General features: G+C 59.5%; 60 protein-coding genes, 2 tRNA genes and 1 pseudogene (1 of these 63 cut by a window edge). 33 read left to right on the forward strand and 30 right to left on the reverse strand.

What is annotated here, in order from left to right; genetic code table 11:
- From P0O24_RS06090 to P0O24_RS06100, 3 genes are all read left to right on the forward strand, one after another.
- Positions 1-122, forward strand: a 122-nt coding sequence (locus P0O24_RS06090; protein ID WP_316967155.1) for a zinc ribbon domain-containing protein, incomplete at its 5' end; no start/stop codon positions are given.
- A 55-nt stretch (positions 123-177) separates the two neighbouring features.
- Positions 178-630, forward strand: coding sequence for an RDD family protein (locus P0O24_RS06095; protein WP_316968855.1), 453 nt, complete (start codon positions 178-180; stop codon positions 628-630).
- Between the two features lie 279 nt (positions 631-909).
- On the forward strand, positions 910-1,338 hold the full coding sequence (locus tag P0O24_RS06100) for an RDD family protein (protein ID WP_316968856.1): 429 nt from the start codon (positions 910-912) through the stop codon (positions 1,336-1,338).
- A gap of 70 nt (positions 1,339-1,408) precedes the next feature.
- On the opposite strand, the gene P0O24_RS06105 is transcribed toward P0O24_RS06100, so the two are convergent.
- The 3 genes from P0O24_RS06105 to P0O24_RS06115 are packed head-to-tail and all read right to left on the reverse strand — an operon-like array spanning position 1,409 to position 4,068.
- On the reverse strand, positions 1,409-2,200 hold the full coding sequence (locus P0O24_RS06105) for an RNA methyltransferase (RefSeq protein ID WP_316968857.1): 792 nt from the start codon (positions 2,198-2,200) through the stop codon (positions 1,409-1,411).
- A complete protein-coding gene (locus P0O24_RS06110; RefSeq protein ID WP_316968858.1) occupies positions 2,197-3,618 on the reverse strand; it encodes an RtcB family protein in 1,422 nt (473 codons plus the stop codon). The genes P0O24_RS06105 and P0O24_RS06110 overlap by 4 nt, the downstream gene beginning before the upstream one ends.
- A gap of 9 nt (positions 3,619-3,627) precedes the next feature.
- Entirely contained in the window at positions 3,628-4,068 is a 441-nt protein-coding gene (locus P0O24_RS06115) for an archease (protein ID WP_316968859.1), read from the reverse strand.
- Positions 4,069-4,250: 182 nt separating this feature from the next.
- On the opposite strand from P0O24_RS06115, the gene P0O24_RS06120 reads away from it, so the two are divergent.
- The 6 genes from P0O24_RS06120 (at position 4,251) to P0O24_RS06145 (ending at position 10,332) form a co-directional block, all read left to right on the forward strand.
- Positions 4,251-4,799, forward strand: a complete 549-nt coding sequence (locus P0O24_RS06120) for a helix-turn-helix domain-containing protein (RefSeq protein WP_316968860.1) — start codon at positions 4,251-4,253, stop codon at positions 4,797-4,799.
- A gap of 21 nt (positions 4,800-4,820) precedes the next feature.
- Positions 4,821-6,713, forward strand: a complete 1,893-nt coding sequence (locus tag P0O24_RS06125) for an AMP-binding protein (protein ID WP_316968861.1) — start codon at positions 4,821-4,823, stop codon at positions 6,711-6,713.
- 4 nt (positions 6,714-6,717) lie between these two features.
- On the forward strand, positions 6,718-7,761 hold the full coding sequence (locus tag P0O24_RS06130) for a 3-methyl-2-oxobutanoate dehydrogenase subunit VorB (RefSeq protein ID WP_316968862.1): 1,044 nt from the start codon (positions 6,718-6,720) through the stop codon (positions 7,759-7,761).
- Entirely contained in the window at positions 7,762-9,180 is a 1,419-nt protein-coding gene (locus tag P0O24_RS06135; RefSeq protein ID WP_316968863.1) for a 2-oxoacid:acceptor oxidoreductase family protein, read from the forward strand.
- A 339-nt stretch (positions 9,181-9,519) separates the two neighbouring features.
- Entirely contained in the window at positions 9,520-9,816 is a 297-nt protein-coding gene (locus P0O24_RS06140) for a hypothetical protein (RefSeq protein WP_316968864.1), read from the forward strand.
- Between the two features lie 54 nt (positions 9,817-9,870).
- On the forward strand, positions 9,871-10,332 hold the full coding sequence (locus P0O24_RS06145) for a hypothetical protein (protein ID WP_316968865.1): 462 nt from the start codon (positions 9,871-9,873) through the stop codon (positions 10,330-10,332).
- A 51-nt stretch (positions 10,333-10,383) separates the two neighbouring features.
- Here the strand turns inward: P0O24_RS06145 and P0O24_RS06150 are convergent, their stop codons facing one another.
- On the reverse strand, positions 10,384-10,959 hold the full coding sequence (locus P0O24_RS06150; protein ID WP_316968866.1) for an imidazoleglycerol-phosphate dehydratase: 576 nt from the start codon (positions 10,957-10,959) through the stop codon (positions 10,384-10,386).
- 173 nt (positions 10,960-11,132) lie between these two features.
- On the opposite strand from P0O24_RS06150, the gene P0O24_RS06155 reads away from it, so the two are divergent.
- From P0O24_RS06155 to P0O24_RS06165, 3 genes are read left to right on the forward strand one after another with little or no spacing between them, the layout of a single operon-like run.
- Positions 11,133-12,203, forward strand: coding sequence for a formate--phosphoribosylaminoimidazolecarboxamide ligase (locus P0O24_RS06155; protein ID WP_316968867.1), 1,071 nt, complete (start codon positions 11,133-11,135; stop codon positions 12,201-12,203).
- Positions 12,204-12,249: 46 nt separating this feature from the next.
- Positions 12,250-13,440: a phosphoheptose isomerase family protein gene (locus P0O24_RS06160; protein ID WP_316968868.1), complete on the forward strand. Its 1,191-nt coding sequence runs from the start codon at positions 12,250-12,252 to the stop codon at positions 13,438-13,440.
- On the forward strand, positions 13,437-13,994 hold the full coding sequence (locus P0O24_RS06165) for a metallophosphoesterase (protein ID WP_316968869.1): 558 nt from the start codon (positions 13,437-13,439) through the stop codon (positions 13,992-13,994). Before P0O24_RS06160 ends, P0O24_RS06165 begins: the two co-directional genes overlap by 4 nt.
- On the opposite strand, the gene P0O24_RS06170 is transcribed toward P0O24_RS06165, so the two are convergent.
- Both P0O24_RS06170 and P0O24_RS06175 read right to left on the reverse strand, forming a co-directional pair.
- Positions 13,991-15,244, reverse strand: a complete 1,254-nt coding sequence (locus tag P0O24_RS06170) for a hypothetical protein (RefSeq protein ID WP_316968870.1) — start codon at positions 15,242-15,244, stop codon at positions 13,991-13,993. The genes P0O24_RS06165 and P0O24_RS06170 overlap by 4 nt on opposite strands.
- Positions 15,245-15,415: 171 nt before the next feature.
- Entirely contained in the window at positions 15,416-15,904 is a 489-nt protein-coding gene (locus P0O24_RS06175; RefSeq protein WP_316968871.1) for a hypothetical protein, read from the reverse strand.
- Between the two features lie 180 nt (positions 15,905-16,084).
- Here P0O24_RS06175 and P0O24_RS06180 point away from each other — a divergent pair, with 180 nt between their 5' ends.
- Complete coding sequence (locus P0O24_RS06180; protein WP_316968872.1) at positions 16,085-16,303, forward strand: hypothetical protein; 219 nt, start codon at positions 16,085-16,087, stop codon at positions 16,301-16,303.
- Positions 16,304-16,379: 76 nt separating this feature from the next.
- Here P0O24_RS06180 and P0O24_RS06185 read toward each other — a convergent pair whose 3' ends face one another.
- The 7 genes from P0O24_RS06185 to cfbC all read right to left on the reverse strand — a co-directional run bounded on the left by P0O24_RS06185 (position 16,380) and on the right by cfbC (position 22,721).
- A complete protein-coding gene (locus tag P0O24_RS06185) occupies positions 16,380-16,673 on the reverse strand; it encodes a hypothetical protein (protein ID WP_316968873.1) in 294 nt (97 codons plus the stop codon).
- Between the two features lie 41 nt (positions 16,674-16,714).
- Positions 16,715-18,112: a tetratricopeptide repeat protein gene (locus P0O24_RS06190; protein WP_316968874.1), complete on the reverse strand. Its 1,398-nt coding sequence runs from the start codon at positions 18,110-18,112 to the stop codon at positions 16,715-16,717.
- Positions 18,094-19,425 (reverse strand): hypothetical protein, encoded by a 1,332-nt coding sequence (locus P0O24_RS06195; protein WP_316968875.1) that lies wholly within the window; start codon positions 19,423-19,425, stop codon positions 18,094-18,096. Before P0O24_RS06195 ends, P0O24_RS06190 begins: the two co-directional genes overlap by 19 nt.
- Positions 19,426-19,533: 108 nt before the next feature.
- Complete coding sequence (locus P0O24_RS06200) at positions 19,534-19,938, reverse strand: pyridoxamine 5'-phosphate oxidase family protein (protein ID WP_316968876.1); 405 nt, start codon at positions 19,936-19,938, stop codon at positions 19,534-19,536.
- A gap of 164 nt (positions 19,939-20,102) precedes the next feature.
- Positions 20,103-20,507 carry a pyridoxamine 5'-phosphate oxidase family protein gene (locus tag P0O24_RS06205; protein WP_316968877.1) on the reverse strand — a complete coding sequence of 135 codons (405 nt, stop codon included), beginning with the start codon at positions 20,505-20,507 and terminating at the stop codon, positions 20,103-20,105.
- A 31-nt stretch (positions 20,508-20,538) separates the two neighbouring features.
- The gene (gene cfbB, locus P0O24_RS06210; RefSeq protein ID WP_316968878.1) at positions 20,539-21,930 is read right to left on the reverse strand and encodes a Ni-sirohydrochlorin a,c-diamide synthase; all 1,392 of its coding nucleotides are present in this window, start codon (positions 21,928-21,930) and stop codon (positions 20,539-20,541) included.
- The gene (gene cfbC, locus P0O24_RS06215; RefSeq protein WP_316968879.1) at positions 21,927-22,721 is read right to left on the reverse strand and encodes a Ni-sirohydrochlorin a,c-diamide reductive cyclase ATP-dependent reductase subunit; all 795 of its coding nucleotides are present in this window, start codon (positions 22,719-22,721) and stop codon (positions 21,927-21,929) included. The genes cfbB and cfbC overlap by 4 nt, the downstream gene beginning before the upstream one ends.
- Positions 22,722-22,879: 158 nt before the next feature.
- On the opposite strand from cfbC, the gene P0O24_RS06220 reads away from it, so the two are divergent.
- Together P0O24_RS06220 and P0O24_RS06225 are read left to right on the forward strand one after the other, a co-directional pair.
- The gene (locus P0O24_RS06220) at positions 22,880-25,555 is read left to right on the forward strand and encodes an S-layer protein domain-containing protein (RefSeq protein ID WP_316968880.1); all 2,676 of its coding nucleotides are present in this window, start codon (positions 22,880-22,882) and stop codon (positions 25,553-25,555) included.
- Between the two features lie 208 nt (positions 25,556-25,763).
- Positions 25,764-26,870, forward strand: a complete 1,107-nt coding sequence (locus tag P0O24_RS06225; protein ID WP_316968881.1) for an NAD(P)/FAD-dependent oxidoreductase — start codon at positions 25,764-25,766, stop codon at positions 26,868-26,870.
- A gap of 53 nt (positions 26,871-26,923) precedes the next feature.
- On the opposite strand, the gene P0O24_RS06230 is transcribed toward P0O24_RS06225, so the two are convergent.
- From P0O24_RS06230 to P0O24_RS06285, 12 genes are all read right to left on the reverse strand, one after another.
- Positions 26,924-27,481: a 30S ribosomal protein S7 gene (locus P0O24_RS06230; protein ID WP_316968915.1), complete on the reverse strand. Its 558-nt coding sequence runs from the start codon at positions 27,479-27,481 to the stop codon at positions 26,924-26,926.
- A gap of 10 nt (positions 27,482-27,491) precedes the next feature.
- Positions 27,492-27,920: a 30S ribosomal protein S12 gene (locus P0O24_RS06235; protein WP_316968882.1), complete on the reverse strand. Its 429-nt coding sequence runs from the start codon at positions 27,918-27,920 to the stop codon at positions 27,492-27,494.
- A 76-nt stretch (positions 27,921-27,996) separates the two neighbouring features.
- Positions 27,997-28,428, reverse strand: a complete 432-nt coding sequence (locus P0O24_RS06240; protein WP_316968883.1) for a NusA-like transcription termination signal-binding factor — start codon at positions 28,426-28,428, stop codon at positions 27,997-27,999.
- Positions 28,421-28,732, reverse strand: a complete 312-nt coding sequence (locus tag P0O24_RS06245) for a 50S ribosomal protein L30e (RefSeq protein ID WP_316968884.1) — start codon at positions 28,730-28,732, stop codon at positions 28,421-28,423. Before P0O24_RS06245 ends, P0O24_RS06240 begins: the two co-directional genes overlap by 8 nt.
- A 9-nt stretch (positions 28,733-28,741) precedes the next feature.
- A complete protein-coding gene (rpoA2, locus tag P0O24_RS06250) occupies positions 28,742-29,878 on the reverse strand; it encodes a DNA-directed RNA polymerase subunit A'' (protein WP_316968885.1) in 1,137 nt (378 codons plus the stop codon).
- A complete protein-coding gene (locus P0O24_RS06255) occupies positions 29,875-32,505 on the reverse strand; it encodes a DNA-directed RNA polymerase subunit A' (protein WP_316968886.1) in 2,631 nt (876 codons plus the stop codon). Before P0O24_RS06255 ends, rpoA2 begins: the two co-directional genes overlap by 4 nt.
- Positions 32,506-32,513: 8 nt before the next feature.
- Positions 32,514-34,328 (reverse strand): DNA-directed RNA polymerase subunit B, encoded by a 1,815-nt coding sequence (gene rpoB, locus P0O24_RS06260; protein WP_316968887.1) that lies wholly within the window; start codon positions 34,326-34,328, stop codon positions 32,514-32,516.
- Positions 34,321-35,811 carry a DNA-directed RNA polymerase subunit B'' gene (locus tag P0O24_RS06265; protein WP_316968888.1) on the reverse strand — a complete coding sequence of 497 codons (1,491 nt, stop codon included), beginning with the start codon at positions 35,809-35,811 and terminating at the stop codon, positions 34,321-34,323. Before P0O24_RS06265 ends, rpoB begins: the two co-directional genes overlap by 8 nt.
- A 16-nt stretch (positions 35,812-35,827) precedes the next feature.
- Positions 35,828-36,064 (reverse strand): DNA-directed RNA polymerase subunit H, encoded by a 237-nt coding sequence (locus tag P0O24_RS06270; protein WP_316968889.1) that lies wholly within the window; start codon positions 36,062-36,064, stop codon positions 35,828-35,830.
- Between the two features lie 28 nt (positions 36,065-36,092).
- A tRNA-Lys gene (locus P0O24_RS06275) sits at positions 36,093-36,184 on the reverse strand.
- A 70-nt stretch (positions 36,185-36,254) separates the two neighbouring features.
- Positions 36,255-37,382: an isocitrate/isopropylmalate dehydrogenase family protein gene (locus P0O24_RS06280; RefSeq protein ID WP_316968890.1), complete on the reverse strand. Its 1,128-nt coding sequence runs from the start codon at positions 37,380-37,382 to the stop codon at positions 36,255-36,257.
- Positions 37,379-37,867, reverse strand: coding sequence for a 3-isopropylmalate dehydratase small subunit (locus tag P0O24_RS06285; RefSeq protein ID WP_394356718.1), 489 nt, complete (start codon positions 37,865-37,867; stop codon positions 37,379-37,381). Before P0O24_RS06285 ends, P0O24_RS06280 begins: the two co-directional genes overlap by 4 nt.
- Before the next feature lie 140 nt (positions 37,868-38,007).
- On the opposite strand from P0O24_RS06285, the gene P0O24_RS06290 reads away from it, so the two are divergent.
- From P0O24_RS06290 to P0O24_RS06320, 7 genes are all read left to right on the forward strand, one after another.
- Positions 38,008-38,400 (forward strand): molybdopterin dinucleotide binding domain-containing protein, encoded by a 393-nt coding sequence (locus tag P0O24_RS06290; protein WP_316968892.1) that lies wholly within the window; start codon positions 38,008-38,010, stop codon positions 38,398-38,400.
- Positions 38,397-39,689: a formylmethanofuran dehydrogenase subunit B gene (locus P0O24_RS06295; protein ID WP_316968893.1), complete on the forward strand. Its 1,293-nt coding sequence runs from the start codon at positions 38,397-38,399 to the stop codon at positions 39,687-39,689. Before P0O24_RS06290 ends, P0O24_RS06295 begins: the two co-directional genes overlap by 4 nt.
- Entirely contained in the window at positions 39,679-41,364 is a 1,686-nt protein-coding gene (locus tag P0O24_RS06300) for a formylmethanofuran dehydrogenase subunit A (protein WP_316968894.1), read from the forward strand. The genes P0O24_RS06295 and P0O24_RS06300 overlap by 11 nt, the downstream gene beginning before the upstream one ends.
- A complete protein-coding gene (locus P0O24_RS06305; RefSeq protein WP_316968895.1) occupies positions 41,365-42,144 on the forward strand; it encodes a formylmethanofuran dehydrogenase subunit C in 780 nt (259 codons plus the stop codon).
- 69 nt (positions 42,145-42,213) lie between these two features.
- On the forward strand, positions 42,214-43,356 hold the full coding sequence (locus P0O24_RS06310) for a formate--phosphoribosylaminoimidazolecarboxamide ligase family protein (protein ID WP_316968896.1): 1,143 nt from the start codon (positions 42,214-42,216) through the stop codon (positions 43,354-43,356).
- 23 nt (positions 43,357-43,379) lie between these two features.
- Positions 43,380-43,796: a hypothetical protein gene (locus P0O24_RS06315; RefSeq protein WP_316968897.1), complete on the forward strand. Its 417-nt coding sequence runs from the start codon at positions 43,380-43,382 to the stop codon at positions 43,794-43,796.
- Between the two features lie 10 nt (positions 43,797-43,806).
- Positions 43,807-43,986 (forward strand): hypothetical protein, encoded by a 180-nt coding sequence (locus P0O24_RS06320; protein WP_316968898.1) that lies wholly within the window; start codon positions 43,807-43,809, stop codon positions 43,984-43,986.
- 209 nt (positions 43,987-44,195) lie between these two features.
- On the opposite strand, the gene P0O24_RS06325 is transcribed toward P0O24_RS06320, so the two are convergent.
- From P0O24_RS06325 to P0O24_RS06340, 4 genes are all read right to left on the reverse strand, one after another.
- Entirely contained in the window at positions 44,196-44,684 is a 489-nt protein-coding gene (locus P0O24_RS06325; RefSeq protein ID WP_316968899.1) for an HIT family protein, read from the reverse strand.
- A gap of 48 nt (positions 44,685-44,732) precedes the next feature.
- The gene (gene purN / locus P0O24_RS06330; RefSeq protein WP_394356719.1) at positions 44,733-45,356 is read right to left on the reverse strand and encodes a phosphoribosylglycinamide formyltransferase; all 624 of its coding nucleotides are present in this window, start codon (positions 45,354-45,356) and stop codon (positions 44,733-44,735) included.
- A 31-nt stretch (positions 45,357-45,387) separates the two neighbouring features.
- Complete coding sequence (gene albA / locus P0O24_RS06335; protein WP_316968901.1) at positions 45,388-45,657, reverse strand: DNA-binding protein Alba; 270 nt, start codon at positions 45,655-45,657, stop codon at positions 45,388-45,390.
- A 77-nt stretch (positions 45,658-45,734) separates the two neighbouring features.
- Positions 45,735-46,313 (reverse strand): Kae1-associated kinase Bud32, encoded by a 579-nt coding sequence (locus P0O24_RS06340; protein WP_394356721.1) that lies wholly within the window; start codon positions 46,311-46,313, stop codon positions 45,735-45,737.
- 173 nt (positions 46,314-46,486) lie between these two features.
- Here P0O24_RS06340 and P0O24_RS06345 point away from each other — a divergent pair, with 173 nt between their 5' ends.
- From P0O24_RS06345 to P0O24_RS06395, 11 genes and pseudogenes are all read left to right on the forward strand, one after another.
- Complete coding sequence (locus tag P0O24_RS06345; protein WP_316968903.1) at positions 46,487-46,963, forward strand: MogA/MoaB family molybdenum cofactor biosynthesis protein; 477 nt, start codon at positions 46,487-46,489, stop codon at positions 46,961-46,963.
- 104 nt (positions 46,964-47,067) lie between these two features.
- Complete coding sequence (locus P0O24_RS06350) at positions 47,068-47,628, forward strand: CBS domain-containing protein (RefSeq protein ID WP_316968904.1); 561 nt, start codon at positions 47,068-47,070, stop codon at positions 47,626-47,628.
- A gap of 39 nt (positions 47,629-47,667) precedes the next feature.
- Entirely contained in the window at positions 47,668-48,441 is a 774-nt protein-coding gene (locus P0O24_RS06355; protein ID WP_316968905.1) for a CBS domain-containing protein, read from the forward strand.
- Entirely contained in the window at positions 48,441-49,388 is a 948-nt protein-coding gene (locus P0O24_RS06360; protein ID WP_316968906.1) for a CBS domain-containing protein, read from the forward strand. Before P0O24_RS06355 ends, P0O24_RS06360 begins: the two co-directional genes overlap by 1 nt.
- A complete protein-coding gene (locus P0O24_RS06365) occupies positions 49,385-50,242 on the forward strand; it encodes a CBS domain-containing protein (RefSeq protein WP_316968907.1) in 858 nt (285 codons plus the stop codon). The genes P0O24_RS06360 and P0O24_RS06365 overlap by 4 nt, the downstream gene beginning before the upstream one ends.
- 2 nt (positions 50,243-50,244) lie before the next feature.
- A complete protein-coding gene (locus tag P0O24_RS06370) occupies positions 50,245-51,021 on the forward strand; it encodes a CBS domain-containing protein (RefSeq protein WP_316968908.1) in 777 nt (258 codons plus the stop codon).
- Positions 51,018-52,139 carry an RNA ligase gene (locus P0O24_RS06375; protein ID WP_316968909.1) on the forward strand — a complete coding sequence of 374 codons (1,122 nt, stop codon included), beginning with the start codon at positions 51,018-51,020 and terminating at the stop codon, positions 52,137-52,139. The genes P0O24_RS06370 and P0O24_RS06375 overlap by 4 nt, the downstream gene beginning before the upstream one ends.
- Before the next feature lie 81 nt (positions 52,140-52,220).
- On the forward strand, positions 52,221-53,444 hold the full coding sequence (locus P0O24_RS06380) for an ornithine cyclodeaminase (protein WP_394356722.1): 1,224 nt from the start codon (positions 52,221-52,223) through the stop codon (positions 53,442-53,444).
- 118 nt (positions 53,445-53,562) lie between these two features.
- Positions 53,563-53,654, forward strand: a tRNA-Thr gene (locus P0O24_RS06385).
- Between the two features lie 156 nt (positions 53,655-53,810).
- Positions 53,811-54,365 carry a TATA-box-binding protein gene (locus P0O24_RS06390; protein ID WP_394356723.1) on the forward strand — a complete coding sequence of 185 codons (555 nt, stop codon included), beginning with the start codon at positions 53,811-53,813 and terminating at the stop codon, positions 54,363-54,365.
- Positions 54,366-54,608: 243 nt separating this feature from the next.
- Positions 54,609-55,740 (forward strand): annotated as a pseudogene (locus tag P0O24_RS06395) (RNA-guided endonuclease InsQ/TnpB family protein).
- Here P0O24_RS06395 and hisS read toward each other — a convergent pair.
- Positions 55,741-56,104, reverse strand: partial view of a histidine--tRNA ligase gene (gene hisS, locus P0O24_RS06400; protein ID WP_316968912.1) — the 3' portion only. 980 nt of this gene lie beyond the right edge of the window; only the last 364 of its 1,344 coding nucleotides appear in the window; its start codon lies off the right edge, out of view — the gene reads right to left on this strand; it ends in the stop codon at positions 55,741-55,743. It abuts the pseudogene before it with no gap.

A 56,104-nucleotide genomic window follows, 5' to 3' on the forward strand; every position in this document is an offset into this window, starting at 1 on the left:
ATGAATGTCCTCAATGCGGGCTGGTCATGGACCGTGACGAGAATGCGGCGATAAACATTCTGAGACTGGGGCTACAGTCTCTGCCAAAAGCTAGAAGCCCCGCCCTTCAGGGCGGGGAGTAGTCACACTCGGCTGACGCACCTTGTCGGCGAAGATCCCCAGCTGGTGGTTTGAATAATGGGTGAGGCAGATGCGAAGAAGAGCGAAGGGGGCCCGGACCTGGCCACCGTCGGCCAGAGGCTCTCGTCTTTCATCGTCGACTTGATAGTCTTGAGCGTGATCTACATCGCCCTGATCTTCCTCTCCGGAGGCGAGATGGGCGAGGCGATGGCCGGAAGCGGCGTAGTTGAGGAGCTCTCGCCGGTTTACTTCATCATGGCGGCGATCGGGATGGGATACTACACCTACTTCTTCGGGAAAGGAGAGACCCCAGGGATGAGGCTTGTGGAGATCAGGCTGGTCCGGGCCGACGGCGTCGAGCCGGTGGGCCTGCGCAGGGGCTTTCTCCGATGGGTCGGGATGGAGATATCCGGGATCGTCCTCCTCCTGGGGTACGCCTGGGTCCTCATCGACAAGAAGAGGCAGGGGTGGCACGACAAGATCGCCGGGACCTACGTCGTAAGAGCGTGATGGATGACCACCCGGAAATTTTCGGGTGATCTTTCGGACCTGACACCTTTAGCCCAAAGAAGCCCGAAGGAGATCCCCCTTGCCCAGCATCCATAGCCAATTTAGGGGCTTTGATCCTCGGATCCATTCCAAGCATTTTTACCGTGTTGAGATAAATTACGAAATCCGACCATTTACGAAATCCGAAAATTAATCGATAAGCTTAACGAAAACAAGGAGAATATTTATATGAGGGTTATGTAACTGATTATCGGAGAAATTTTATGGAGGTGCTGGAAGATGGAGATGGAAATCGCTGAAGAGAAGATGGGGCTGACCCTAGATCTGGCGAGCGTGGGGTCGAGGTTCATATGTTACCTGATCGACACCATCATAGTCGGAGTCATAGGATCGTTCCTCAGCTACGCCTCGATGAACGTCGGAGGCGCTCTGAGCGGCATAATCGCCTTCCTGGGCGTCCTGGTATCGGTCGGTTACTACACCTACTTCTTCGGAAACGGCCAGACTCCGGGAATGATGGCGATGAAGATCAAGCTGGTCGGGACCGACGGGACCTATCCGATCGGATACGGAAAGGGCTTCCTCCGGTGGATCGGGATGATCATATCTGCGATGGTGATACTCCTAGGATTTGTCTGGATCTTGATAGACAAGAAGAGGCAGGGGTGGCACGACAAGATCGCCGGGACGTATGTCGTCAACGTCTGATCTCGGATTAGAGATGCCCAATCTAAGATTTGGGGGGCGGCCTAGGCCCTCCCTAAATCTCACCTTTTTCTTACGGGAGCGTCCCCTCCACAATCCCCCTACAGACCCCGGCGTCCTCCCCGACTTCTCCACCCCCCTCGACTTCTCCGTCTTTCTCGAACTCGCCACCCCGGTGGACTGCACCCCACCGGAGGTTTTCGACGATCCCGTAGAGGGTCTGAACCTCCCGGTCGGTGAGGGTCGCCCTCCCGAAGATCCGCTTCAACATCAGCATCGTCTTATCGAGCTTATGCTGGTGGTACTCCGACGCCACGAGAGCGGTCCGGAACCGGGCGAGGAGGCGTGCGAGGTTCTCGGAGCGGGCCAGCTCCACCTCACCGGCCCCGACGGCGGACAGCTCATAAAATAGAACGGCTGCGGCGTGGGATATGTTCATTATCGGATACTCGGGGCTTGTGGGTATCGAGACGATGAGATCGCAGGCGGAAAGCTCCTGGCGGGAGAGGCCGTCGTCCTCCCGTCCTAGAAGAAGGGCCACATCCCCCGCCGTCCCCCCGAGCCTCTCTGCCAATTCCTTTGGAGAGAGGGCAGGAACCCTCAGGTGTCGATTGGTGGAGCGGCCCAAAACTCCCGTCGTCCCGACGACGAGGTTTGCGGCCGCCACCGCCTCGTCGAGCCCCTCCGCGACCCTCGCCCCCTCCATCAGGTCTCGGGCGTGGGAGGCCATGGCCAGGCCGAAATCCCCGATCTCGCAGGGGCGGACGAGGACGAGGTCTGCGAAGCCGAAGTTCTTCATCGCCCTCGCCACAGAGCCGACGTTCCCCTCGTACATCGGCTCCACCAGAACGACCGATAGCCTCATCCCTTGGAGACTCCCAGGGGCACGACCCTCGCCACCTTCCTCGCTATATCCAGGCGGTGGACGACGTCGACGACCTCGTCGCTGGGCTTGTAGACCTCGGGTGCCTCCTCGGCGAGCATCTTCGGGTGGGTCGCCATAACCTTGATCCCCCGCCGCGAGAGGGCGTCCTTCACCTCGGTCCCTCCGTATGTCTTCTTCGCCTGGGTCCTGGACATGATCCTCCCCGCCCCGTGGCAGGCGGAGCCGAAGGTGAGTTTCATCGCCCCCTCTCCTCCGCAGAGGACGTAAGATGGAGTCCCCATCGACCCGGGTATGATCACCGGCTGGCCCAGATCCCGATAAGCGTCCGGGATCTCTCGCCTCCCCGGACCAAAGGCCCTCGTCGCCCCTTTCCTGTGTACGACGAGCCTCTCCATCGCCCCGTCGACGGAGTGCTCCTCGACCTTGGCGACGTTGTGGGCGACGTCGTAGACGAGGTCGAGGCGAGCCTCGGGGAAGAACCTCTCGAAGACCTCCCTCGTCCAGGCGGAGATGATCTGCCGGTTCGCCCAGGCGTAGTTCGCGGCAGCCGCCATCGCCCCGAAGTAGTTATCGGCCTCCGGAGTCCCCAGGGGCGCGCAGGCGAGCTGCTTATCGGGGAGGTCTATGCCGTACTTTCGGACCGCCCGGCTGAGGACCTGGAGGTGGTCGGTACAGATCTGGTGGCCTGCCCCCCTCGATCCGCAGTGGATCATGACGGTGATCTGCCCCTCAAAGAGGCCGAACCTTTTGGCGAGGCCAAAATCGAAGATCTCGTCGACCCTCTGGATCTCCAGGAAGTGGTTTCCGCTCCCCAGGGTCCCAAGCTGGGGCCTGCCCCTCTTCCTCGCCTTGAGGCTCACCTGTTCCGGCATCGCTCCCTCCATCCGGCCGTCCTCCTCGCAGTGCTCGAGGTCTGCGGGAACGCCATACCCCGCCTCCACCGCCCAGGCTGCCCCCCGGGTGAAGGCCTCATCGAGCTCGTGCTCCGAGACCCGGAGCCTCCCCTTGGCTCCTACGCCGGAAGGGACGTCGTGGAAGAGGTCCTCGACGAGGTTTGATATCATCGGCACCACATCCTTCGCGAAGAGGTCTGTCCTGAGCATCCGGACGCCGCAGTTTATGTCAAAGCCGACTCCACCGGGGCTAATGACCCCACCATCCTCCCGGAAGGCGGCGACGCCCCCGATGGGAAATCCGTAGCCTAGATGGGCGTCGGGCATCGCCATGGAACATCTTACTATGCCGGGGAGGGTGGCGACGTTCGCCACCTGGTCGATGGTTCCCGGTTCGACCTGCTCTAAGAGCTTCTCGGAGATGAAGATCCTTCCCGGTACCCGCATCCCTTTCTGGTGGCCCATCGGCACCTCAAAGATGTAATCGTCAACCTTCTTCAGCATGAGATCACCTCAAACGTCCAAAACCACCTGAGCGGTCCAGATCTCGTCTCCACCCTCTCCCGCTTCTTTCTTTATCTCGAACTGGTGGAGGGTGACCGCCTTCACCTCCGTCTCGAAGAGGTGCCTTCCGGCGTCGACCCTCTCCCCGCCGACCCGACCTGAAAGCCTCCAGCCCCCCTCCACCTCCTCGATCTCCGCCTGGAACTTCGAAAACGCCGCCAGCTCCACCTCGAAGAGGTAGAGGATCTCCGAGAGCCAGTCGTAGAGGAGCCCCTCCAGGGACTCCGCTTCGATATCGACGGGCCAGGTTTCCTCCACCCTGACGGTGGCGGGGTCTATCATGGCCCCGATCATCGCCAGCCCCGCGTTCTCGAAGGCCTCCTCCAGGCTCCGGCCCCGGGCCCGGAACTTGACGTCGGCGGTATGTTCGAGATATTCGATAGTTTCCATCTTCGGTACGATCAAGGGGTCGGGGTTTATTAATAGGTTGAGGTCGGCCTCTCGCCTCCATCCGGAGGGGCAGAGACCTCCCCATCGATTTTTATCGGCCCTTTACTATCAAATCCGCCCCTCCCGCCGAGAGGTAGAGGCTAAATACCATAGGTATATCGAGGTTCAGTTGGTGAATCGGCATGGCGGAGACCATTGAAGAGATCGCATCCCGGGTTCGCGAGCTGCGAGAGCTGTCGAAGGTGACGGCAGAGGAGATGGCAGAATACCTGAAGGTTCCCCTGGAGACCTACTGCTGCTACGAGGAGGGGAAGACGGATATTCCGGCGAGCAAGCTCTTCGAGATCGGGCAGAGGCTCGACGTGGATATGAACCTCCTTCTCACCGGCGAAGAGGCGAGGATGCGGATATTCACTGTAACGAGGAAGGGGGAGGGGGTCGAGGTGGAACGGAGGAGGCAGTACAGGTACCAGAACCTGGCTGGCAAATTCCTCTCCAAGAAGGCTGAGTTCTTCACCGTCACCATCGATCCGATGAAGGAGAAGCCCACCGCCTACAGCCATCCGGGGCAGGAGTTCGATTACGTCCTGGAGGGGTCGCTCAAGTTCTACATCCACGATCACGAGATCATCCTGGACGAAGGCGACTCGATCCTCTTCGACTCTTCCTACAGACACGCCATGGAGGCAAAGAACGGCCGGCCCGCAAAGATGCTCGTCGTGGTGATATAACAGCACAGAGAGGATCTTAAAATGTCGTCTTTACTGGAGAGGTTCGTCTCGAGGACGGAATTCGATAGCTACGAGGATTTCATAGAGAACTTCAAGATCAAGGTCCCAGAGAACTTCAACTTCGCCTTCGACGTGGTCGACGTCTATGCGAAAGATGACCCCGATAAGGTCGCCCTCGTCTGGTGCAACGACCTCGGCGAGGAGAGGATCATAACCTTCGGGGAGATGAAGCGCGAGAGCGACAGGGCTGCCAACTTCTTTTTGGGCCGCGGGATCAAAAAGGGGAAGACGGTGATGCTATCACTAAAGAGCCGGTACGAGTTCTGGATCTGCATGATCGGACTTCACAAGATCGGCGCCGTCGCCATCCCCGCCACCCACATGCTGAAGAGGAAGGATATCGTCTACCGGATCAGGAGGGCGGACCTCTCCATGATCATCTCCATCGCCGGCGAGGGTGTCCCCGAGGAGGTAGACGGAGCCTGCGACGAGCTGGGAGGCGCCCCGGTCTTGAAGGCCTTCGTCGGGGACGGCTCCAGGGACGGCTGGCTGAACTTGAAGGGCGAGCTGGAAGCGGCATCCCCAGAGTTCGAGAGGCAGACGGGCGACGCCGCGACGAAGAACTCCGACGTCCTCCTCGCCTACTTCACCTCCGGGACGACCGGCAACCCCAAGATGGTCAACCACGATCAGACCTACCCCCTCGGCCACATCCTGACAGCCAAGTTCTGGCAGAACGTCGAGGACGACGGCCTCCACTACACCGTCGCAGACACCGGCTGGGGAAAGGCGGTCTGGGGTAAGCTCTACGGCCAGTGGATCGCGGGCTCTGCTGTCTTCGTCTACGACTACGACCGCTTCGACGCCGGACGGATGATGGAGATGGCGGCGAAGTACAAAGTCACCACCTTCTGTGCTCCACCCACCATCTATCGGTTCATGATTAAGGAGGACGTCTCTGGGTACGACTTCTCGACCCTCAGGTACGCCGTCACCGCCGGCGAGCCCCTAAACCCGACGATATACGACAGGTTCCTCGCGGCTACGGGGCTTCGGCTGATGGAGGGGTTCGGCCAGACGGAGACGGTCGTCGCCATAGCCAACTACCCGTGGATGGACCCGAAGCCCGGGTCCATGGGAAAGCCCTCGCCAGGATACAATATGGTCCTGGTGGACAAGAACGACCGGATCTGCGAGGTCGGCGAGGAGGGGGAGATCGTCATCAAGACCGACGGAGGCAGGCCTCCAGGCCTCTTCGTCGACTATCACCTCGACCCCGAGAAGATGAGGAACACCTGGCACGACGACTACTATCACACCGGAGATACCGCCTGGGTCGACGAGGACGGGTACTTCTGGTTCGTCGGGAGGGCCGACGACATCATCAAGAGCTCCGGTTATCGGGTAGGCCCCTTCGAGGTGGAGAGCGCCCTCCTCACCCATCCGGCGGTCCTGGATTGCGCCATCACAGGGGTCCCGGACGCCCTCCGGGGGCAGGTGGTGAAGGCTACGGTCGTCCTGACCAAGGGCTACGTCCCGTCGGAGGAGCTGAAGGCGGAGCTACAAAACCACGTCAAGAGGATCACAGCCCCCTACAAGTACCCGAGGATCGTCGAGTTCGCCGATGAGCTGCCAAAGACGATCAGCGGCAAGATCAGAAGGGTCGAGATCAGGGAGAAGGATAAGCCCTACCCGGTGATAAACGCCATCGAATGCAAAGCCTGCGAGAGGTGCATCATCGCCTGCCCCGCAAACGTCCTCACCCTCGGGGAGGAGCTCAACGCCCGAGGCTACCGTTTCGCCGTCTATTCGGGGGAGGGATGTATCGGCTGCGGGAACTGCTATTACACCTGTCCCGAGCCCTTCGCCGTCGAGGTCCACATACCTTCAAAGGAGAGGTTCCAGGAGGATTGAAGAGATGCCAGCCCAGCTAGTTGATGGAAACAGCGCAGTGATCGTCGGGGCGATGTACGCGGGATGCGACTGCTACTTCGGCTACCCCATAACCCCCGCCAGCGAGATCCTCCATGAGGCCTCAAAATACTTCCCCAAGGTGGGGAGGAAGTTCGTCCAGGCGGAGTCGGAAGAGGCGGCGATAAACATGGTCTACGGGGCGGCGGCCGCCGGCCACCGGGTCCTCGCCGCCTCCTCCGGCCCCGGCATGAGCCTCAAGCAGGAGGGGATATCCTACATTGCGGGGGCAGAGCTGCCCTGCGTCATCGTCGACATCGCGAGAGCCGGACCGGGCCTTGGAAACATCGGGCCGGAGCAGTCCGACTACAACCAGACGGTCAAGGGCGGAGGTCACGGATGCTACAGGAACATAGTTCTCGCCCCAAACTCCGTCCAGGAGATGTGCGACTTCACCATCAAGGCCTTCGACCTCGCCTTCAAGTACAGAAACCCGGCGGTGATCCTCGCCGACGGTGTCCTGGGCCATATGGTAGAGCCTTTGAGCTTTCCGGAAGAAGCGATCGAGCCTGATATCGACGATTCCTGGGCCGTCCGCGGGAATAGGAAGACGAGAGGAAACCTGGTCACCTCCATAGACCTCGACTTCAAAGAGCTGGAGGCCCACAACCTCAAGCTACAGGCGAAGTACCATCGGATCCGGGAGGACGAAGTTGAGTATGAGCTTTACAGGTGCGAGGACGCCTACGTCATCCTCGTCTCCTACGGGATCAGCAGCAGGATCGCAAAGTCCGCCGTCGACGGCGCGAGGGAAGAGGGGATACGCGCCGGCCTCTTCAGGCCCATATCCCTCTTCCCCTTCCCCAACGGGGAGCTGAAGGCCTTCGCCGAAAGGGACTGCCAGTTCATCTCCGTCGAGATGAGCGACGGCCAATTGAGAGAGGACATAAGGCTTGCGACGGGATGTCGGGACGTCGCCCTGGTCTCGAGGTACGGAGGAAACCTCATCCAGCGCGACCAGATCCTAGAAAAGATCAGGGAGGTGGCATAAATGGCCGCCAGAGAGAAGGTCATCGGACCTGCTGGATTCTACGGCACGTTTGAGAGGAAGGGGGGGTCCGCCCCCACGGCCACCCATTACTGCCCGGGGTGCGGCCACGGAATACTCCACAAGATCATAGCCGACACCATGGCGGACCTCGATATCCAGGACCGGTGCGCGGTCATGAGCCCGGTGGGGTGCGCAGTCTTCGCCTACTACTACCTCGACTGCGGCCACGTCCAGGCTGCCCACGGGAGGGCTCCGGCGATCGCCACCGGCTTATCTCGGGCCGAGGACGACGCCATCCTCATCTCCTACCAGGGGGACGGCGACCTCGCTTCCATCGGCCTGAATGAGACGGTCCAGGCAGCGAACCGGGGTGAGAAGATGGCGGTCTTCTTCGTCAACAATACCGTCTACGGGATGACAGGAGGCCAGATGGCCCCGACGACCCTCATCGGCGAGGTGACCGCGACGACCCCAGCCGGAAGGGACCCTCGAGACTCCGGATACCCTATCCACATCTGCGAGCTCCTGGACACCCTCCGAGCACCGGTATACATCGAGCGGGTCTCCCTATCGGACATAAATCATATCCGAAAGGCACGTCGAGCCGTCAGGAGGGCTCTTGAGATCCAGAGGGACAAGAAGGGCTACGCCTTCGTCGAGTTCCTCTCTCCCTGCCCTACCATCATGAGGATGGACGCGAAGGGGGTCGAACAGTTCATCAACAAGGAGATGGAGCGGGAGTTTCCCCTGAAGAGGTTCAGGGACCGGTCCAGCGAGACGGAGCCGATCGAGAGGGAGGCGTCCGACTTCTCCAAGGCCTCCCTCGATTCTATCTTCGGCCTCGCTGGGGAGGAAGAAGTCGAGGTTCTGCCCGACCCATCCTTTGCCGTCAAGGGCGTCAAGATCGCGGGGTTCGGCGGCCAGGGTGTCCTCAGCATGGGGCTCGCCCTCGCCCAGGCTTCGTACCGATCCGGTCGCTTCGTCTCCTGGTACCCCGACTACGGCCCGGAGCAGAGGGGGGGGACCTCCAACTGCTCCGTCGTCATCTCCGGGGTGCCGATAGGCTCCCCGGTGGTCGACGAGCCCGACGTCCTCGTAGCCTTCAACCGGCCTTCTCTGGAGAAGTTCGCCGCCGACGTCAGAGAGGGAGGGCTTATCCTATACGAATCCCTGGCAGGACCCTTCGAGCCGCCGGAGGGGGTGAGGGCCGTCGCAGTTCCCGCAACCGATATCGCCCTATCACGTGGGGTCGAACAGGCCGTCAACACCGCCATGTTCGGCGCCCTGATGGAGCTGGGAAACCTCGGCCTCCCTCGCGAGGCCTTCGGCGGGGCTTTCGAGCGGACCTTCGCCAAGAAGCCGAAGCTTATACCCCTGAACCTGGAGATCCTGGAGGAGGGGGCAAAAAGCGTCAGGTGAAGCCCGGAGATGGGAGCCGATAAGAACCGAATATCACCGTCAGATGCCCGCCCCGAAGCGCCCGGATCGAAGATGCTAGATCCGGGCGGGCAAATTGCTCCATTTTTGCCCATCCAGTTTTAATCTTTGAATTTGTAATCAGGGCCTATGGGGTCAGATCGATTGTACCAAAAAATACAAATATGACCGACGCCTAACTATGATTACTTCAAGCAATGAAGGGGTGATAGTATAAAGAAATTTGCAGCGCTATTAGTGCTGGTTGTAGCATTCTTTGCCGCTCCAGCGATGGCAGATTGTACCGGACCAAACTGCCCGGTGGACTTCAATGCCGGAGACATGTCTTTTGGCACCTGGCCGGCCAACATGAACCTCGACTTTGTCAGCTCTGGTGAGCAGAAAGCCTTCGCCTTCTGGCATGGCGACGCTGGCAACGCTCTGGACGTTAAAAAAGACCAGACCGCCGGAATGGTATACGAGGACTTTGCTACACCATTGCGATGGGACACCAGAGTAATCAACATCGAGAAGATATCCTCTGGCAACCAGTTTGCTACCGCCACCGGTTACGCTACTGCGAAGAACAGCATATCTGTATGTTCGACCCAGGGCACCGCCGCTGGCTGTGACTGCTGAGCCCAGTGTCTGAAATAGGGAAAGATGGAGAACAATTGTCGGCTCATCGGCCTCGTGCTGATGAGCACGCTCCTCATTTTTGGTCCGGCGTGCGACGTCGCGACGGCAGGGCCGCTCCCAACAGCAACGGAGCGGGGCTACCCAGAGTCCCTCAACCTGGTAAAAAGTTCCATTGAGGACTTCGCCAAAGGAGGCTCGCCAGTAAAGCCCGGCATATTCAGCCCCAATGATCTTAAGAGGAGCACCAAGTTCGATTCTTCACTATCCGACCTCACCGGAGTATCCCTCTTCGACGATCCCGATGACGACGAGACCTTCCAGGGCGTAGTGGCGATCAACACCGAGAGGGGTAATACCGTCACAGGCCAAGGTCAGTTCCATTCGGTCCCGACGGACGTCAACTACATGGATATCGATGTGAGGAACATAATCGTCATATCCATCAACACCGCTCGAGGCGGCAACGCCATCGCGACCTCCGAGATCTTCATCGAGCCGACCCAGAGAGCGTCCTGATCCCTGGATCCTCTTGAATAATGGTCCGCGCTGTCTAAATCATCCTAATTCTCATTCTTCGATCCGTTCAACTCCATCCGAATTCCAGCTCGTTTCGCGACCTCTTCTGCCGTCTGCCACCGCCCTCTTAAGGGCCCGGGCAACAGATAGGGTCAACGCCTCGACCTTCTCCCAGTCGTCGCCTCCAGTGGCCCTCAGATGAAGGGCGAACTCGCCGTTGTAGGCGAGGGTCCTCATGAAGTGGCCGTAGTTTCCAAGCTCCATCCCCTCCAGGGAACCGGCCAGAAACTCGACCTCGTCCCGGTATCCCAACGGACCGAAACGCACGGCCGCGAAGGCGAGAGCCTCTCCGGATGGGACGAAAGAGCTTCCGATCCCCGCATCCGCCACCTCGGCAAACGCCCGGCCCAAGGCGATGGCCACGTCTTCGATGGTGTGATGATCTCCAGTGGGAAGGTCTCCTCGAGCCCTCACCTCGAGGTCGAACCCCGATCCCTGAGCCAGGATCTCCAGCATCTCGTCGAGGAGAGGTACCCCCGTCTCCACCTCCGAACGTCCCGAACCCTCCAGGTCGAGGGATACCTCAACCTCCGTCTCCGCAGTCGTTCTCCTGAAAGAAGCTCGCATGATGGTCAGGTCCCTTCGAAGATATTTTAAGCTATTCTGAGAAAGGATCTGGATCCCAGGATATCGGGGTTTACAATCCACCTGAGACCATCGACCCTCGAATAGATATATCGGTCCTGTCGAAGGGCTTATGTACCGGTAGAACCTGTTGCTCCGTTCCAAAGGTTGTAGATATGATAGATAAGAGAAAAATACAAGAAATTTTGGAAGAGTATGACCCAAAAGAGTTAACTATTGCCACTGTTTGTTCTCATAGCAGCCTCCAGATATTTCATGGGGCTCGTCAGGAGGGTTTCAAGACCCTGGGGATATGCCTTGGCCGACCTCCGAAGTTCTACGACGCGTTCCCCCTGGCAAAGCCCGATTCCTTCCTGAGCCTCGACAGCTACGGGGCGATTCTCGATGAGAGCGATCGGCTCATTGAGGAGAACGCCATCGTCGTTCCCCACGGCTCTCTGGTGGAGTACCTGGGAACAGAGAAGTTCGAGAGGTTGCCGGTTCCAACCTTCGGTAACCGAAGGTGTCTCGCCTGGGAGAGCGACCGGGAGATGGAGAGGGACTGGCTCCTCAAGGCCGGGATCGACCTTCCCATGAGGTTTGCGACCCCCGAGGAGATAGACCGACCTGTCATCGTCAAGTATCACGGTGCCAAAGGGGGGAAGGGATTCTTCATATCCAAGAGCAAGGGAGAATACCTCAGCAAAGTCGATAGCTCCCAGCGGCATACCATCCAGGAGTTCATCCTGGGAACCCGGTACTACATCCACTACTTCTACTCTCCCATCCGGTCCACCGGGTACGCCCTCAGCAAAGGGACCCTGGAGATGCTGGGGATAGACCGGAGGGTCGAGAGCAACGCCGACGAGATATTCAGGATTGGGTCCATGGACGAGCTGGAGGCGGCGGGGATATTCCCCAGCTTCGTCGTCACAGGGAACATACCCCTCGTCCTGAGAGAGTCGCTCCTTCCGAAGGCCTTCGAGCTGGGGGAGAGGGTCGTCGAGGCGTCTCTTGATCTATTCGGAGGGATGATAGGACCCTTCTGCCTGGAGACGATCGTCACCGACGACCTGAAGTTCAAGGTCTTCGAGATCTCTGCCCGGATCGTCGCCGGTACGAATGTCTTCATCGGCGGCTCCCCCTACTCGGACCTGATAGAGAAGGACCTCTCCAACGGGAGAAGGATCGCCCAGGAGATAAGCCTCGCAAGAGATCAGAGGAGACTATTGGAGATCATAAGCTGAAGGGCAAAGGCTTATTATCACCCCTCTTCCTGAATTCACCTCTTATATGGCAGGTCTGATCGACACTTATAAGGATGCTACCGCCCTCCAGTGCTCGTTCATCGAGAAGCTGGGGCAGCTGGACCTAGAGAGCGTGAACGGCTTCGCCGACTCCCTCGCCTCGTTTTTGAGAGAGAAGGACGAGAAGAACTTCGTCTACGGCCTCGCCGCCGGGAGGAGCGCCCTCTCTCTTTACAGCTTTCTGCAGCTCCTCTACAACCACTTCAACGCCTTCCCCTGCACCATGGAGGACCCCGTCCAGAAGCACTTCCGAGATACGAGGAAGAACCTGGGGATCGCCGTATCGGGGTCCGGGGAGACCCCTGCGGTGAACAAGTACATCGAGGACATAATAAACCAGGGCGGCGATATTAGGCTCATCACCGCCAACAGGGACGGGACCGCCCACAGCCTCGTGGAGGAATATGAGAACGGCTCGGTCCTGGTGATCAAAGGGAAGACGAAGTACGACCTGGACATGACGAGAACCAGCAAGCTCTCCCCCATGGGGACGGAGTTCGAACTGGAGGTTTTAGCCTTCTTGAACGCCGTCTTCAAGGAGGTCCAGGGTAGGATCGAGGGGGAGAGGACCAAAGGCTGCGAGAGCTATCTATCGACTATAAGGGATTTTGCAGCCCAGTGCAGGCTCATCTCCCGGGTCGATGAGGAGGGGCTCGCTACGTGGTTTGAGAGGCTATTTCCCCGGAGCGGAAGGTACATCATCGGCGGCGTGGGCAGGTCGGGGCTGGTGGCTAGAGCCTTCGAGATGAGGTTGTCCCACCTGAACAAGACGAGCTACTGGGAGAGGGACTTCAACACCCCCAGCTTTCAGATCGGCGACGTTTACGTCCCCATTACCGGGAGCGGAAACACCTACGAATGTATCGAGGGGGTCAAAAGCGCCTTCAAAAGGGGTGCGGACGTCCTGCCTATCACCACAAACCCGTCGTCGGAGCTGGTGGAGCTGATGAGAGAGAAGGGGCGGGGGGTGGATACCGCGTTCATACCCGTCTCAGAGGAGTACCTCGACCAGATCTGCGGCTCCCGGAGGACCACCAGCTGGCTCGTCTCGGAGTACAGCATGCACAGGTACCCGATATTTGAGATCAACGCCTCGATATTCACCAACAGCGTCGTCGCCGTGGGGGCGGAGTTTTTGGGAATCGAAGAGGCGGGGATGAAAAGGCTCCATGCATGAAGCGGATCGTCGCCATCTCCGACACCCATCTCCAAGCGGGATCCCTGGTTCCGAGAGGGATCGTCGATCTCGCGGAGGGCGCCGACCTCCTCCTCCACGCCGGGGACTTCATCAGCCTAGACGTCTACGAAGCCTTCTGTGATCTCGGTCCCCTGGAGGCGGTATCCGGAAACTCCGACTCTCCTGAGGTGAAGTCGATCCTCCCCGAGAGGAGGGTCCTGGAGGTAGAGGGGGTCAGAATAGGCCTCGTCCACCGGGCCTCTTACTCCGCCGATACGACTGGGGCCACATTACTCGCAAGGGAGATGGAGGTGGACGCCCTCGTCTTCGGCCACCTTCACAGGCCCGTGGTGGAAGCGGGGCCCCAACTTCTGATATCTCCAGGAAGCCCCACCGAGCCCCGCCTCTCCGCCCCATCGGCGGCGGAGATCGAGGTGGATGGTGGCGAGGTTCGGGGGAGGATCGTCCCCCTGGGTCGGCCGATCTGCGGCTACTTCAAGTATGCAGAGTCCCTCGCCGAAAGATCGGCGAAGGAGAGAGACGATAGGGATTAATGCAGATCGCTCTTTTCGGCCACAAAGCCCTCCCGGCGGAAGGCGACAAAATCGTCGATGGCGATCCAGCCGGAGCTTCCCGAACCGCCTTCCTCGCGGGCGGCCGCGACGAAGCTGATTGTAGAGACGTTGCCGCCCGTGAGGCTCTCATTGGTGCAAGAGCTCCTCCCGGCCTCGACGCATTCGAACTCCTCGAATAAGGCCTCCATAAGCGTCCAGTCCATGGGGACGGCCCCCTCCTCCCAGGAGCGGCGGTGGACCGTTCCATCGGCGTCCCTCAGCCTGATCTCAAGGGAGTAGCCGGAGCCGGCCCCCCTTGAGGAGAAGGATACGCCGTCGGTTCCGGCGAGGTCCAGGCCGCCGCCTCTCCGGGATGGGGTCTTGGTGATCCCAGCCCATCCGCCGGGAATGAGGTCAAAGGATATCCTGGTGGCGTCGTCTTCGACCCCCGGGACCACCCCGATCCCCAGGACGCGAGACCCCAAGCCGTCGACGGTGGTGCTCCAGCCCCCGGCCATGGAGTCGATGATGAAGGAGGGGAGGACCCCCACCTCGACGGTGGCCGTCGATTCTCCGGCGAAGTTTCTCGCGACGAGGGTGTAGGTGACCCCCTCCCGGGGCGAGAGGGTCGTCTCGCCTCGGAGGGAGACGGGACCTATCACCGGCTCTATATAGACCTCGGAGGCGTCGGCCACAGCCCAGCTGAGGGTGAGATCGTCCCCGAGGTCGACGACGGACCTATCGGCCTCGAAGAGCTGGATCTCGGGAAGGTCCCTGGTGCTGAAGGTCCAAACCTCGCCAGAGGACCTCTTCTTAAGAAGGTTCTCCGCCTCGACCCACCACAGGTAGGCTGTCCCCGGCGAGAGGGGCTCCGTCAGGTTTATGACAAGGTTCTCCCTCCCCCGGCCGCCTTCGGCCGTCCCCACCACCACCATATCCTCCTCGGCGGTCCCCAGGATGACGCGGTAGCGAATCCGGGAGTTGGGGTCGAGCCCCACCGATGAGAGAATGGGAGTCTGCGGTCCTCCGCCGACCCACCAGAGGGGGGGCACAAGGCCGATCCCGATGGTCCCGTCCATGGGGCAGGGGATCTGGGGCTCGTAGGGGCCGGGGAAGAGGGCGTACATCGATATCGCTGCCGCCAGGAGGGCAAAGAGGGCGACCTTCGCCCCGCTCCTCTGCCGAAGTTCGTCCAACCTCTCGGTGGCGGTCATCAACGCTTCAAATAAGGCATCAGATATGCTGGTCATCTATCATCGTTCCCCGTCCTGACTTTCTTTTGGTCTTTCCCCAATCTCGGATCGTCCTCGAAGAGGTATATACTTAACTTTCCTGAGTTCTAAATTTTCAGGCGACGTTACCGGGGAGATGGTCAAAATTGGTCGAGATCGTACGGCTTCTCATCCGGCGTCGGCAGGTCCTCAAGCTGTCCCCTCCGCAGAATAGCCCCAGCAGTCCCGGGCGTAGCTCGCGAGCATCTTGTAAAGCTCGTCGTAAGATAGGGGGAGCCACGACCATTCCTCGACGGCGGACCCACCCCCCTCCTCGCCCTCCTCGGCGAGGTCCGGCTCGATCTCCAGGGGGCGCAGGTAGCTGTGGAGCCGATAGACCCTCTCCCCCACAGGAACCCGGTAGCAGTAGAGGATCCGGACCGAGCCGTCGACCCCCCGGTACCAGGGCGGCGGAGGCTCGTCTCGAACCTTCCGACCGCTGGTGGCGTACCTGAGGATGAACTCGTCTTTGAGGGCGTAGAACCGTTGCCGAGCCTCCGGCGGCTCCGTCTTCGCCATCTTATTCGCGGCCCAGATCGCCTCGGCGAGGGCCGCCAGGTCGCCGTCGAACTGATCGCGCCAGAGCCGCCATAGCTCCCGGCCGCTGAGGCCGGTCCGAAGTCGAGGTCTCTTTCCCAAAGTGAGGGGGACCCTGGATCCCTGGGGCCAAAAACCCTTTCCTCACCTCGCCCCTTCCGCTCAGTTCGAAACGAGAGGGCGTTAGAGCCGATCTTCAACTCCGAGCAGGCTCGAAGCACTAATCTATAATAATCATCGACCACCTATATAGATCCTATACAAAGAAGGAGGTGTTATTAGATGACGGAGAAGATTACCGCCGAGGAGAAGAAGGAGAAGGCCGATGCTGAGAAAGATGCAGCTTACGCCAAAGCCGATGCCAAGGCCGAGGTGGAAAAGATGAAGGCTGATATCGGACATAAGGCCGCCTCCTTGAAGGCCGATGTAGAGGAGAAGAAGGAGGACGTAGAGAAGGCAGTGGCAGAGGTCGGAAAGAAGGCCCTGGAGAAGCTCAAATAGGGGGCTTTCGCCACCGGGCGAAGAAAAGAATAAGTTAAGAGAGGGACCAAGGTCGTGGTGGGGGCGGAATAAGCCGTCAGGTGTTCTGCCCCTTCGGCCCCTTCGCCCTGGACTCGGCGAAGTAGGCGTCGATATCCATGTCCATGTCCGCCTTCATGACCACCCAGCCAGTGATGTGCCCGGCGAGAAACGCCATCTTCTCCCCCTCGGTCTTTGCGAACCGATCGAGGGCCCGCTGGAGGAGGTCGTGGGTGTCTTTCGAGCTTGCGAGGATCTCCTCGATGACGACCCGGTTCACCAGGTCGCACTCCTCTTGGGAGAGGCCGAAGATCTCTGCAACTTTTCGTTTCATCATTGCTTCATCTTTCATCAACGTCAGGCACCCTGGTAGCAGTTTCTTACCTCTTAAATTTATCTTTTTACGACCTTTTTCTCCAGTCGCTGGCGATCTCTCCGTGCCTGTTCGGCTGTGGGGCTGCCAAGCTCCTGGAAGAGCGTCTCAGCCTGGCGGATCAGGTCGAGGGCCCGCTCCAAGTTGCCTTCCATCTCTTCCAAAAGAGCGGACTGGGCCAGAGATATGGCGACGCCGCTCTTGTTGCCCAGCTTCTGTGCAATCTTCAGGCTCTCGTCGTAGAAGCGACGTGCCTCCGCCAAGTCGCCAGTATACTGTGCCAGGACACCTAAATTGTGCAGCGAGATTGCCACACCCCTCTTGTTGCCAAGCTCCTGTGCAATCTTCAGGCTCTCGTCGTAGAGGCGACGTGCCTCCGCCAAGTCGCCAGTATACTGTGCCAGGACACCTAAATTGTGCAGCGAGATTGCCACACCCCTCTTGTTGCCAAGCTCCTGTGCAATCTTCAGGCTCTCGTCGTAGAGGCGGCGGGCATCGGCGAGGTCGCCAGTGTCCTGAGCCAGCACTCCCAGCTCGTGCAGAGACATTGCCACGCTGCTCTTGTCGCCAAGTTCCTGAAATATCTTCATGCTCTCGTCATATAGGTGGCGCGCACTTTCGAGATCTCCAGTTTCACACGCAATAATTCCAAGATTGTGCAATGACCTCGCAACACCTCGTTTGTCACCTAGCCACTCTCCAAGTCTCAATTCTTGCTTGAAATATTCCGAGGCGATATCGTACTCCCCCAGATGATAAGATATCTCGGCCAGTTCATCCAAGATCTTGGCGGCCTCCTTCTCGTCCTTCACCTTTTCGAGGAGGTACTCGTTTATTCGCCTTCGTCTAAGAAGATCCTCTTTGCTCTGGTAGCGCAGAGACGTTGCCAATGCATTGATCGCATCAAAGGCGAAGCCCTGATCTTGCCCCTTCAGCTCGTAGTAATTCCCCCTGTACCTCCAGAAGTCAGGGGCTATTCTTATCACGTCGTCGAGAAAGCTCTGGCTCGAAAAGACGAGGCTTGGAACCCCTGCATCGTAAAATAGCTCTCGAAAGTTGTTCAGCGCATCCGCCAGCTCATCGGTCAGCTTCTCGGGCATAGTCCAGATCAGAACTTCGGCGCCGCCGAAATCCCCACTCTTCAGAATCTTTATTACGTCTTCGCCTTCTTCGACGGGAATTACTTTTGCCTTGAATCTGCCGCTCAACGCGCGGATGATACCGTCTCGATAGGCAGGAGCGTTGACGACGCAGAGGATGAGGTTGCCCCTCCCACCCGAGACCTCCAGCTCCGCGATGATGGTATCGATCTCCTCCAGGTCTTCAGCCCTCGCTTCCTCTAATCCTGGAACTTCAACTCTCGCGTCTTCGATCCTCGCGGCTTCAGCCTTCGATTCGTCTAATCTCGCATCTTCCATTTTTCCACCAGGGGCAGAAGGAGGGGGTCCACGTCGCACCATCTCCCGTTCTCGTCCTCGTACTCGACGGCCGTCAGGCTGAAGAGGAGCTCCCGGCTTATGCCATCGTCCTTGTCCAGATCGCGGGCCTCCTTCGATTCGTGGATCGCCAGAGCCCTGCGCTTGTGGGCCTCGGTGAGGGTCCTGTCGTAAGTCCGCCGTAGCTTCTCAAGGGCGCTCTCCACATCCTCTTTTGCAATCTTCTCCCTCTTGTTTCTGTAGGCCTTGATCGTGGCGTCTCTCATGATCGAGACGAACTCCGAGAGCTTTCCGGTGGATATTATCGCCTCGTCCAGAACGGCGTCGTCGATCAGGTGATCCTCCATCCGCTTTCTTACAACGGATCTGTAGAAGCCCAGGTTCGTCTCGTTTCTGCTGCCGTCTCTGTTGATCACGGGAAGCTGCGGCAGGATTATGGCGTCGTCGAAGGCGGGCCTGACGTTCTCGAAGTAGGGGTTGAAGGTGAGGGGGATCGGGAAGGTGTAAATCACAAAACAGCTCGGCTGGGAGAGAAGCTCGTAGTTTTTATAGAAGAACTCCTCCGCCTGCTCAACGCGGGTCAGCTTGTCCAGGTCGTCGACGATGACGACGAGCTTCTTTTTTGTCTTATCCTCGACGTCGACGATCAGCCAGTTGAGCCTCTGGATGAGGTCGCTGATCTGCATCTCCAGCTCTTTTCGGACGTATTCCCGGGTCTTCGCCTCTCGCCCCAGCTTCAGTAGCAGAACTTTGGCTAGGGTCAAAGAGATCCCCGCGGCTCTGGACCTGGTGACCTCATCCTCTTCGACCTTTGTGATGCGCTTTACGAAGTCCTTAAAATCCTCTTCAATATCCCGGTTGAGCTTGACGCCGTCGACTTCTGCCCTGTCGTAGATCATCAGGGCCATCGAGACGAAGAAGTCTCGAAAGTCGAAGTCGCTGACGTTCAGTTGGTCGCGGATCGAGTAGCTGACCACCAGAAACCGGTCGGGATCGATCATGTCAAAGAGCCGGTTCAGCTCCGTGCTCTTACCCGAGCCTCTGAACCCCAGAAAGAGGTACTTCTCCTTTCTCTCAGAGATATCTATCCGGTCCCTCAGCTCCTCGATGGGGGATGGAGCCCTCGCGGGCCTTTCGACGTAAAAATCCCTGAACTCCTCCTCGGTCTCTAGCGGCTCCACCACCAGGTTGTTGTAGGCCTTCTTCAAGTTCTTCGCCTTCGGCATATCGATAATACCCTCCGCTGCTTCCGCGATCTTATCCCGCTTGCCGTTAAGAGACGACTCGATGCTCAATAAATCTATCCACTTCCTCAAGGCCGAAAACCCGGCTCGAAGCATCGGGGCCGGAGGCTGGGTCACAAAAAAAGGACGATTCGGGCAAATCCCTCTGCCATATCCCGTTCAGACGACCCTCTTCCCCGCCGTTGGGCCCCACATGGCGTTGAAGACGTCCTCGACCTTCACCACCACGGCGGCCTTGGCTGGGAGCTTGTTGTTGACGGCTAAAACCCACTTGGTCATCTCGTCGAAGCGCTCTCCTTCCTTGTAGATGGTGGCGGTGCCCTTGATCTGGAAGGACTTCTTCGTCTCGGTGTCGTAGCAGAGGATTGAAACCTTGGGGTTTTCGGCGAGGTTTGCTGCGGTCTTGTAGAAGAAGTTGTCCGCGATCATTATAGTCTCGTCGTCCAGGACCTTCAGGAAACCGACGTAGACGACGTTCGGCGTTCCTTTTGCGTCCGCGGTGGCGATGGGGGCGGGCTTCTGCTTCTCCAGGGTAGCTCTAACATCAGCTGGCATCTTGACCATTTAGATCACCTCCGTTCAAATAGAATATCAATATATTTATTCTTTGCGTCGTGGAGGAGCGAGGCAGATATTCGAGAAAAAGGGATTGAAAAGGATTGAAGACAAACGCCGTGGATGGAGAAGAGCAGATCGGGGCCGTTGGAGGCCCCCTCGGGTCATCCCCATCAGGCGATCTTGTCCCCGGCCGACGGGCCGGAGTTCGCCTCGTAGATCTCCTCGATCTTGAAGATCACGGCCCGCCTCATGTTGAGGTCGGGCTTTCGGGCCCGGACCGACTCCTCCATCTCCTCAAAGATCGACCCCTCGTCGGCGAAGGTCACCGTCCCTTTGATCTGGAAAGACCGCCTCGGGTCCTTCGTCCAGCAGACGACGGAGGCTCGGGGGTTCTCGGCCAGGTTCGTCGCGGTCTTGTTGAAGAAGTTGTCCGCAAAGAGGAGGGTCTCGTCGTCCTTTATCTTCAGGATCCCCATGAAGACGACGTTCGGCTTTCCCTCGGAGGAGGCGGTGGCAAAGGGGATGGGCCACTGCTTCTCCAGGGTCTCTATCACCTCGGGGGGCATCTTCACCATATCATCACCAAGGCTCGAACAGGTGGCGATTTTATTTATCCCTTCCCTCTCGTGCAGACCTTATGAAATGGCTCGGAAAGAGCCGATAGGAGGCTCCATGGAAGTGGTTGTAGGAGGCGACGAGGTTCCCGTCGACGATTCCGTCCATGCCGTTCTTTATCCCCGTCCCCCGCCGGAGGCGGATGGCGTACTCGACCTTCGCCCCCTCGTCGATGACCACCTCCGAGTGGTGGAACTCATGGCCGAGGAAGGTGGCGCCCCAAGGGCCCAGGGAGCAGTCCCGGAGAAACTCCCCCTCGGTGTAGCTGACGATCCTGCGCCCCCCCATCCTCGTCTTCGCCGGGATGAGCCCCGCGGCGGGAAAAGCCTCGCCTCCGTACTCGATCTCCTCTGTGAGGTACATGAGCCCTCCGCACTCGGCGAAGATGGGCGTCCCGCCATCATGGGCCCGCCGGATCGACTCCATCATCGACCGGTTCTCCGAGAGCTCCTTTCCATATAGCTCAGGATAACCGCCGCCGATGTAGAGGCCGTCGACCTCCGGGAGGGCGGGATCGTGGATGGGGCTGAAGGGGACGACCTCTGCCCCGGACAGCTCGAAGAGCTCGATGTTGTCCCGGTAGTAGAAGTTGAAGGCCTCGTCGAGGGCGACGCCGATCCTGACCCCTTCGCCGGTGCGATTGGGCAGATAGAGGTCGGGCTCAGGCGCCTCCAGGGGCTTTGCCTCGGCGGCGATCTCCAGGATCCGGTCGATATCGAGCCCCTCCTCCACCACCTTCCGGATCTTGTCGAGCCTCTCGGCAAAGCCGGCGTGCCTCCTCTCCCCCTCCAGCATCGGGACGAGCCCCAGGTGGCGCATGGCGAGGTGCATCGACTCGTCCCGGGGGATCACCCCCACGACCTCGACCCCGGCGTGATCCCGGATCGCAGATATAGCCTTCTCGGCGTGGCGCTGGCCTCCGACCTTGTTGAGGATGACCCCCCTGATATCGACGGCGGGATCGAAGTCGGCATAGCCCTTGACGAGGGCCGCAGCGCTCCTCGTTATCGATCTTGCGTCCACAACCAGGATCACCGGTGCCCGGAGGATCTTGGCGATCTGGGCTGTGGACCCCCGGTCGCCGTCGTACCCCTCGTATAGCCCCCGGACCCCCTCGACGACGGCGAGGTCCGCCCCCTCGGCGGCGTGGGCGTAGACCTCCCGGACGGTCTCCTCCGGCATCAGGTGGCCGTCGAGGTTCCGGCACCACCGGCCGGTAATCCCGGTATGGTAGCTCGGGTCGATGTAGTCGAGGGCGACCTTGTAGGACTGGACCGAACGGCCCCGATTTCTGAGGGCTGAGAGGAGCCCCGCCACGATCGTCGTCTTGCCGCTGGAGCTTCGATCCCCAGCGATGAGGACTCTGGGGATATAGGAGGTCATATGAGGGATAGCTCCCGGAGGCGGTCGTCGTCGATGGGCTCAGGGTGCCTGGGCTTTGAGCCCCCTTTGACGTGATCTGCCAGCTTCCGGTAGACGTCGGCGATCTCGGAGTCGGGCGCCCCTTCGATCACTGTGACCCCCCTCCTCTCACACCTCTGGACTATCGGATCTTTCGGGATGTAGGCGACCAACTCGCTGCCGACCTCAGAAGCGAACCTCTCGACGATCTTCCTCTCGGCTGCCGCCTCTCGAGAGTTGCATATGACCCCGGCGAGGGGGGTCTTCAGCCGCTTCAACCCCCGGCATATGTTGTTGGCGGCGTAGATCGGCATGTACTCTCCCGATGTTATGATGTAGGCCTCGGTGACGAGCCCCTTTCGTATGGGAGCAGAGAAGCCGCCGCAGACTATGTCCCCAGGGACGTCGTAGAGGGTAAGATCGATCTCATCTAAGACCTTCGATACCTTCCTGAGAAACTCGATGGCGACGATGATACCCCTTCCGGCGCAGCCGACGCCGGGCTCAGGCCCCCCCACCTCGATGCACTTGACTCCACCGTACCCCTCGAAGACTACGTCCTCCTCGGATATCTCACCCCCCGCCCGGATCAGGTCCATCATCGTCGGGATCCTCCTTCCGACGAGTGTGATAGTCGAGTCGCTCTTGGGATCGCACCCCACCATCAGAACACGGCAGCCCTTCTCGGCGCAGGCCGCCGCGACGTTAGAGGCGGTACAGGACTTTCCGATCCCCCCCTTGCCGTATATCGCAACATGCTTAACCTGGGACATGTTCTATCTCCAGAACGTCCAAAGCTTCGCCATCGGATATACAGGTTATCCAGAGTTGGTGTCGCTGAACCGGCGAGGATCCGGGAGAAGAGGATGAGTTTGGGGGTATAGAATTAGCCTTTGAAGCAGATGAAAGCGAGGGGGGAACTCTCGGGGCTTTGGCCCTCCTCTGCCTTGGGATATCGATCTATCTTCTGGCCGGGGCCATGGGGGCCACAGGCCAGGTGCCCATGGCCGAGGTCCGGGGACATTTCAGCGGCGGCGACGGGAACTGGAACGCCGAGAGCTTCGGCGGGTTCTACTACGACCTGGACGCTGGGGTCGGCGGCGAAGAGCTTGTCGTCGAGGTCGAAGGGCGCAGGGTGGAAGAAGGCCACCTCGTTTATTCGAGCGAGGTCTGGACCGAGGAGTTCGACTTCGATGGATGGGGGCGCCACCAGGCGGTCGCCTTCCTGGGGAAGAGGTACCTTGCGGGATACTTCAATGGCGACTTCACCGACGCCGTCTCCGCCCTGGAGGAGGGGGAGCTCCGGGAGGTCCTCATCGACTATGAGGGGATCCAGACCGCCACCTCCCAGACCCCCCTATTCCTGGGCGGAGGGTACTGGATCGAAGTGGCAGCAGCCTCCTACGACGGAGATACGGTCTACCTGATCTTGAAGAAGAACGGAGTCGAAGTAGATCGGTCGGTTGTGGCAGTGGGGGATACTTACGTCTACAAGGTGGGAGATCGCCGCCTCCCCATAATCCTCGCCCACGTCAGATCGGCGATGCAAGGAGGCGAGATGGCCATAGTCGACATCGATGGGATCTTCCAGATCCAGGACGTCCCCACCATCAAGATCGAGGCGGGAGGCCTCATAGGCGAGATGGAGGTGACTACCTTCTCCGATGATAGGATCGAGCTACTGAACGCCCGGGACCTCATACTCTCCCGGGGGAGCACCGTCCCCCTCGCGGGAGGTCTCGCCCTGAGGGTTAGGGACACCCCCGAGCTTATCTATTACCCCATTGGAGCGATCACCGATTACGGGGTCCATGAGATCAGGGGGCCGGTCTATACCGAAGACTCCCTGGTCCGGCTCTTTTACTCCGATGGGTCGATAGGCTTCGCCGAGGCTCGATGGAACCACGAAAATTTTGCGGGGTTCTACTTCGATGACCAGGAGGATATCGGCACCGAATCTCTGATCCTTTACATGTCTGAAGACGGGATCATAAGTCCGGGTCGCGAGTTCACCATGAACGAAACCAGGCTGGGATACGGATTCAAGTACACATCCTTTGTGGAGCCTGTAGATTTCGAATTTGAGGGATGGGGAAGCTATGAGGTGACGACCCTCTTCGGCCAGCCCTGGTTTGCGGGCTACGGGGAAGAGACGAGCCCAGAGATTGGAAAAAAGAGCATGGTGGGGATGGAACAGATCGGCCAGATCCTCCTCGACTCTGATGCCCGGAACAGGGTCGTCGGCGGCAACGTTCTGAAGCTGATGGATGGGTACGAAGTTCACATCATAGACGTTTCGAACGACTCCATCTTCATAATGCTCGCCAAAGATGGAAAGGTTCTGGACAGGGGGATAGTCCGGTCCAACTCCACCTACGTCTACGAGAGAGATGTAGGTGATGTGGACGATATGCCCCTGATCGCCCTCCACATCGAGGGCGTCTTCAACAGCCATGAGGATCACTTTGCCATAATAGACGGGATATTTCAGATCTCGGACAGAATGATCCTCCCCATCGAACCGGGGAACGAGTTCGGGGAGCTGAAGGTGATGGTCATAAACCCCTCCTTCATCATCATGGCCAATCCCGACTGGATCCTGCTGAGACGCGACTCAAAGACGACCATCCTCCCGGGGATCAACATAGCCGTCGCCGATAACGAGACGTTCAGATACCACTTATTTACAAACGAGTACGTTCTGCCCCCTCCTCAGATATCGGATCTGTCCATGCCCGAAGAGCCGGTCCCCTCTGGGGGCGTTGCGAACTTCTCGATATTCGTCGTGGCAGGGGAGATAAAAAGCGTCACCGCCGAGACCGTCGACGCCCATGGCCGCAGGCTGATCCTGGGGGATCTGACGGCCTCAGGCGTCGGGGCCGTTGATCAGTGGATCTACTCCTGGCAGTGGAACTCCACCGTTCCTGCCTTGAGCGACGACGGGACGATCCTTCCGGAATCGGAGGTTCAGGGAGGGATTTTGCAGGTCAACGACAGCACCCAGCCGGTACAGGTCTTCGTCAGCTTCGACGTATCCGGAAGGATCGGATTGATCCGGGATACCGCAGGCGAAATCTACTACATATCCCCCACCGAGTACGAAAAGCTTGGGGAAGCTGCGAGCTACGCTGAAATGGCCTCCGATGATCACCTCAGAAGGGAGTATGTAAAGATCGAGCCGGGCGAAAGCGAGATCAGGTTCTTCCAGATCGTCGACGGGACGGCGATCCTCGGCGAGAACGGGCACAAACTCTCGTTCTCGCCCTCGGGGATCGAGCCCCACCTGATCAGGGTCGGCGCTCCACCGGGGATGTACGAGATCAGGCTTCGGGTCGAGAACGGCATGGGCGCCCTCCGGACCTCAGGGCACTACTTCGAGATCTCGGGGTCGGATCTGGTGCGGGCGTCGGGGGGGTCGCCGGAGGTCGAGGGGTCGGGGGTTGGGGGGGTGGATGCTATGAACGGATCGATCAACTTCCCCCTCCCGCAGCCATCGGACGATCTCCAGGAGAAGAGGAGATCGATCCCCGCGCCGGGGGCGCTCTTCGCCCTGATGGCCCTGGGGCTCGCAGCCGCCATCGGATGGAGGCGGCAGTCCCTCCGATAGGCGAACGGCGGCAATCTGATGCGCCAAACCCGACGATGAAGGAGGGTTTTTATGGTACGGATCCGTCCGATCTGAGGGTCCGGTCCACTTCTGTAGGCGGGGCAAAAGGACGGGGAGGAGAACGGTGGAGATGGAGATCTCCTGATCAAAGTGGCTGATGGCCGATTGATCTATCGATGGATTCGGGTCAGAGACGGAGATGCAGCAGATGAAATTGAGGCGAAGCGACTCCTGGCGTGTGGTGGTGGTGGGCGGCGGCATAGGCGGGGCGGAGCTGGTGCGAAATGCCGCCACAAAGGAGGGGCTGGACCTCGTCCTCGTCGAGCCGAAGGATAGGATCGAGTGCCAGGCCCTCTACCCCGACTACCTCGGCGGAGGAATAGAAATTGAGGACATGACCGCCCCCCTGGACCCCTTCTGCAGGAAGATGGACGCCGTCCATGTGAAGGACCGGGCCCTCGCCGTCGACTTCGCAGATAAGAGGATATCTTGCGAAAGAGGCGACCTCGATTACGACCTTCTCGTCCTGGCCCCGGGGGCGGTCCAGAACTACTTCGGGGTCGAGGGCGCAGAGAAGGCCTTCTCCATCAACACCCTGGAGGAGACTGTCAAAGCTAGGCGGTTCGTCGAGAAGAAACGCCCCAAAAAGATCGCGATAATTGGGTCCGGGCCCACCGGGATAGAGACCGCCTGCTTTCTTGCGGAGAAGACCACCTCCGCCGTGTACATCATCGAGATGATGGACCGGCTTTTGCCCACCCTCTCGAAGAACGCCTCCATCCTGATGGAGAAGATCCTGGTGGGGAAGGGTGTGGAGGTCCTGACCAGAAAGCAGGTCTCGTCGATCCGGGACGGAGGCGTCACCTTCGCTGACAATAGCTCCCTTGAATGCGATATGACGATCTGGACCGCTGGCGTCAGGGCTGCGCCCCTCATCGAGAGGCTGGACCTGCCCAAAAAGAAGGGCTGGCTCCTATGCGATCAGTATCTCAGAGCCTGGGAGAGGGAGGACGTCTTCGTCATCGGAGACTGCGGATGGATCGAGATCGGCGGAAAATTGGCCACCAAGACCGGGATGGAGGCGGAGATCCAGGCGAAGCACACCGCGAGGAACCTGGCTCGGGTCGCGAAGGGCGAACCCCTCAAGCCTTACTCGATAAGGGCCTCCACCGACAGCCCCGTCGCCCTCATCTCGACGGGATGCGGCTGCGCCGTCGGGATATACGGTGACCTCTGCGTCCCCATCCCCAAGAGGATCATCTACACCTTCAAGAGCTGGATCGACAAGTCCTTCGTGAAGCGGTTCAAAGTATAAATATTGAAAAAAATATTTTGAGGGGTGCCTGCAGCCGACGTGAACCTGGAAGTTCAACGTGCAGCCTTGGCGACCCTCTCGACGCTGTCCTTCCTGTTCATCGCGAAGGACCGAACGTCGCCCTTCGAGGCGGCGATGATCTCGTCGGCGAGGCAGCTTCCTGCAGAACGCTTGGACTTGAACGCCGACTTCTGGGCTCCGGTGGTGATGAACATAAGAGCCTTGTCGACCCTCCTCTGGGGAGCGGTGTCGACTGCCTTGGGGACGGTTATGCCGCCGTACTTGAGACGGACGACCTCCTCCCGGGGACCGGCGTTGGATATCGCTCTCGCCAAGACGGTGAGGGGGTTCTCCTTCGTCCTCTGGTGGATTATATCGAAGGCCTCTTCCACTATCTTGTACGATTTCATTTTTTTGCCGGTGTTGACCTCGCCCTGCATCATCTTGTTGATGAGCCGCTCGACGACATGCTGCTCTGACTTCTTGAACTGCTGCCTTGCGTGCCTGCCGCCCGAATGCATCACTACCAGTGGACGGAGGTTAAAATAGCGCTTTATGCTGAGATCCGCCACCTCGATCTCTTCAGGATCCCATTTGCCGAAGATCTTCACGTTCAAAGTATCACCTTACGGGCTTCTCCTTCCGCCCGGAGACCATCTCGTTGAGAGATACGTTGTTTACGGCGATCACCTGGAACCGGACGCCGGGTATATCGCCCTTGGCTCCGCCCATCCTGCCGCCGATCCTCTCCACCACGACCTCGTCGTGCTCGTCGATGAACCCTATGGCACCGTCCCCCGGACAGAAGGCTGTAACCTGTCTTCCGTTCTTGATGAGCTGAATCCGGACGCATTTTCTGATGGCCGAGTTCGGCTGTTTAGCCTCGACGCCGACCTTCTCCAGGACTATTCCTCGAGCCTGCGGCGCGCCACCCAGGGGATCCGCCTTGACGTTCAGGTTCAGTGCCCTCCGGCTGTAGTTCATATCTCTCCACCGGAAGCTCTTGCGGTCGCTCTCCAGTTTCCTGGCCGCGTACATTCCCTTTCCCATTATTTCACCTAGTTGAATGCTATATCCATCGCCGACGGTCGACCCGCCGACCTCGAAATCGGGCGCCGGTCAAATTTTACTGGATTATGATGTCGTCCACGCCGTGATGCCTCGAAGAGAGCATCTTGGCCTTTAATATGTTACGGCCATCCCGGCCTATGGCGATGCCCTTGTCCCTATTTGCTACTTCTACATAAGCCAATCGCTTATTGTTTTTGGAGACGATCGTCACGTTCTTTATCGAGGCGGGCTGGAAGACGTTCTCCAGGAACTCCTTGACGTCGTCGCTGTGCTCCACGATCTCGATCTGCTTTCCTATCGACTTCTTCACCCTGTTGATGTTGCTGCCCTTCCTCCCTATGGCAGCCCCCATATCTCCCTTCTTGATGACGAATATTATCCGATCGTTATCATCGTCGATGATGCAGTCTCTGGCGACGCCTCCGGTCAAGCTCTCGAAGAGGGCGATGTACCTGATCCCTTCGGTGGTAAGCTTGAACTCACTCATCCTCGTTACCCCTGATCTCCCTAAGAAGCGCCATGATCTCAGAGTCGCCGGGGTCTATCACCGCCAGGGCCGCCACCGGGAAGGGTTTTCCGCAGGCAGAGCCCAGGTCCTTTCCCCTGCCCGAATAATTGTATACTGGAACGTCCGCCTCCTTCAGCATCTTCTCCACCTCCTCTGGACAGTCGATGGCGTTGATGACCAGCTTGGCCTTTCCGCTGGTCCCAGCTTCCACGGTCAGATTTGAGCCAAGAACAACTTTACCGGTTCGAATCGAACTTCTGAGCGCTCTATCAATGTTTATCATCCTTTTACCTCATCGTTTTGCGACTAATTTGACATCGCCCGTTCCCAGCTGTATCGGCTGGCCCACAATGACGTTCTCCGTTACGCCCCGAAGATCGTCCACGTCTCCGCGAACGGCGGCGTCGAGGATGTGGTTGACGGTCACCTCGAAGGCGGCTCTCGCGAGGACGCTCGCCTTCTCTCCCGAGACCCCATGACGGCCGATCTGCTTCACCTCGCCGTCGCAGGTCATGATATCTGCCACCAGCATGATGTGCCTCACGTCAACGGAGAGGCCCTGTTCTCTCAAGGTGTCGGTGGCCTCGTTTATTATGGCGTTTCGGGCCGCCTCTATTCCCAGGACTTCGCCGATCTCGGTTATATTGTTTGTTTTCGTCCTGGTGGGATCGACCCCCTCGAACTGGATGACCTCTTTGAGGGCCGAGCCCTCGGTATAGAGGACGTACTCGTCCCCCTCCTTCCTGATCACCACCCTCTTTATCCCCTCGATGCCCTTCAGAGAGATCGTCTTGATCTTCTCGACGAGCTGGAGGAGGTCTCGGTAGGAGGGCTCCGGCGGCGTCATTATGATCTGGTTTCCGTGCTGATCCGCCAAGATCTTCGTCCCCTCGGCCAGCCGCTCCGCCACATCCGAGGCGGTGATCTTCCTCTGGAGGAGGGCGTCCTCGTTGAGGTCGATGACCACGTTCATCTCCGCGAGGTCTGTAGCCATAGACCCCAGGTGGAGGATGTTCGTCGACTCGATCGACCAGGCAACTTCCCTCGCGATGTCCCGATCGAGGGCGTAATCCTTCTCCAGACGGATCGTCATGGTGGGGGTGCTGGGGATCTTCCTCGCATCGACGATCTCGATGAGCCTGGGAAGGCCCAGGGTTACGTTGATCTCGGCGACCCCAGCATAGTGGAAGGTCCTCATGGTCATCTGGGTGCCGGGCTCGCCGATGGACTGGGCGGCCACGACCCCCACAGCCTCACAGGGCTCGACCTTGGACCGCTGGTAGTCGGCGACCACCGTCTCGGCGATTTCGCTGAACTCCTCCTCAGATACCTTCAAATCTTTAAGCTCGTCCCCTAGGGCCTTTTTTATGCTCGGGGGGAGGGGTAGATCGACGACCCTCTTCTGGATCTCCTTCTCAGACAGGCTCATGCACCCTCCTTTCTCAGCACCCTCTGGACTATCCGGTGGACGTTCTCGGGGCTTGCGTAATCTCTCTTCGAGGCATCGACGCCGTCCTCGCCGTAGTTGAACTGTACAATGATCCCCCTCGTCTCCTTGACGGTCCCATCGTACTGTACCTCCAGGTCCTGGAGGGCGTTGATAAGCCTCCTCTGGAGGTAGCCGCTCTGGGAGGTCCTTATCGCCGTATCGACGAGCCCCTCCCTTCCGCCTATGGCGTGGAAGAAGAACTCCGTCGGGTTGAGCCCCTCCTTGTAGCTCGACTGGACGAAACCGTGAGCTTCAGCCCCCAGGTCCCCCCTCCGAAAGTGGGGTAGGGTCCTGCCTTCGTAGCCTCGCCGGATCCGCTCGCCTCGAACCGACTGCTGGCCTACGCAGGCGGCCATCTGGGTGAGGTTGAGCATCGAGCCTCGGGCACCGCTCACCGCCATCACAACGCCGCTGTTGTCGAGCCCAAGGTACCGGCCCGCGATGGAGCCGGTGCTGTCCCTGGCCTTGCCCAGGGTCTGCATGATCCTCATCTCGAGGGTCTCGTCGAGGGTCCTCCCGGGAAGGGGCTCCAGCTCACCGGCCTTGTAGGCCTCGATCAACTTCGTCACGTTCTCCCTGGCGGCGTTCAGGACGTCGGAGATCTGGTCTTCTGCCTCTTTTGGAATGTCCTCGTCGTCTATGCCGAAGCTGAACCCTGCGAGCATTATGCCCCGGATCGCCATCTGGGTCATGCCGTCGACGAAGCCGGCGCCGACGGTGGGACCGTACTCCTTGATCACCCTGTCGGTGATCTTCCCCTTGAACGCCCCCACCCCGGCGGCGTCGATGGTCCCTGCCACGATCTCGCCGTCGCGGATGACGACGTAGGCGTCGTCATCGCACTCCTCCCTCTTGCAGGAGTCGCAGTTCTTGCAAAAGGAGGCCTTGAAGTCGAGGTTCAGCCCCTTCGGGAGGATGAGGCTGAAGATCTGCTTTCCGGTCCAGTAGGGCTCACCCGCCTCATCCCACCCCTTCGGCTCGGGGATCTCCAGATGGTGGAGCTTCTTGACTACCTCCATCATCTCCAGCCTGTTGACCCTCCTCTCGCCGTGGGTCAGAAGGAAGTTTCCGGTGACGTAATCGTGGATCCCGCCGATGATGGGCCCGCCGAACCTCGGCGACAATATGTTCTCCTGGACCCTCATCAGGATCTCGGCCTCCGCCCTGGCCTCCTCGGTCTGGGGGACGTGGAGGTTCATCTCGTCCCCGTCGAAGTCGGCGTTGTAGGGGGGGCAGACCGCCGGGTTCAGCCTGAAGGTCTTGTAGGGCATCACGATAACCCGATGGGACATGATCGACATCCTATGAAGAGACGGCTGCCTGTTGAAGAGGACTATGTCCCCGTCCATCAGCTGACGGTCGACCTTCCAGCCCGGCTCGAGCTGCTCTGCCACCTCTTCGGCGTTCCTGTCGGTGATCTTGACCCGGCGCCCGTCGGCCCGAGTGACGTAGTTGACCCCCGGATGCTTCTCCGAGCCCCTCCGGACGAAGTCCCGCATCACCTCCAGGTTCCTCCCGTTCGCCACCAGGGGGACCGATAGCTCCATGGCGATCTCCAGGGGAACCCCCACCTCGTTTATGCTGAGGTTGGGGTCCGGGGATATCACCGTCCTGGCGCTGAAGTTCACCCTCTTCCCCGACAGGCTCCCCCGAAACCGCCCCTCCTTGCCCTTCAACCTCTGAGATAGGGTCTTTAAAGGCCTCCCGCTCCGATGGCGGGCGGGGGGCACCCCCGATACGGTGTTGTCGAGGAAGGTGGTGATGTGGTACTGGAGGAGCTCCCAGAGGTCCTCGATGATGAGCTGCGGGGCGCCCGCCTCCCGGTTCTCCTGGAACCTCTGGTTGATCCTTATGATGTCCACCAGCTTGTGGGTGAGGTCGTCCTCGCTCCTCTGGCCGCTCTCCAGGGTGATCGACGGCCTCATCGTCACCGGCGGCACCGGCAGGACGGTGAAGAGCATCCACTCTGGGCGGGCGGTGTCGGGGTTCATCCCCATCACCTTGATGTCATCGTCGGGGATCTTCTCGAACCGGTCCCTGATGTCCGAGGCGGTGAGCTTGTGGCCGTCCTCGATGTAGGCTAGGGGTCGCTCGAACTTGATCTCCTGCTGGGGCGAGCTGCAGTAGGGGCAGACCTTGTGCTTCCGGGCCTCGGCGAAGACCTTGTTGACTATGTCGTCTGTCGTCTGGCCGAGGCGGACGAGGGTTTCGATCTGCTCTAGATACATCCTCTTCTCTGCCTCCAGGAGCATCAGCCTCGAGCAGTCCCTGCAGATCCCCCGGAGGATCTTCCTTATCAATTTAGCAAATCCGACATGGATGACGGGGGCTATCAGGTCGATGTGGCCGAAGTGGCCGGGGCACTCCCCGGGCCTTCCGCCACAGGACCTGCATCGGAGGCCAGGATCGATCACCCCGAGCCTCGGGTCCATCAGCCCCATCTCGATGGGGAACCCGTCGTCGTCGTAAGTGTCTGCGGTTATGATCTTCACAACGCTCATCCTCCGGAACTCCTGGGGAGAGATGAGCCCAAAACTGATCTTACCAATTCTCTTCGGGACGGTCATATTTACACCTAAACTGCGTCCTCCAAAACGAGCCTGGGGGCGACGCCGAGAGACTTTATCTCGTCGAGCAAGAGCTTGAAGGCGTAGCTCATCTCCACGGGGTATATCTCAGTGTCCGAGCCGCAGACGGAGCAGTAGTCGACGTTCCTCCTCTTGTCGTGGATGGCGATCATGCCGCATCGGCTGCAGACGAGCTCCGTCACCTTGTCGGACTCGTCGACGAGCCGCTCCTTCAGAGCGAGGGCTGCGCCGTGGGCTATCAAAACGTCCCGCTCCATCTCCCCGAACCGCAGCCCCCCTTCTCTCGCGCGCCCCTCCGTCGGCTGCCTGGTGAGGACCTGGACTGGGCCTCTGGACCTCGCGTGCATCTTACCCGTCACCATGTGGTAGAGCTTCTGGTATAGGATCACCCCGACGAAGACGTCGGCCATGATCTGCTGGCCGTTGATGCCGTTGTACATCACCTCTCGGCCAGTGTGGGAGAAGCCGAACTTGGTGAGGGCGGACCTCATGTCCGCCTCTTCTTCGCCCAGAAAGGCGGTGGCGTCCACGAGCCTCCCTTCTAGAGATCCCATCTTACCCCCGATCATCTCCAGGACGTGGCCTACGGTCATCCTCGAGGGGATGGCGTGGGGGTTGACGATGAGGTCCGGAACCTGGCCTGACTCGGTGAAGGGCATATCCTCAGGAGGGACGATGAGCCCCACGACGCCTTTCTGGCCGTGGCGCGAGGCGAACTTGTCCCCCAGCTCTGGAACCCTCTGGTCCCTCGTCTTCACCTTGGAGAGCCGGTTTCCGTTGGAGGACTCGGTGAGGATCACCGTGTCCACCACCCCCTTCTCGTTGGACCTCATGGTGACGGAGGTCTCCCGCCTCTGCTGAGGGGTGATACCGAACTCTGTCGGCTCTTCGAGGAACCGGGGCGGGGAGGTCTTGCCGATGAGGACGTCGTTGGGGGCCACCACGGCGTTGGGGTTGACGAGGCCGTCGTCGTCGAGCTGGGAGTACGCCTCCGTCCCCCTCGCACCCCGGACTTCCATATCCGGTATCTCGAACTTATCCTCCTGGCCGCCGGGGTACTTCCGCTCCTCCGCCTCCGAGACCCTGAAGAAGTGGCTCCGGCCCAGCCCCCTCTCGATGGAGCCCCTGTTGAGGATGAGGGCGTCCTCGATGTTGTACCCCTCGTATACGAGGACCGCCACGACGAAGTTCTGACCTGCGGGCCTCTCGTCGAAGCCTATGGCGTCGGCGGTCCGGCTCCTGCATAGAGCCCTCTGGGGGTAGTGGAGGTAATGGCCCCTGGTGTCCGGTCGGAGCTTGGTGTTGGCCATGGGGGTCCCAAGGCACTGCTTGACCATCCCGGCCCCCATGGTGTTCCTGGGGCTGGCATTGTGCTCAGGGTAGGGGACGAGGCCTGTGCATATACCCAGGATCAGAGAGGGGTCCACCTCCAGGTGGGTATGATCGGGGGTGGTGTCCTCCTCCCAGATCGCCACCAGGGCGTTCTCCTCCTCCGCAGCGTCGAGGTACTCGACGAGCCCCTGGGATACGAGATCAGAGAAGGCGATCTCGCCCTGCCGGAGCTTCTCTATATGCTCTTCTGTCACCAGGGGGGCGCCGCCCTCCACCACGATGAGGGGGCGACGGGCTCTGCCGGAGTCGGTGCTTATCAGGATCTCGTTGGTCCTAGCGAAGTAGGAGACGTTGATCTGGTTGCTTATCTGGCCGGACCTTCGAAGCCGCCTCATATCTCCGGCCAGCTTCGTGGGGTCGGAATGAGTCCCCATGAACTCACCGTTTACAAATACTCTCGCGCTACTCATGTCGACCCACCACCGGGACTACCTCCAGATCCAGAAGCATCTTCTTCACGTCCTCATAATCCTCGACCCCTGTAGATAGCTCGACCCCCTGGGCGAAGTTCTTGACGAGACCGCAGTTGGGGCCTTCCGGAGTCTCGCTGGGACAGATCCTCCCCCACTGGGTGGGATGAAGATCCCTCGCCTCGAAGTGGGGCTGGGACCGGGATAGGGGTGATATCACCCTTCGGAGATGGCTGAGGGTGGCCATATAATCGGTCCGGTCCAGGAGCTGAGAGACGCCGGTCCTACCTCCAACCCAGTTTCCGGTGGCCAGAGGATGGATCATCCTCTCGGTGAGGACGTCGGCCCGGACGGTGGTGATGACGTTCAGCTCCCGATTTCTCATGCTCGCCCGCTCGAGCTGGTACTTGATGTCCCTCGTCAGCCTGCTGAAGGCGACCCGGAATAGGTCCTCCATAAGGTCTCCGGATAGCTTGAGCCTCTTATTGGCGTAGTGGTCCTTGTCGTCCTCCCCCCTCTTTGCCAGGGCAAGCTCGAAGCACGCCTCCGCCATCCTGGCGAGGAAGAGCCCTTTGGCGTAGCGGTCCCCCTCTTCGACCCCGATATGGGGGAGAAGGTACCGATCCAGGACGTAGGCTGCCCTCTTCTTCTGGTACTCCTTCGCCTGGCCAGCGGCGACCCTGCCGCCTATCTTCTCGAGAGCCTCCTCCTTGGTCGCCACCTCCGCCTCCTCAAGGTTCTCCAGCATGAACTTTATTATCTCCGGGTTGTCGGAGACGGCCTGGACGATATCCATATCTGTCTCGAGGCCGAGGGATCGGGCCAGGGTTACGAAGTTGAGCCTCCCGCTGACGGAGGGGAAGGATACCTCCAGTATAGACCTCCTCCCCCGCTCAACGATCACCAGCGACCGGTACCCCTGCCTTTGAGAGAAGACCTTGGCCACCTCGATGTCGTCGTCGTACCTCTGGTTGTACTCCACCAGGATCTTGTTGGGGGAGAGGTCCTCCAGGGTCATGATCACCCTCTCAGACCCGTTCACCACGAAGTATCCGCCCGGGTCCAGGGGGTCCTCCCCATACTCGATCATCTCCTCCCGCGATAGGCCTGAGAGGTTGCAGACCTGAGACATCACCATGATAGGGAGCATCCCGATCATCGCCTCCACCGGCTCCTTCTCAGTCTCCCCCTGGACTATCGTCATCTGCAAGCGGAGGGGGGATGCGTAGGTGAGGTTTCGGAGCCTAGCGTCGTTGGGATAGAGCCGCTCCACAGAGCCATCTGCCTCGGTGACCGTCGGCTTCTCAGCTCTGATGGCGCCGAGCCTGACGTAGGTATCCTCGATGTTCGTCTCGATGATCCCCACCTCGTCGATCACCTTCTGCAGTCCATGATCTATGAAATCATTGAAAGAGTTTATGTGATGGTGGACCAGCTTATCTTTCGTAAAATAGGCCTTGTATAGAAGATTTCTGTCAAGCAAACCGTAAAACACCTCTTCAATCGATTACCAGTCTGTAAAAGACCGACTCTCCTGATGTGGAACTCTTCCTGATTATCTTTACCACGTCCCCGACCTTACCACCGATCTCCTTAACCACCGGGTCTGCGACATGGATCTTCGGAAGCTGAGCAGAATCCACGCCGTAACTCTTCAGCATCTCCTCCAACTCTTCGGGAGATAGGAGGGTGTGGGCTGGAACCAGGTCATGATCCTGCAGTACAAATTTTTTCATACAGTCACTCCCAGAAATGAGCGTTAAGCGGGCTCGAAGGGATTTGAACCCTCGACCACCTGGTATCTTCGTTCAAAAAACTTAAAAGCCAGACGCTCTGCCTAACTGAGCTACGAGCCCCCATGAGCAGATCAGCCCATACCACTGTCTAGGAGATGGTCATCCGACATAAAACCTTTTCGGCTTCCTATCATATCTCCCCGAGGATTATGGCCGCGATGTCGTCGCCGACCTCTGAGGTCGTATTGCTCCCGCCCATATCGTAGGTCCTGACCTTCCCCCTCTTGATGTTCGTCTCGATCGCCCTCACCACGTCCTCGGCTGCGGCGCGCTCGCCCAGATGCTCCAGAAGCATCGCCCCTGCCCAGATGGTGGCGATGGGGTTTACCTTGTTCATGCCCTTATATTTGGGGGCGCTGCCATGGATCGGCTCGAACATGCTCGTCCCCTCTGGGTTGATGTTCGCCCCCGGAGCGAGGCCGAGCCCCCCCTGAATCATGGCGCCCAGGTCGGTGATTATGTCGCCGAACATGTTGGGGGCGACTACGACGTCGAACCACTCGGGGTTCTTGACAAACCACATGGTGATGGCGTCGACGAAGTTATAGTCCGTCTCCACCTCAGGATAGTCGGAAGAAAGCCTCTCGAACTCCTCTCTCCAGAAGCCGTAGATGTCGGAGAGGACGTTCGCCTTGTCGACGCTGGAGAGGTGCTTTCTCCGCTCCATGGCCAGGTCGAAGGCGTACTTTATGACCCTCGTCGTCCCCTCCTTCGAGATCATCCCTATCTGGTAGGCGATCTCTTCGCTGTTGGACTCGACGTCGAGGCCGAACTTGACGGTGTAGAGATCCCTAATAACATCGAACTCTGAGCGGCTATTCCCCGCCTTCGCACGGCTCCCGATCCCGATGTAGAAGTCCTCGGTATTCTCGCGAACGACGGTGAAGTCAATATCCTTGGGCCCCTTATCTTTGATAGGGGTCCAGACCCCCTCCAGGAGCTTGACGGGCCGGAGGTTGACGTACTGGTCGAAGTAGAACCGCATCGCCAGGAGGACGCCCTTCTCCAGGACCCCCGGCTTCACCCTCGGATCGCCTATGGAGCCGAGGTAGATCGCCCTGTACCGCGAGAGCTCTTTCAACGTATCCTCACCCACCAGCTCTCCCGTCTCTAAGTAGTGGTCTGCTCCCAGGGAGTACGCGGTCCATTCGATATCAAAACCGTGCATCTCCCCCGCGGCCTCCGCCACCTTCATACCCTCGGCCACTATCTCAGGTCCTATACCATCCCCAGGGATAACGGGCACTTTGTACTTCAAGCAGACCTCACCATCCTCTTAGTATACTCTACAAGCCCCCCCATCGCCACGATCTCCTGGAGGAATGGCGGGAGCGGCGTAGTCCGATAAGTCTCGCCAGTGGACCGGTTATATATGATCCCCTCGTCGGCGTCGATCTCGATCTCGTCTCCATCGCGGATCCTATCCGCTTCGGCGGAGACGAACAAGGGCAGGCCGATGTTTATGGCGTTCCGGAAGAATATCCGGGCGAAGGATTCGGCGACGACGGCCTTCACCCCCGCCCCTTTGAGACCCAGAGGCGCGTGCTCCCGGGAGGAGCCGCAGCCGAAGTTCCTTTTCGCCACAACGAAGTCGCCAGCGACGACCTCCCTCGCAAACTCCGGTCGTACGCCCTCAAAGACGTGTTTTGCGAGGTCCTCGGGGTCGTTGATCACCAGATAGCGTCCGGGTATGACCGCATCGGTGTCGACGTCATCTTCAAACTTCCAAGCTCTGCCTGCCAGAAAATATCCCCCCAACGGCTTTGGGCTAGTTAGCAATGCCGATGGTCTATATTAAAGTGACCGTCCCCGGGAGGGACCGCACAATATTTAGCCCTTGGGGGGGCAGCTACTAGGGAGTTCGAATTCGATGGTGATTTGAGTTGAAGGCGATCATGATCTCTGGACGCACCCTCGGCCAGGGTGCAAGCTTGGAGGCGAAGACGTCGCCCGAGTTCTTCAAGGCCGTATCTTTCTGCGCCCTATCCGAAGAAGACTACGACGCCCTCGGCATATCCGGGGAGGGGAACGTCCTGGTGAGGAACGAGTTCGGCGAGATCGTCGTATCGGCAAAGAAGGATGAGGGGCTTCCTCCCGGGGTAATCTTCATACCGATGGGCCCCTGGGCCAACGCCGTGGTGGGGCGAAAGACCGGCGGCTGCGGGACCCCCCAGTTCAAGGGGGAAAAAGTCGAGGTCGAAGGAACGAAGATGCCCGTGATGGAGATCCGGGAGCTCTTCGCCGACATGAAGAAGCAGGGGGGGGGTCGGTCTTGATCATCGAAGACGTCCTCTGCCCCTTCTGCGGCTGCCTCTGCGACGACATAAAGGTCGAGGTGGAGGAGGGGAAGGTAGTCGGCGTCAAGAGAGCCTGCAGGCTCGGATCGAGCAAGATCCGGGGCCACGAGAGGATCAGAGCCCCCATGGTGAGGAGGGATGGAGAGCTCTTTGAGACGACCTACGATGAGGCCTACGACCGGGCCGCCCGGATCCTGAAGGGGGCGAAGAGGCCGCTCCTCTACGGCTGGTGCTCGACGGTCTGCGAGACGGCGAAGAAGGGGATCCTCCTGGCTGAGGAGGTGGGCGGCGTCATCGACTCCACCGCCACAGTCTGCCACGGACCCTCCATCATAGGGATCGAGGAGAAGGGGCTCTCCGGCTCGACCCTGGGGCAGGTGAAGAACAGAGCCGACCTGATAATATTCTGGGGGGCGAACCCCGCCGAGGCCCATCCCCGCCACACCATGCGATATTCGTCAAATTCCACGGGGATGTTCACCCCCGAGGGGAGGCGGGGGAGGAAGGTCATCGTCGTCGACGTCCGAAAGACGAGGACCGCCAAGAACGCCGACAAGTTCATCCTCATAAGGCCAGGGACCGACTACGAGGTGATCTCCGCCCTCCGGATGATCGTCAAAGGCAAGGGCGACCTGATCCCGGAGACGGTGGCGGGGGTCAACAAAGCCGACCTGGAAGAGGCGGCCGGGATGATGAAGGCCGCCAAGTTCGGGTCGATCCTCTTCGGCCTCGGGATGACCCACAGCAGGGGGAGGTACAAGAACGTCGACAACGCCCTATCCCTGGTGGCAGATCTGAACGGCTTCACCAAGTTCGTGGTGATGGCCATGAGGGGGCACTACAACGTGGCGGGGTTCGGTCAGGTCTGCGCCTGGGAGACGGGCTATCCCATGGCCGTGGACCTCTCCCGGGGCGCCCCCTACTTCAACCCCGGCGAGACGGCCGCCTGCGACCTCCTGGGGAGGAGGGAGGCGGACGCCATGATGGTCGTCGCCGCAGACCCGGCGTCGAACTTCCCCAGGGAGACAGTCGAGGCGATGGCAGAGATCCCGGTCATCCAGGTCGACCCCTTCCCCAACCCCACGACGTTCCTCGCCGACGTGGTGATACCGACGGCAGTCTGCGGCATCGAGGCGGAGGGGACAGCATACCGGATGGACGGCCTATCCTTGAGGATGAAGAAGGTCATCGACTCCGGCCTCCCCACAGACGAGGAGGTCGTGGAGAATATTCTTGATCGAGTGAGGAGGCTCGCCGATGATAATTGAGGGCGGGATCGTCTACGATCCCATAAACGGGGTCCTCGGAGAGGAGATGGACGTCTCCATCGAGGACGGCAGAGTTGTCGAAGAGTCCCGAGATGGCGAAAAAATCGATGCCCGGGGGATGCTCGTCTTGCCCGGCGGCGTCGACGCCCACGCCCACATCGCCGGGGCGAAGGTGAACACCGGCAGGATCATGCGCCCCGAGGACGGGAGGCGGGGGACGGAGGCGAGGACGAAGCTTCTGCGGCCTTCCACCGGATACACAGTCCCCAACTGCTACGCAATCGGGTACCGCTACGCCCGCCTCGGCTACACCTGCGCCTTCGAGGCGGCGACGCCGATCCTGGAGGCGAGGCACACCCACGAGGAGCTGGAGGAGATCCCCATAGTAGACAAGGGGGCGCTCACCCTCTTCGGGAACAACTGGGAGGTGCTGGAGTGCGTCAGGGACGGCGACCTCGAAAAGCTTGCGGCCTTCGTCGCCTGGGGCCTTCGGGCGAGCAGGGGTTACGGCGTCAAGGTGGTGAACCCCGGGGGCGGCGAGGCGTGGGGATTCGGCGGTAACGTCAAGGGGATCGACGACCCCGTCCCGAACTTTGGGGTCACCGCCAGGGAGATCATAAGGTACCTGATGAGGGCTAACGAGGCCCTCCGCCTCCCCCACTCCGTCCACCTCCACACCAACAACCTGGGCAAGCCCGGAAACTACGAGACGACCCTCGCGACCCTCCGGGCCGTCGAGGATATCGCCTCATCCAGGGACCGGCAGGTCCTCCACGTCACCCACATGCAGTTCTCCGCCTACGGCGGGACCGGCTGGAGGGACTTCGAGTCGAAGGCCCCCGAGATCTCCGATTACTTCAATAAACACGATCAGTTCACCATGGACATGGGCCAGCTGATCTTCGGGTCCGCAACCACCATGACCGCTGACGCCCCCCTGGAGTACGGAAACGCCCGCCTCCTCAAGGCAAAGTGGTCGAACCACGACATAGAGCTGGAGGAGTCGAGCGGCGTCGTCCCCCTCGTCTACGGGAGGAAGAATCCCATCAACGCGATCCAGTGGGCGATCGGCCTGGAGCTCGCCCTCCTGACGGAGGACCCCTGGCAGATGATCATGACCACAGACCACCCCAACGGCGGCCCCTTCGTCAACTACCCCGAGGTCGTCGCCCTCCTCATGAGCCGGTCGAAGAGGGAGAAGGAGCTGGCAACCCTCCACGACCTGGCATCCAAGAGGTCTTCCCTCCCGTCCATCGAGAGGGAGATGGACTGGAACGAGGTCGCCATCGTGACGAGGGCGGGACCCGCCCGGATCCTGGGGCTAGCGGAGAAGGGGCACCTGGGGGTCGGGGCGGACGGGGACGTCTCCATCTACGATGTCAACCCGGAAAAGGTGGACCCATCGAAGGAGCACGAAGAGGTGAAGGCCGCCCTCGCCGGGGCCAAGTACACCATCAAGGGCGGCGAGGTAGTCGTCAGAGACGGCGAGGTTGTGGCGGTGCCCCAGGGGAGGACCTACTGGGTCGACGCCTCGGTCCCGGAGGATGCAGAGGCGAGGGTTAAGGCCGACCTGGTCGAGAAGTTCGCCAAGTACTACAGCATCCAGATGTCAAACTACATGGTCCAGGACGCCTACGTCACCCGTCCACGAGTGATCAGGGCGGGGGTGATCTAGATGAAGAAGGTTATCATAAAGCCGCTTCGGGAATTCTGGGTCCCGGTGGAGGCGGAGAGGATAAGCCCCGACATCTTCGCCCCTCTATCCATCGAAGAGATAAGAAGGCTGGAGGTCTGGGAGGGGAATAGAAAGGTCACCCTATCGGACCTCTTTATGATATCGGGTGACGATGAACCCGCGCCGCCGGGGGATAATGAGATCGTCCTTTCCGGCGACTTCTCCAGGGTGAAGCGGATCGGCGAGAAGATGACCTCAGGTACGATCGTCATCAAGGGCGACGTCGGAATGCACGCCGGAAACGGGATGTCCGGCGGCGAGATCCTGATCGATGGGAACGCCGGTGACTGGCTCGGCCGGGAGATGCAGGGCGGAAAGATCACCGTCTCTGGCGACGCCGGCGAGTACGTCGGAGCCGGCTATCGCGGCGAGAGCTGTGGGATGCGCGGCGGCGAGATCCTGGTCGAGGGGTCGGCCGGCGACTATCTTGGCGAACACCTCTGCGGCGGGACCATCACCGTCGGGGGAGACGCAGGCGACTTTCCGGGGATCGGAAACCGGGGCGGAGCGATCGTCATCGGTGGGAACGCCCACCTCCCGGGAGCGGAGATGGCCAGCGGCACCATCACCGTCCGGGGAAGAGCGAGGGTCCTCCCGTCATTCCAGCGGCTGGAGACGGTGGAGATCGACGGCATCCGCTTCGATAAGTTTTTGGGAGATCTGGTGGACGACGGGAAGGGCGAGCTATTTGCAGCCTCAGTGGAGGACGGAGGAAGATGACAGTCAGCTTGATAAGTGAGTACCTCTCTAGGTCGACGAGATGCAAAGGTCATTTTGAGGGGATTTGATTTGATCGATCAGAGCAAAATTTTTGAGGTTCTGGAGGGGTACGACCTCGACGACCCGATGATAGGCGTCGTAGCCTCCCATTCTGCCCTGGACACCTGCGACGGGGCGATCGAGGAGGGGTTTAGAACCCTGGCGGTATGCCAGAAGGGGAGGGAGAAGACCTACGCCAAGTACTTCAGGACGAAGAGGGTCAACGGCCAGGTCGCATCTGGAGTCGTCGACGAAGTCCGGATATTGAACAGGTTCACCGACCTTATAAGGGGAGAGCAGCAGGACGCCCTCATATCCAAATCCGTCCTCTTCGTTCCCAACCGGTCCTTCACATCATACTGCGGCATCGACTCGGTGGAGGACGAGTTCGAGGTCCCTATCCTGGGGAGCAGAAACCTCCTGCGGTCTGAGGAGAGGGGAGAAGAGCAGGACTACTACTGGATCCTGGAGAAGGCGGGCCTCCCCTTCCCCGAGACTGTGGAGCCCGAGGAGATCGACGAGCTGGTGATGGTGAAGCTGCCCCATGCCGTCAAGACCCTGGAGAGGGGGTTCTTCACCGCCGCCAGCTACGACGAGTACCAGGAGAAGTCAGAGCAACTCCTGAAGCAGGGGGTGATCGACCAGGACGGCCTCGACCTCGCTCGGATCGAGAGGTACGTCATCGGCCCCGTCTTCAACCTCGACCTATTCTATTCGCCGATCCTCGACGAGATTGAGCTTTTGGGCATCGACTGGAGGTTTGAGACCTCCCTAGACGGTCATGTCCGGCTCCCCGCCCCCCAGCAGCTCGCCCTCAACGAAGCCCAGATCAGCCCCGAGTACACCGTCTGCGGCCACAACTCCGCCACCCTCCGGGAGTCGCTGCTGGAGAAGGCCTTCGACCTGGCGGAGAAGTACGTCGAGGCGACGAAGGTCCACTACAGCCCGGGGATCATAGGCCCCTTCTGCCTCCAGACCTGCGTCGATAAAGACCTCAACTTCTCCATATACGACGTCGCCCCCCGGATCGGCGGCGGCACCAACGTCCACATGGCCGTCGGCCACCCCTACGGTAACGCCCTCTGGAGGACGAGGATGAGCACCGGAAGAAGGCTGATGAGGGAGGTCAGGATAGCCCTGGAAGACGACGCCCTCGAGAAGATAGTCACCTGAGGACCGGGACGGATCAGACGAAGATGACGGAAATGGAACTCGACCACGGCGACCTCCCCAAGAAGGCAAGAAAGGCGCTGGAGAAGCTGAAGCAGGCGGGAATGGTCCCTCTCATGGTCTATCCCGCCGTCCCGAGGGGGCACCAGAGCGAGAAGGAGGTCGCCCTCGCCAGGGTCGGGGCCTTCGACGAGGAGAGGATAGGAAGCTGGATCTTGGTGACGGATCGGGATGTCGTCTTCCTCCGCCCCGGCCTTCTGCGGGACAGGGTCGACCGGTTTTCCCTATCGGAGATAACGGGGATAGAGTACGTCGACGAGTTTCAGGACAACACCCTGAAGATCAGGATTGGGGGCGCCGCCGAAGCGGTCCGGTTCTACCACGAGATCGACGGCGTCCGGTTCTTCAGGCACATAAAGGCCATCCTCGACGAGAAGGCGTGAGGCGGAGAAGATGAGGACGGTCCAGGTCGTATCTCACTGCCTCTTAAACCCCACAACGAGACTTATCGGCCTTCCCCCCGTCCCCTTCGCCCCTGGTGGCCCCACCATCCAGCTCATCTGCCCCGAGGCAGGCAGCCTCGACCGGTGGGCGGTCACCAAAAACCAGATCGACATACCTGCTGCGGCATAAATTCGACAACTTCGGGACATACGGGAGGAAAGATCCGCCCCCAGACCACCGCCAAGTCTCCGGGATGGAGGTCTTCATGGAGGAGGTGGCAGAAGAACTGGAGAAGAGGGGCGCGCTATTTCCGGGTCGTCGAGGCGAAAAGGGTAGAAAGGTACCAATAACCAGCAGACTGATCGGCCTGATGGGACAGCTTCAAAACCCTCAGCCTCTCAGCCCAAAACTCCCTTTAGCTCCGTCAGCAGCTTCTCATAGGTCGCCTGGATGTGCTCGGGGATCACCCTCGTATCCGCGAATACGGGCATGAAGTTGCAGTCCCCAGACCAGCGCGGGACGACGTGGAGGTGGATGTGGTCGGCGATCCCCGCGCCGGCGCACTCGCCCATGTTGATCCCGATGTTGAAGCCGTCGGGGTTCATCGCCCTTTTTAGAACAGCGACGGCGAGATCCGCGAGCTCGAAGAACTCGGCCCTCTCCTCCGCGCTCCACCCGGCGAGGGTCGAGGTGTGGCGGCGGGGGACGACCATCAGATGACCGTTGTTGTAGGGGTAGGCATTCATGATGATGAAGTGGTCTCTTCCCCGAAAGAGGATCAGGTTCTCGCGGTCCCGGTCCTCATCGATCTTCTCGCAGAAGATGCAGCCTCCAGTCTTGTCGCTCAATATGTACTCCATCCTCCAGGGTGCCCATAAGCTCCTCATGATCTCTTCACCACCTTTCGTTCCACCATATCTATCTCCCCCGTCATCTCATCTGCCCCCACCATCCGCTCCCTCGAAGACTACCCTTCTTCCCACCACCTTCGGCCTGCCCTCGATGAAGAGCTTCAGCGCCTCGGGGTAGGCCCTGTACTCCGCCTCCTGGACCCTCGCCTTCAGCCTCTCGTGGGTGTCGTCGTCTCTCACCTCCACGGGGACCTGGAGGATTATGGGGCCGTGGTCGACCTCCTCGTCCACCAGGTGGACCGTCGTCCCCGTCACCTTGACGCCGTAATCGAGGGCCTGCTGGAAGGCGTCCATCCCCCGGAATGCCGGTAGAAGGGCTGGATGGATGTTGATCGTCCTGTTCTTGTAACGGCGGACGAACTCGGGGGAGAGGATCCTCATGTAGCCGGTGAGGACGACGAGATCGACCCCCTCCCCGTCGAGTTGTTCTGCGAGAAGAGCGTCATACTCCAACCGGGAGAGGCCCGAGGGGTCGATGAAAGAGGCATTTATCCCATAGCTTCGGGCTATCCTGAGGGCTCCCGCGTCCTCCTGGTCCGCCAGGACCACCGCCACCTCTGCAGGGATGTAGCCCGAGCGGCAGGCCTCGATGATGTACCGCGTGTTCTCCCCGCGACCGGAGGAGATGACCCCTATCCTGGTGGTCAATGCCAACCGCCCTCAGGAAAGGAGATCAAGTTCACTTCGAGAGGGTGATCTCGATGGCCGAGACGTTGGTCTCGCCCCGATCGGTATTCAGGGTCTCGGTGGATATCTGGATGTCCTTGACGTGGACGTCTCCCAAAAAGCGGCTTCGTGAGACCTCTGCGACGTCCACGGCCCTTGATATCGCTCGTCCCCTGGCCATGATCCGGACCTCTCCGGCGCCGCTGTTGAACTGGGTGACCACCGCCAGTACGTAGTTCATCACTGGTTTGTTGCCGACGAATACCACATCATCTTCTGCCATGTACCATCACCACTTTGGAACTAACAGCACTGAGGTTGTTGGTAGGGATCGTTTACTACATAAAGTTAATGATTTGGTCACAGATACCTGCCCCTCGCCTCAATCTCCTCCACCCGCTTTAAAACCTCCCCGGCCCTGGGATATGCCCTGGCGTACCCCCGACAGAAGGCAGAGACGAGCTCCTCGGGTCGGTCATGGGTGCTCCTTACGGTCTGAAAAAAGACGTGGACGTCCACCCCCTGGGCCTCGAGACCGTTGTCGTAGAAGGCGAGGCCGAAGTCTATGAAGTATATCTTCTCCCCCCGAAGGATCATATTGGAGGTGGTGAGGTCGCCGTGAACGATACCGCAAGAATGGAGCCTTCCTGCCAGCCCCCCCGCCCTCTCGGATAATTCGAGGTCGATCACATCCTTCAGCTTTACGCCATCGATATGCTCCATGGTGAGGCTGAAGTTGTCCACATCGAAGATTATCGGCGTCGGAACCCCACACCTCCGGGCCTCGGAGATCAGCCTGGACTCCATCACCGTCCTATCGCGCCGGATCCTCTCATCGAGGGCCGCCACCCTGTACCCCTTGGGACGCCGCCACTTCGTCACCCGGTCGCCGTCCCTCGTTATCACCGCCTCAGCACCTCTACCTATCTCTTCAGCCATCATACCACACCCTCCCCAACGCCCCAATACCTCGGCGGGGCCGTCCCAGGCTCCATCGTCTTTTCCGGGTCCGACCTGCCAGAAGCTCGCATCGCCTGCCCATCGGCCTCCTGAGATAAAACCCTTGGCGAGATGGAGAAGAGCTTTATTCTTTTGGAGCCAAATAGCTAACCATGATCATCGAGGTTGTCGTCGTCAGCACCTCCCGGTTCGAGAAGTTCGGGGCTGCGGAGGATCCAGAGGATGCCGAGGACCTCTCGGGGCGGGCGATCCTCGACAGGCTCAGAGAAGCTGGCCGCAGTTTCACATATCGGCTTATCCCCGACGGCGTGGAACCGGTGAGGGACTCGATCCTGGAATCGACCGCCGACGCCGTCATACTCTGCGGCGGCACCGGCCTCGCCCCCAAGGACCTGACCATCGAGGCGGCAGAGCCACTATTCGATAAGACGATCCCCGGCTTCGGAGAGGTCTTCAGGCTGAAGAGCCTCGAAGAGGTGGGAACGAGGGCGATCCTCACCAGAGCCGCGGCGGGGGTGGTGGAGGGTCTGCCCATCTTCTGCCTTCCCGGCTCGCCGTCGGCGGCCCGGCTCGGGATCGATCTGATCCTGGCCGAGATCGACCACATCCTCCAGCACGTTTCAGAATGACAAAATTATAATACATTTTAAATCTGATGGAAAGGGATGCAGTGATCCTTTTATAGAGGGAATCTCTTTAATAAGAACGGCAATCTGCCGCGGAGGTGACATGCATGGAAACAGAGATTCCGGTGCGGGATATTATGGCCCGGCCTGTGATCACCGTCGATTCCGAGGTTGATGTGGTGAAGGCTGCGAACAAGATGTTCTCCGCAAATGTGGGCAGCTTGATCGTGATTCACAACGACCAGCCGATAGGGATCATAACTGAGCGGGATCTGGTCGGAAAGATAGTTGCTAGGGCCGCAGACCCAAAAGAAGTGAAGGTGGGAGATGTGATGTCCTCGCCCCTGATCACCGTCAATCCAGACGTCAGCTTGAGCGAAGCTGCCATAAAGATGCTCAAATCCGGGGTTAAGAGGCTCCCCGTCATATCGGGGGAGGGAAAGCTGCTGGGCATCATCACAGATACCGACCTGGTATCCGGGTCGGCCTCCATAGGCATGGGCGAGATCCTGAGCCACTTGATAGAGATGCACCGGGATAGCGTCCATTTCGAGGAGCAGAGGGAGATGATAAGGGGGATCTGCGAGAGGTGCAGTCAGATCTCCGACTCCCTGGAGTCGGTGAACGGCGAGCTTCTATGCTGGAGCTGCAGAGACGGCAATCGATGAGGATATTGAAATTTTCGGATGAGTGCAGGAGAGCGTAATATGGGAACTAAAGTCGGAGAGATAATGTCGAAGGACCCGATCAGCGTCATGGAGGGCGACTTCGTGACCAGGTCGCGACAGCTGATACGCGACAACCAGCTTCGTGGCCTGCCGATAACAAACGGCTCGGGAGATGTCGTCGGGATAGTCACCGACCGGGATATGCTGAAGATAGACTCGACCCGTTCGAACGTCACCGTCTCCGGTTTCTCTGTTGAGGCCCCGATGATCACCCCCGACACGGACGTCGAGGAGGCGGCGAAGCTGTTGCTCAGGGCAAATTACGCGTTACTGCCCGTGGTCCGATCTCCGGAAGACCGACGACTTCAGGGCGTAGTGAGCCCCATAGACATATTCAAGAGCATAGATCCAGAGAAGTTGGCGCAAAGGACGGCCGAAGATATCATGAACACCGAGACGAAGACCTGCAACCCTCAGGACTCGGTGGCCAAGGTCTGGGACTCGATGCTGGACTCCGACTTCACCGGGATGCCGGTGGTCGACGACAAAGGGAGACCCGTCGGGATGATAACCCGTTTCGACATCCTGAGGACGGGCAGCGCCCGGATAGGAAAAGATACCACTTACGCAATGAAAGTGGAGAAGCTGATGAGAAGTCCCCTCTACAGCGTAGGTCCCAAGGCCAACCTCCGCGATGCATCGAAGCTGATGCTCGATCGCGGTATAGGAAGGATATCCGTGGTGGACGACGGCAAGCTCGCGGGGATAATCGATAGATATGACGTGATCAAAGCCATCTTTGGTGAAGAATAATGAAAAGACCATCAGAGGATCGGAAGATCAGGATGCCAGGAGCGATGGACAGAGGACCGGTTCAGTTCGATTCTAGGGCCGCCAAACGGACGGGGGACGTCCTCACCATCGCCACCACCGATGTGGTGACGGCACCTCCCACCACCACCATCATCGGCGCCATCAAGATAATGACGTCTTACGGCTTCGGGAGGCTGCCGATAGCCGATGCTGGGACCCGTCGGCTCATCGGCTTCGTCACCGGGGTTGACGTCGTCGATTTTCTCGGCGGCGGCATAAGGCACAACCTCCTGAAGAAGAAGTATGAAGGGAACATTCTCGCGGCCATCAACGCCGATATAAGGGAGATCATGAGCCCCGCGATCATATCCATCGGCGAGAAGGCCTCCGTAGAGGAGGCTCTGAAGTTGATGTACGAAAAGAACGTCGGCGGTCTGCCGGTGGTCGACGAGGAGACCAAGATAAAGGCGCTGGTCACCGAACACGATTTCGCAAAGCTGGTGGCGGGTCTGAACACCGGGATCAGCGTCGAGGAGTTCATGAGCCCCAACGTGATCACAGCCAACAGCCAGATCTCCATCGAGAAGACGACGAAGATGATGGTCCAGCAGGGGGGGTTTCGAAAGCTCCCCGTCGTCCAGGACTCCATAATGATGGGTATGGTGACTGCCTCCGACATCATGAGGTACCTCGGAAGCGGCGAGGCATTCGGGAAGGTGGTGACCGGCGACATAGGAGATGTGATGAGCCAGCCGATAAAGACCCTGGTCCGAAGAGACCTGATATCCACGGATAAAGAGGCGGATCTGGGGGCGGCGGCGGAGTTGATGATGGTGAAGGGCGTCGGCGCCCTCCCGGTCATGGATAACGGATCACTCTTGGGCATCATAACGAAAAGAGACTTCATCAGGGCATTCGCGGAAGAGAAGCGAGGGATCATACCATGAGCAAGGTAAAGGACTACATGCAATCTCCCGTATACGTCATCGGCAAGGACGAGCCCATCCAGCGGGCGAGAAATTTGATGCTCAAACACTACATCAGCAGGCTGCTCGTGATGGACGGCGATAAGCTGGCAGGGATAGTCACCAAACACGACATATCCCACCGGCTGAGCCAGGCAGCCCCCGAATGGAGGAGGCGCCCCATAAGCAAAGTCCCCGTGAGGCTTGTGATGACGGAGCGTCCCATCACCATCTACCCAGGGGCCACCCTGGAACAGGCAGCAGAGATCATGGATGAGAACGGGATCGACGGCCTCCCGGTGGAGAGGGATGAGGGGGATATAGTGGGGATCATAACCTCAAGAGACCTCCTATCCTACTTCGTAGAGAAGAGCCCCAATTCCAAGGTCGGCGACCTGATGTCCCAGGGGGTCGTCAGCGTCCATCGGCACCACACCCTCGACCACGTCCTCGACGAGATGATGGAGAACGGCGTCGACAGGGTCGTCGTCTGCGAGGACAACGCCACCCCCGTGGGGGTGATAACCCACACCAACCTAGCCATATCGGGGATGTCAGACGCAAAAGACGAGCTGAAGAGCAAGAGCATCAAGATGACGAGGAAGGATAGCACCGCGGGGAGGAAAGGGTACAGGTACGTCAAAGAAGTCCCCCTGGTGGCGGAGGACGTCATGTCATACCCGATAATCTTCACCAGCCCCGAGGTCGGAGCCATGGAAGCCGCCAAGATCCTCCTGGATAAGGAGATATGCGGCCTTCCGGTTTTGGGAGAACAGAAGGTGGTGGGGTTCTTCTCGACCCGGGATATCACCGCGGAAGTGGCGAGGTGGTCTTAAACATGTTGGTAAAGGAGATAATGTCGACACCGGTGACCATAGACAAGTCGGAGAGGATCACTCACGCTCTCGACATCATGGAGAAACACGATCTTCGAAGGCTTCTCGTCACCAACGACGGCAAGCTCGGTGGCACCATCACCATGAGGCAGATCGCGAGGGTGCTGGGAACGAGGCAGAGGCTGGGGATGCCCGCATCTTCCATCCACGTCACCACCGCCACCTCCGACTCGGTGATAAAGGTGGATCCCGATATGAAGATCGAAGACGCCGTATTCCTCCTCCAGAAGACCTCGGTCCTGGTGGTGACGGAGGGCGAGGAGATCCTGGGCTGGGTGAGGCCGAAGGATATGCTCAAAGCCATCAGGATGACGGGGATGGCCGCCGACGCCATGCGCACCCCCCTCACCGCCAACTCCTCCGACAGGCTGGTTCACGTCCGGAGGGTCATGCTCGACCAGGACGTGGGACGGTTTCCGGTGATGGAGGGCGGAAAGATGGTGGGGATCGTATCTGAACGGGACGTTGCGAAGTCCCTCAGGGCCTTCAGAGACATGGTCCAGGGCGGCCAGCAGGACCCGAGGATAAAGAACATCATCGTCTCCGACGTCATGAGCCGGGATGTCAAATCCCTGCAGATCGACACACCTCTCGAGGAGGCGAGAAAGATCATGCTGGAGGAGGACCTGGGCGGGATGCCGGTCTTGAACCAGAAGAACGAGCTTGTAGGGATGCTGACCAGGAGGTGTTTCTTCGACTACCTGGTGAAGTCGAGATGAAACTTGGGGCCGTGGCGGAGAGGCTGGGGGTATCGGCCGAGAGGCTGGAACGGATGGTGGGGAGGATCGTCCGCTCCTCCGACTGGCCTCTCCCGCCCCTCCTGAGGTTCGACAAGGCCGTATCCGGGATCGAGGCGGGGACGGTCGTCTTCGACGAAGACGAGATCGTCTCCGGCTACCCGAAGATAAGGCGGGCGATGATGCTCTCGCCCGCCATAAAGAGACATTTTCCCGACGGAGTCCTCGTCGAGGAGAAGATGAACGGCCACAACGTCCGGGTGGTGATGGTGGGAGGCAGGGTGATCGCCCTCACCAGGGGCGGGTTCATCTGCCCGTACTCGACGGAGGTGGCCAAGGATCAGATAAATCCCCGGATCTTCGAGGACCATCCCGACATCGTCCTCTGCGGCGAGATGGTGGGGCCGAAGAACCCCTACGTCCCAAAGGACGTCTACGATGCAGAGGCGATGGACTTCTACCTCTTCGACGTATCGCGAAAGGGCAAGAGGGATATGGAAGGGTCCGCGACCGCCCGCCTCCTTGCCGAAGAGTACGGGATCAGGTCCGTCCGCCTCTTCGGCGAGTTCGGGGCAGAGGAGGCAACAGAGGAGATAAAGGAGATGGTCAAGGAGCTCGGGAGGCGGGGGCGCGAAGGGGTCGTCATCAAAGACCCCGCCAACCTGAAAAGCCCCATCAAGTACACCAGCTCCCAGAGCAACTGCAGAGATCTGGAGTTCGCCTTCCGGTACTACAACGACTACGGTCAGGACTTCTTCTTCTCTAGGGTCGTCCGGGAGGGGTTCCAGGCTGCAGAGTGGGCCGAGGGAGATGAGGAGTTTCTGGATAGGTGCCTTCGGCTGGGGAGGAGCATGCTCTCGCCGATGAGGGAGACGGTGGAGGCGAAGATCGCCGGGGAAGATATTGTCCAGGAGGTGGAGATCCTGGTCAAGGACCTCCAGACGGCGAAGGACTTCGAGGAGCACTTCAGGAGGATGGGGGTTCGGGCGACCTTCGATCCGCCCCGACCCTCTCCTGGCGGCCACTTGGTGAAGATAAAGAGGCTCGTCATGTCCACCAACGACAAGACCAGTTCGGTGATAGAAGGTCAGCTCTGGTGACCCCGGCGAGGGAAGAGGGTTATATCGGATCCGAAGGGAATGTTTCTTAGAGGATAAGATTGAGGTTGTGAGATGGTCACCATGGGAGAAACCTGCAACGTAGAGATGGAAGGGCACCTCATAGATTCACTGACGCTCACCAAGGCTCTTGACAAGATCATGAACATGGGAGGCGAGTTCGAGATCAAGAAGATCCAGGTGGGAAAAAAGAAGCACGATACCAGCTACGTGATGATCGCGATATCGGGAGAGGACGCCGATCACCTTGACCGGATACTTCTGGCGCTCCACCCCCTGGGGGCCCGGGTGATCGAGGCGGAGGACGTCCACCTGGAGGAAGCGCCCCAGAACGGGGTCGTGCCCAGGGGCTTTTACTCCACCACAAACCACCTCACACACGTCCGGCACCATGGGGCTTGGCTGGAGGTAGAGGACATCCAGATGGACTGCCTCATCATCGTCAAAGACGACAGAGCGATATGCGTCCCCATCGGTCAGATCGAGAAGGGGGATATGGTGGTGGTGGGGACAGGAGGGGTGAGGGTGGCGCCTCCGCAGCGGCCCAGGGAGAAGACCTTCTTCGAGTTCATGTCCAACGAGGTATCCTCGGAGAGGCCCTCGGGAGAGATCATAAAGCAGCTGGCAGAGGAGATATGTGCCACGAAACGGGCTGGCGGTAAGATCGCCGTGGTGGGCGGGCCGGGGATAATCCATACCGGGGCCGGGGAGGCCCTGGCGGGGCTGATCCGGGAGGGGTACATCGACGCCCTCCTGGCAGGAAACGCCCTTGCCGTCCACGACATCGAGCGACAGCTCTTCGGGACGAGCCTGGGGATGGACCCTCACGGAAACCTCACCTCGGCGGGGCACAGAAACCACATCTACGCCATAAGCGAGGTGATAGCCAGCGGCTCCATAAGAGAGGCTGTGGAGGACGGCAAATTGAAGGGCGGGATCATGTACGAGTGCGTCAAGAAAAATATCCCCTACGTCCTCGCTGGATCGATCCGGGACGACGGCCCCCTCCCCGACGTCATCACCGACACCGTCGATGCTCAGAAGGCGATGTTCGAGGCGCTCCGGGGCGTCGACATGGTGATCATGATGGCGACCATGCTCCACTCCATAGCCACGGGAAACCTCCTCCCCTCCCGGGTAAAGACTATCTGCGTCGACATAAACCCCTCCACCGTGACGAAGTTGATGGACCGAGGGACGGCCCAGGCCATCGGCCTCGTAACCGACATCGGCATATTCCTCCCGAGGCTCGCCGAAGAGGTCAAGAGACGGACCGAAGCTCCGTGATCGAGGCTTGATCGCAAGCCCCATGATGAAAGAGAGATCGGTGCGGGGGTCGAGGCGCCGGGCCCGCTGATCGCAACGCTTAAATTGAGAACGGCAGCTATATGCCGGATGTGTTCGTGCCGCCGTGGCTTAGCCCGGTAAAGCGGCTGATTCGTAAGGCAGAAGGCCCGATATATCAGCAGGTCATGGGTTCGAATCCCATCGGCGGCTTCTCCTTTTTCCGTTTTCCATCCGGTTCTTCCGTGATATCCAGATCCCGCATCCCAGATGCCACAGCCTCCGGCGCCCTCCCAACCCCACAATACTTTATATACCCTCAGTTTAAAAATACCCTCAGTTTAAAAAGGGTGTTTCCGGAGAGACGTGATTATGGAGTCCACCATCAACATAGAGAACGTCGTCGCCTCGACAAAGCTCGCCGAGGAGTTCGATCTGATCAAGATCGAATCGGAGCTGGAGGGCGCCGAATACAACAAGGAGAAGTTTCCGGGGCTCGTCTACAGGGTCAAAGCGCCGCGGGCGGCCTTTCTGATCTTCACCTCGGGGAAGGTGGTATGCACCGGCGCCAAAAACGTCGAGGACGTGAGGACGGTGATAACCAACATGGCTCAGACCCTCAAGTCCATCGGGTTTGAGGACGTCAACCTGAGCCCCGAGATCCACGTCCAGAACATCGTCGCCAGCGCCGACCTCAAGACCGACCTCAACCTCAACGCCATCGCCCTCGGCCTGGGGCTTGAGAATATCGAGTACGAGCCCGAACAGTTCCCCGGCCTCGTCTACCGGATCAAGGTGCCGAAGGTGGTAGTCCTGATATTCAGCTCCGGAAAGTTGGTGGTGACCGGAGGAAAGTCCCCCGAGGAGTGCGAAGAAGGGGTCAAGATCGTCCGGGCCCAGCTGGAGAACCTGGGGCTCCTCTGATCTTTGCCCTCTAATCGGGCTGGCTAGCGTCTCTCAATGGCCCCGTCGGATGGACGGCTGCGGGCTGGGGCTCGCGACCGCCGTCGCCAGCGGGGTCTTCCCCGAGACGACTGTTTGCTGAGACGACCATTTATAGAGGCGGGGTGCAGGGGTAGAGAAAACCCCGGTCTTTAGGCAGGGTATGAATCGTACCCCGCCTTAAGCCATGAATCTTTAAATATCATAACAGCATAAGTGAGTGTGATGCTTAAAGCCTTCAAATATAGGATCTATCCGACAAAAGCACAGCGGTCTAAGATGGAACAGACCTTGGAGCTGTGTAGATGGACCTATAACGAGACTTTGGCATATCGAAAAAACTCTTTCGAACAAGAAGGCAAATCCATATCTAAGTATGAGACTCACAACTTGCTGCCAGAGTGGAAGAAAAACAAACCAGAACTAAAAGGAGGTATTCTCTCAGACCCTCCAGAACGTCCAAGAACGGGTAGATCTGGCCTTCAAAGCGTTCTTCCGGAGGGTCAAAGCAGGAGAAGCCCCGGGGTATCCCAGGTTCAAGGGGAAAGGATGGTACGATTCGTTCACCTATCCACAGCTGGGATTCAAACTGTCTTTCGGGAAGCTCGACCTCTCCAAGATCGGAGATATCAAGATCAAGCTCCATCGACCCATCGAAGGGAAGATCAAGAGGTTAACCGTTCGGAGATCTTCGACCGGAAAATGGTTTGCCTGCTTCTCAGGGGAGATCGACGATCCTCCGAAGCCTCCCTGGAAAGACGGGTTGATGGCGGGCATCGATGTGGGGCTGGAGAGTTTCGCTACGCTATCCAACGGAGAGAAGATCGATAACCCCCGGTTCTTTCGATCTGAGGAGAAGGCGTTGGCCAAAGCTCAAAGACGACTATCCAAATATGAGAAGGAAACTCCTGAGAGGAGGAAAGCTCTCAAAGTCGTCTCGCGGACCCATGAGCGGATAGCCAACCGCAGATACGATTTTGCTCATCAGGTCAGTCACAACCTGGTCGAAAGGTTCGGGCTGATTGCTTTCGAGGATCTGAGTATCACGAACATGCTTAAGAACCACTGCCTGGCTAAGAGCATATCAGACGCTGCCTGGAGGATGCTAGTGATAACCACATCGTACAAGGCTGAGAGCGCCGGTTCGATGGTGGTTCTAGTAGATCCCAGGAACACTAGTCAGCTATGTTCCAGGTGCGGTCTTAAAGTGCCGAAGTCGCTATCGGATCGGGTCCATGAATGTCCTCAATGCGGGCTGGTCATGGACCGTGACGAGAATGCGGCGATAAACATTCTGAGACTGGGGCTACAGTCTCTGCCAAAAGCTAGAAGCCCCGCCCTTCAGGGCGGGGAGTAGTCACTTAGACAGCCGTTCTATGATCTCCATAAGGCCGAGGCTCTCCTGAGATCCCGTCGACATCTCCCTCAGGGTGAACTTCCCCTCTTCCACCTCTTTTGGACCTATTATCACGGCGTAGCTCGCGCCGATGCTGCTCGCCTGTTTCAGCTGGGCCCCGAGCCCCCGGCCCATGACGTCCAGGACGACCGGGACGGCGACGCCATCGCGAAGCTCCTTGGCCGCCTTCACCGCCTCGGCCCGGACCAGAGGTACGAAGACGACGGCCACCGGCGCAGGCGGCCTCTCTTCGAGGTCGACGATCTCCATGATCCGGTCAAAGCCGATCCCAAAGCCGGTGGACCTCGTCTCCTGACCCCCCAGG

The sequence above is a fragment of the Candidatus Methanocrinis alkalitolerans genome, from assembly GCF_029167205.1.
Classification (GTDB): Archaea; Halobacteriota; Methanosarcinia; order Methanotrichales; family Methanotrichaceae; genus Methanocrinis; species Methanocrinis alkalitolerans.

Coding starts and splice junctions, on each gene's coding strand:
- P0O24_RS06095 (WP_316968855.1), top strand. CDS start 178: ATGGGTGAGGCAGATGCGAAGAAGAGCGAAGGGGGCCCGGACCTGGCC.
- P0O24_RS06100 (WP_316968856.1), top strand. CDS start 910: ATGGAGATGGAAATCGCTGAAGAGAAGATGGGGCTGACCCTAGATCTG.
- P0O24_RS06105 (WP_316968857.1), bottom strand. CDS start 2,200: ATGAGGCTATCGGTCGTTCTGGTGGAGCCGATGTACGAGGGGAACGTC.
- P0O24_RS06110 (WP_316968858.1), bottom strand. CDS start 3,618: ATGCTGAAGAAGGTTGACGATTACATCTTTGAGGTGCCGATGGGCCAC.
- P0O24_RS06115 (WP_316968859.1), bottom strand. CDS start 4,068: ATGGAAACTATCGAATATCTCGAACATACCGCCGACGTCAAGTTCCGG.
- P0O24_RS06120 (WP_316968860.1), top strand. CDS start 4,251: ATGGCGGAGACCATTGAAGAGATCGCATCCCGGGTTCGCGAGCTGCGA.
- P0O24_RS06125 (WP_316968861.1), top strand. CDS start 4,821: ATGTCGTCTTTACTGGAGAGGTTCGTCTCGAGGACGGAATTCGATAGC.
- P0O24_RS06130 (WP_316968862.1), top strand. CDS start 6,718: ATGCCAGCCCAGCTAGTTGATGGAAACAGCGCAGTGATCGTCGGGGCG.
- P0O24_RS06135 (WP_316968863.1), top strand. CDS start 7,762: ATGGCCGCCAGAGAGAAGGTCATCGGACCTGCTGGATTCTACGGCACG.
- P0O24_RS06140 (WP_316968864.1), top strand. CDS start 9,520: ATGTCTTTTGGCACCTGGCCGGCCAACATGAACCTCGACTTTGTCAGC.
- P0O24_RS06150 (WP_316968866.1), bottom strand. CDS start 10,959: ATGCGAGCTTCTTTCAGGAGAACGACTGCGGAGACGGAGGTTGAGGTA.
- P0O24_RS06155 (WP_316968867.1), top strand. CDS start 11,133: ATGATAGATAAGAGAAAAATACAAGAAATTTTGGAAGAGTATGACCCA.
- P0O24_RS06160 (WP_316968868.1), top strand. CDS start 12,250: ATGGCAGGTCTGATCGACACTTATAAGGATGCTACCGCCCTCCAGTGC.
- P0O24_RS06165 (WP_316968869.1), top strand. CDS start 13,437: ATGAAGCGGATCGTCGCCATCTCCGACACCCATCTCCAAGCGGGATCC.
- P0O24_RS06170 (WP_316968870.1), bottom strand. CDS start 15,244: ATGACCAGCATATCTGATGCCTTATTTGAAGCGTTGATGACCGCCACC.
- P0O24_RS06180 (WP_316968872.1), top strand. CDS start 16,085: ATGACGGAGAAGATTACCGCCGAGGAGAAGAAGGAGAAGGCCGATGCT.
- P0O24_RS06185 (WP_316968873.1), bottom strand. CDS start 16,673: ATGAAAGATGAAGCAATGATGAAACGAAAAGTTGCAGAGATCTTCGGC.
- P0O24_RS06190 (WP_316968874.1), bottom strand. CDS start 18,112: ATGGAAGATGCGAGATTAGACGAATCGAAGGCTGAAGCCGCGAGGATC.
- P0O24_RS06200 (WP_316968876.1), bottom strand. CDS start 19,938: ATGGTCAAGATGCCAGCTGATGTTAGAGCTACCCTGGAGAAGCAGAAG.
- P0O24_RS06205 (WP_316968877.1), bottom strand. CDS start 20,507: ATGGTGAAGATGCCCCCCGAGGTGATAGAGACCCTGGAGAAGCAGTGG.
- cfbB (WP_316968878.1), bottom strand. CDS start 21,930: ATGACCTCCTATATCCCCAGAGTCCTCATCGCTGGGGATCGAAGCTCC.
- cfbC (WP_316968879.1), bottom strand. CDS start 22,721: ATGTCCCAGGTTAAGCATGTTGCGATATACGGCAAGGGGGGGATCGGA.
- P0O24_RS06225 (WP_316968881.1), top strand. CDS start 25,764: ATGAAATTGAGGCGAAGCGACTCCTGGCGTGTGGTGGTGGTGGGCGGC.
- P0O24_RS06235 (WP_316968882.1), bottom strand. CDS start 27,920: ATGGGAAAGGGAATGTACGCGGCCAGGAAACTGGAGAGCGACCGCAAG.
- P0O24_RS06240 (WP_316968883.1), bottom strand. CDS start 28,428: ATGAGTGAGTTCAAGCTTACCACCGAAGGGATCAGGTACATCGCCCTC.
- P0O24_RS06245 (WP_316968884.1), bottom strand. CDS start 28,732: ATGATAAACATTGATAGAGCGCTCAGAAGTTCGATTCGAACCGGTAAA.
- rpoA2 (WP_316968885.1), bottom strand. CDS start 29,878: ATGAGCCTGTCTGAGAAGGAGATCCAGAAGAGGGTCGTCGATCTACCC.
- P0O24_RS06255 (WP_316968886.1), bottom strand. CDS start 32,505: ATGACCGTCCCGAAGAGAATTGGTAAGATCAGTTTTGGGCTCATCTCT.
- rpoB (WP_316968887.1), bottom strand. CDS start 34,328: ATGAGTAGCGCGAGAGTATTTGTAAACGGTGAGTTCATGGGGACTCAT.
- P0O24_RS06270 (WP_316968889.1), bottom strand. CDS start 36,064: ATGAAAAAATTTGTACTGCAGGATCATGACCTGGTTCCAGCCCACACC.
- P0O24_RS06300 (WP_316968894.1), top strand. CDS start 39,679: ATGATAATTGAGGGCGGGATCGTCTACGATCCCATAAACGGGGTCCTC.
- P0O24_RS06305 (WP_316968895.1), top strand. CDS start 41,365: ATGAAGAAGGTTATCATAAAGCCGCTTCGGGAATTCTGGGTCCCGGTG.
- P0O24_RS06315 (WP_316968897.1), top strand. CDS start 43,380: ATGACGGAAATGGAACTCGACCACGGCGACCTCCCCAAGAAGGCAAGA.
- P0O24_RS06320 (WP_316968898.1), top strand. CDS start 43,807: ATGAGGACGGTCCAGGTCGTATCTCACTGCCTCTTAAACCCCACAACG.
- P0O24_RS06325 (WP_316968899.1), bottom strand. CDS start 44,684: ATGAGGAGCTTATGGGCACCCTGGAGGATGGAGTACATATTGAGCGAC.
- albA (WP_316968901.1), bottom strand. CDS start 45,657: ATGGCAGAAGATGATGTGGTATTCGTCGGCAACAAACCAGTGATGAAC.
- P0O24_RS06340 (WP_394356721.1), bottom strand. CDS start 46,313: ATGGCTGAAGAGATAGGTAGAGGTGCTGAGGCGGTGATAACGAGGGAC.
- P0O24_RS06345 (WP_316968903.1), top strand. CDS start 46,487: ATGATCATCGAGGTTGTCGTCGTCAGCACCTCCCGGTTCGAGAAGTTC.
- P0O24_RS06350 (WP_316968904.1), top strand. CDS start 47,068: ATGGAAACAGAGATTCCGGTGCGGGATATTATGGCCCGGCCTGTGATC.
- P0O24_RS06355 (WP_316968905.1), top strand. CDS start 47,668: ATGGGAACTAAAGTCGGAGAGATAATGTCGAAGGACCCGATCAGCGTC.
- P0O24_RS06360 (WP_316968906.1), top strand. CDS start 48,441: ATGAAAAGACCATCAGAGGATCGGAAGATCAGGATGCCAGGAGCGATG.
- P0O24_RS06365 (WP_316968907.1), top strand. CDS start 49,385: ATGAGCAAGGTAAAGGACTACATGCAATCTCCCGTATACGTCATCGGC.
- P0O24_RS06370 (WP_316968908.1), top strand. CDS start 50,245: ATGTTGGTAAAGGAGATAATGTCGACACCGGTGACCATAGACAAGTCG.
- P0O24_RS06375 (WP_316968909.1), top strand. CDS start 51,018: ATGAAACTTGGGGCCGTGGCGGAGAGGCTGGGGGTATCGGCCGAGAGG.
- P0O24_RS06380 (WP_394356722.1), top strand. CDS start 52,221: ATGGGAGAAACCTGCAACGTAGAGATGGAAGGGCACCTCATAGATTCA.